General features: G+C 71.6%; 57 protein-coding genes (1 of these 57 running past the window's edge). 27 read left to right on the top strand and 30 right to left on the bottom strand.

The features are described from left to right. Nucleotides 1-18: 18 nt before the first annotated feature. Nucleotides 19-753, top strand: coding sequence for an alpha/beta fold hydrolase (locus tag DI005_RS03225; RefSeq protein WP_112272748.1), 735 nt, complete (start codon nt 19-21; stop codon nt 751-753). On the opposite strand, the gene DI005_RS03220 is transcribed toward DI005_RS03225, so the two are convergent. After that, nucleotides 750-1,538, bottom strand: a complete 789-nt coding sequence (locus DI005_RS03220) for a tryptophan 2,3-dioxygenase (protein WP_112272750.1) — start codon at nt 1,536-1,538, stop codon at nt 750-752. The genes DI005_RS03225 and DI005_RS03220 overlap by 4 nt on opposite strands. Before the next feature lie 18 nt (nt 1,539-1,556). Between DI005_RS03220 and DI005_RS03215 the strand changes: the two genes are divergently transcribed. Beyond that, nucleotides 1,557-2,162 (top strand): creatininase family protein, encoded by a 606-nt coding sequence (locus DI005_RS03215; RefSeq protein WP_112272752.1) that lies wholly within the window; start codon nt 1,557-1,559, stop codon nt 2,160-2,162. Nucleotides 2,163-2,420: 258 nt separating this feature from the next. Here the strand turns inward: DI005_RS03215 and DI005_RS03210 are convergent, their stop codons facing one another. Then, nucleotides 2,421-3,134 (bottom strand): TioE family transcriptional regulator, encoded by a 714-nt coding sequence (locus tag DI005_RS03210; RefSeq protein ID WP_112272754.1) that lies wholly within the window; start codon nt 3,132-3,134, stop codon nt 2,421-2,423. Between the two features lie 81 nt (nt 3,135-3,215). On the opposite strand from DI005_RS03210, the gene DI005_RS03205 reads away from it, so the two are divergent. Beyond that, a complete protein-coding gene (locus DI005_RS03205; protein WP_113641231.1) occupies nt 3,216-4,376 on the top strand; it encodes an erythromycin esterase family protein in 1,161 nt (386 codons plus the stop codon). A 19-nt stretch (nt 4,377-4,395) separates the two neighbouring features. Here DI005_RS03205 and DI005_RS03200 read toward each other — a convergent pair whose 3' ends face one another. Next, the gene (locus tag DI005_RS03200) at nt 4,396-5,355 is read right to left on the bottom strand and encodes a YafY family protein (RefSeq protein WP_113641210.1); all 960 of its coding nucleotides are present in this window, start codon (nt 5,353-5,355) and stop codon (nt 4,396-4,398) included. Between the two features lie 61 nt (nt 5,356-5,416). On the opposite strand from DI005_RS03200, the gene DI005_RS03195 reads away from it, so the two are divergent. Next, the gene (locus DI005_RS03195; RefSeq protein ID WP_112272758.1) at nt 5,417-5,992 is read left to right on the top strand and encodes a DinB family protein; all 576 of its coding nucleotides are present in this window, start codon (nt 5,417-5,419) and stop codon (nt 5,990-5,992) included. Nucleotide 5,993: 1 nt separating this feature from the next. Continuing rightward, nucleotides 5,994-6,431 carry a VOC family protein gene (locus DI005_RS03190; protein ID WP_113641209.1) on the top strand — a complete coding sequence of 146 codons (438 nt, stop codon included), beginning with the start codon at nt 5,994-5,996 and terminating at the stop codon, nt 6,429-6,431. On the opposite strand, the gene DI005_RS03185 is transcribed toward DI005_RS03190, so the two are convergent. From DI005_RS03185 to DI005_RS03170, 4 genes are all read right to left on the bottom strand, one after another. Continuing rightward, complete coding sequence (locus DI005_RS03185; protein WP_113641208.1) at nt 6,383-7,273, bottom strand: 1-acyl-sn-glycerol-3-phosphate acyltransferase; 891 nt, start codon at nt 7,271-7,273, stop codon at nt 6,383-6,385. The two genes, DI005_RS03190 and DI005_RS03185, sit on opposite strands and share 49 nt — an antisense overlap. Then, nucleotides 7,270-8,040 carry a GNAT family N-acetyltransferase gene (locus DI005_RS03180; protein WP_112272765.1) on the bottom strand — a complete coding sequence of 257 codons (771 nt, stop codon included), beginning with the start codon at nt 8,038-8,040 and terminating at the stop codon, nt 7,270-7,272. The genes DI005_RS03185 and DI005_RS03180 overlap by 4 nt, the downstream gene beginning before the upstream one ends. Nucleotides 8,041-8,227: 187 nt before the next feature. Continuing rightward, nucleotides 8,228-9,187, bottom strand: a complete 960-nt coding sequence (locus DI005_RS03175) for an electron transfer flavoprotein subunit alpha/FixB family protein (protein WP_113641207.1) — start codon at nt 9,185-9,187, stop codon at nt 8,228-8,230. 20 nt (nt 9,188-9,207) lie between these two features. Continuing rightward, nucleotides 9,208-9,990, bottom strand: a complete 783-nt coding sequence (locus tag DI005_RS03170) for an electron transfer flavoprotein subunit beta/FixA family protein (RefSeq protein WP_113641206.1) — start codon at nt 9,988-9,990, stop codon at nt 9,208-9,210. A 225-nt stretch (nt 9,991-10,215) separates the two neighbouring features. Between DI005_RS03170 and DI005_RS03165 the strand changes: the two genes are divergently transcribed. The 5 genes from DI005_RS03165 (at nt 10,216) to DI005_RS03145 (ending at nt 14,107) form a co-directional block, all read left to right on the top strand. After that, nucleotides 10,216-11,055, top strand: a complete 840-nt coding sequence (locus DI005_RS03165) for a DegV family protein (RefSeq protein WP_112272771.1) — start codon at nt 10,216-10,218, stop codon at nt 11,053-11,055. 76 nt (nt 11,056-11,131) lie between these two features. Continuing rightward, nucleotides 11,132-11,314 carry a hypothetical protein gene (locus DI005_RS03160; RefSeq protein ID WP_112272773.1) on the top strand — a complete coding sequence of 61 codons (183 nt, stop codon included), beginning with the start codon at nt 11,132-11,134 and terminating at the stop codon, nt 11,312-11,314. 22 nt (nt 11,315-11,336) lie between these two features. Next, a complete protein-coding gene (locus DI005_RS03155) occupies nt 11,337-12,104 on the top strand; it encodes a bifunctional 2-polyprenyl-6-hydroxyphenol methylase/3-demethylubiquinol 3-O-methyltransferase UbiG (RefSeq protein WP_112272775.1) in 768 nt (255 codons plus the stop codon). After that, nucleotides 12,101-13,621: a glycoside hydrolase family 57 protein gene (locus DI005_RS03150; protein ID WP_113641205.1), complete on the top strand. Its 1,521-nt coding sequence runs from the start codon at nt 12,101-12,103 to the stop codon at nt 13,619-13,621. Before DI005_RS03155 ends, DI005_RS03150 begins: the two co-directional genes overlap by 4 nt. Before the next feature lie 60 nt (nt 13,622-13,681). Further along, nucleotides 13,682-14,107, top strand: coding sequence for a hypothetical protein (locus DI005_RS03145; RefSeq protein ID WP_233519968.1), 426 nt, complete (start codon nt 13,682-13,684; stop codon nt 14,105-14,107). On the opposite strand, the gene DI005_RS03140 is transcribed toward DI005_RS03145, so the two are convergent. Beyond that, nucleotides 14,074-15,867 carry a glycoside hydrolase family 2 protein gene (locus tag DI005_RS03140; protein WP_113641204.1) on the bottom strand — a complete coding sequence of 598 codons (1,794 nt, stop codon included), beginning with the start codon at nt 15,865-15,867 and terminating at the stop codon, nt 14,074-14,076. The genes DI005_RS03145 and DI005_RS03140 overlap by 34 nt on opposite strands. Nucleotides 15,868-15,937: 70 nt before the next feature. Between DI005_RS03140 and DI005_RS03135 the strand changes: the two genes are divergently transcribed. After that, a complete protein-coding gene (locus tag DI005_RS03135; protein ID WP_112272780.1) occupies nt 15,938-17,191 on the top strand; it encodes a glycosyltransferase family 4 protein in 1,254 nt (417 codons plus the stop codon). Here DI005_RS03135 and DI005_RS03130 read toward each other — a convergent pair. After that, a complete protein-coding gene (locus DI005_RS03130; protein WP_112272782.1) occupies nt 17,188-17,643 on the bottom strand; it encodes a nuclear transport factor 2 family protein in 456 nt (151 codons plus the stop codon). The genes DI005_RS03135 and DI005_RS03130 overlap by 4 nt on opposite strands. Nucleotides 17,644-17,735: 92 nt before the next feature. Between DI005_RS03130 and DI005_RS03125 the strand changes: the two genes are divergently transcribed. Further along, entirely contained in the window at nt 17,736-18,302 is a 567-nt protein-coding gene (locus tag DI005_RS03125; RefSeq protein WP_112273220.1) for a TetR/AcrR family transcriptional regulator, read from the top strand. A 112-nt stretch (nt 18,303-18,414) separates the two neighbouring features. On the opposite strand, the gene DI005_RS03120 is transcribed toward DI005_RS03125, so the two are convergent. After that, nucleotides 18,415-18,801: a DUF5313 family protein gene (locus DI005_RS03120; RefSeq protein WP_112272784.1), complete on the bottom strand. Its 387-nt coding sequence runs from the start codon at nt 18,799-18,801 to the stop codon at nt 18,415-18,417. Between the two features lie 46 nt (nt 18,802-18,847). On the opposite strand from DI005_RS03120, the gene DI005_RS03115 reads away from it, so the two are divergent. Next, nucleotides 18,848-19,297, top strand: coding sequence for a MarR family winged helix-turn-helix transcriptional regulator (locus DI005_RS03115; protein ID WP_369973553.1), 450 nt, complete (start codon nt 18,848-18,850; stop codon nt 19,295-19,297). Nucleotides 19,298-19,360: 63 nt separating this feature from the next. Here DI005_RS03115 and aceB read toward each other — a convergent pair whose 3' ends face one another. Next, nucleotides 19,361-20,971 (bottom strand): malate synthase A, encoded by a 1,611-nt coding sequence (gene aceB, locus DI005_RS03110; protein WP_113641203.1) that lies wholly within the window; start codon nt 20,969-20,971, stop codon nt 19,361-19,363. 30 nt (nt 20,972-21,001) lie between these two features. Beyond that, the gene (aceA, locus tag DI005_RS03105; protein ID WP_113641202.1) at nt 21,002-22,279 is read right to left on the bottom strand and encodes an isocitrate lyase; all 1,278 of its coding nucleotides are present in this window, start codon (nt 22,277-22,279) and stop codon (nt 21,002-21,004) included. 225 nt (nt 22,280-22,504) lie between these two features. Between aceA and DI005_RS03100 the strand changes: the two genes are divergently transcribed. Beyond that, the gene (locus DI005_RS03100) at nt 22,505-23,935 is read left to right on the top strand and encodes a short-chain fatty acyl-CoA regulator family protein (protein ID WP_113641229.1); all 1,431 of its coding nucleotides are present in this window, start codon (nt 22,505-22,507) and stop codon (nt 23,933-23,935) included. A gap of 77 nt (nt 23,936-24,012) precedes the next feature. Here DI005_RS03100 and DI005_RS03095 read toward each other — a convergent pair whose 3' ends face one another. After that, nucleotides 24,013-25,203, bottom strand: a complete 1,191-nt coding sequence (locus DI005_RS03095; RefSeq protein ID WP_113641228.1) for a M14 family zinc carboxypeptidase — start codon at nt 25,201-25,203, stop codon at nt 24,013-24,015. 217 nt (nt 25,204-25,420) lie between these two features. Continuing rightward, nucleotides 25,421-26,176 (bottom strand): acyltransferase, encoded by a 756-nt coding sequence (locus DI005_RS03090; protein ID WP_113641201.1) that lies wholly within the window; start codon nt 26,174-26,176, stop codon nt 25,421-25,423. 47 nt (nt 26,177-26,223) lie between these two features. Here DI005_RS03090 and DI005_RS03085 point away from each other — a divergent pair, with 47 nt between their 5' ends. Genes DI005_RS03085 through DI005_RS03075 form a run of 3 tightly spaced genes read left to right on the top strand, consistent with a single transcriptional unit; the run spans nt 26,224 to nt 29,130 of the window. Further along, nucleotides 26,224-27,192: a nucleoside hydrolase gene (locus DI005_RS03085; RefSeq protein WP_113641200.1), complete on the top strand. Its 969-nt coding sequence runs from the start codon at nt 26,224-26,226 to the stop codon at nt 27,190-27,192. A gap of 46 nt (nt 27,193-27,238) precedes the next feature. Further along, on the top strand, nt 27,239-28,429 hold the full coding sequence (locus DI005_RS03080; RefSeq protein WP_112272795.1) for a C40 family peptidase: 1,191 nt from the start codon (nt 27,239-27,241) through the stop codon (nt 28,427-28,429). Further along, nucleotides 28,426-29,130, top strand: coding sequence for a VOC family protein (locus DI005_RS03075; protein ID WP_113641199.1), 705 nt, complete (start codon nt 28,426-28,428; stop codon nt 29,128-29,130). The genes DI005_RS03080 and DI005_RS03075 overlap by 4 nt, the downstream gene beginning before the upstream one ends. 6 nt (nt 29,131-29,136) lie before the next feature. Here DI005_RS03075 and DI005_RS03070 read toward each other — a convergent pair whose 3' ends face one another. Continuing rightward, on the bottom strand, nt 29,137-30,018 hold the full coding sequence (locus tag DI005_RS03070) for an NAD(P)-dependent oxidoreductase (protein WP_113641198.1): 882 nt from the start codon (nt 30,016-30,018) through the stop codon (nt 29,137-29,139). A gap of 23 nt (nt 30,019-30,041) precedes the next feature. Continuing rightward, nucleotides 30,042-31,241, bottom strand: coding sequence for a cytochrome P450 (locus DI005_RS03065; RefSeq protein WP_113641197.1), 1,200 nt, complete (start codon nt 31,239-31,241; stop codon nt 30,042-30,044). 144 nt (nt 31,242-31,385) lie between these two features. On the opposite strand from DI005_RS03065, the gene DI005_RS03060 reads away from it, so the two are divergent. From DI005_RS03060 to DI005_RS03045, 4 genes are all read left to right on the top strand, one after another. Further along, nucleotides 31,386-32,087 (top strand): PadR family transcriptional regulator, encoded by a 702-nt coding sequence (locus tag DI005_RS03060; RefSeq protein ID WP_112272805.1) that lies wholly within the window; start codon nt 31,386-31,388, stop codon nt 32,085-32,087. Nucleotides 32,088-32,254: 167 nt separating this feature from the next. Beyond that, on the top strand, nt 32,255-33,262 hold the full coding sequence (locus DI005_RS03055) for an ATP-binding cassette domain-containing protein (RefSeq protein WP_113641196.1): 1,008 nt from the start codon (nt 32,255-32,257) through the stop codon (nt 33,260-33,262). Continuing rightward, a complete protein-coding gene (locus DI005_RS03050; RefSeq protein ID WP_112272809.1) occupies nt 33,259-34,035 on the top strand; it encodes an ABC transporter permease in 777 nt (258 codons plus the stop codon). The genes DI005_RS03055 and DI005_RS03050 overlap by 4 nt, the downstream gene beginning before the upstream one ends. Before the next feature lie 67 nt (nt 34,036-34,102). Next, the gene (locus tag DI005_RS03045; RefSeq protein WP_199542470.1) at nt 34,103-34,582 is read left to right on the top strand and encodes a histidine phosphatase family protein; all 480 of its coding nucleotides are present in this window, start codon (nt 34,103-34,105) and stop codon (nt 34,580-34,582) included. Here the strand turns inward: DI005_RS03045 and DI005_RS03040 are convergent. The 7 genes from DI005_RS03040 to glgP form a co-directional block, all read right to left on the bottom strand. Beyond that, the gene (locus DI005_RS03040; RefSeq protein ID WP_113641195.1) at nt 34,579-35,421 is read right to left on the bottom strand and encodes a polysaccharide lyase family protein; all 843 of its coding nucleotides are present in this window, start codon (nt 35,419-35,421) and stop codon (nt 34,579-34,581) included. The two genes, DI005_RS03045 and DI005_RS03040, sit on opposite strands and share 4 nt — an antisense overlap. Then, entirely contained in the window at nt 35,421-37,007 is a 1,587-nt protein-coding gene (locus tag DI005_RS03035) for an alkaline phosphatase (protein WP_113641227.1), read from the bottom strand. Before DI005_RS03035 ends, DI005_RS03040 begins: the two co-directional genes overlap by 1 nt. 384 nt (nt 37,008-37,391) lie before the next feature. Beyond that, entirely contained in the window at nt 37,392-38,567 is a 1,176-nt protein-coding gene (locus DI005_RS03030) for a class I SAM-dependent methyltransferase (RefSeq protein ID WP_113641194.1), read from the bottom strand. Further along, complete coding sequence (locus tag DI005_RS03025; protein ID WP_113641193.1) at nt 38,568-39,545, bottom strand: class I SAM-dependent methyltransferase; 978 nt, start codon at nt 39,543-39,545, stop codon at nt 38,568-38,570. Between the two features lies 1 nt (nt 39,546). After that, a complete protein-coding gene (locus DI005_RS03020) occupies nt 39,547-40,326 on the bottom strand; it encodes an enoyl-CoA hydratase/isomerase family protein (protein WP_112272819.1) in 780 nt (259 codons plus the stop codon). Nucleotides 40,327-40,361: 35 nt separating this feature from the next. Beyond that, nucleotides 40,362-41,177: an ABC transporter ATP-binding protein gene (locus DI005_RS03015; RefSeq protein WP_113641192.1), complete on the bottom strand. Its 816-nt coding sequence runs from the start codon at nt 41,175-41,177 to the stop codon at nt 40,362-40,364. A gap of 39 nt (nt 41,178-41,216) precedes the next feature. Beyond that, nucleotides 41,217-43,772 (bottom strand): alpha-glucan family phosphorylase, encoded by a 2,556-nt coding sequence (gene glgP, locus DI005_RS03010; RefSeq protein ID WP_113641191.1) that lies wholly within the window; start codon nt 43,770-43,772, stop codon nt 41,217-41,219. 77 nt (nt 43,773-43,849) lie between these two features. Here glgP and DI005_RS03005 point away from each other — a divergent pair, with 77 nt between their 5' ends. Continuing rightward, nucleotides 43,850-45,310 carry a neutral zinc metallopeptidase gene (locus tag DI005_RS03005; RefSeq protein ID WP_113641190.1) on the top strand — a complete coding sequence of 487 codons (1,461 nt, stop codon included), beginning with the start codon at nt 43,850-43,852 and terminating at the stop codon, nt 45,308-45,310. A gap of 59 nt (nt 45,311-45,369) precedes the next feature. Here DI005_RS03005 and DI005_RS03000 read toward each other — a convergent pair whose 3' ends face one another. Both DI005_RS03000 and DI005_RS02995 read right to left on the bottom strand, forming a co-directional pair. Further along, complete coding sequence (locus DI005_RS03000; protein ID WP_112272826.1) at nt 45,370-46,338, bottom strand: tetratricopeptide repeat protein; 969 nt, start codon at nt 46,336-46,338, stop codon at nt 45,370-45,372. A 53-nt stretch (nt 46,339-46,391) separates the two neighbouring features. Beyond that, complete coding sequence (locus DI005_RS02995; protein ID WP_113641189.1) at nt 46,392-46,697, bottom strand: thiamine-binding protein; 306 nt, start codon at nt 46,695-46,697, stop codon at nt 46,392-46,394. A 68-nt stretch (nt 46,698-46,765) separates the two neighbouring features. Here DI005_RS02995 and DI005_RS02990 point away from each other — a divergent pair, with 68 nt between their 5' ends. Continuing rightward, nucleotides 46,766-47,266 (top strand): MarR family winged helix-turn-helix transcriptional regulator, encoded by a 501-nt coding sequence (locus DI005_RS02990; protein WP_112272830.1) that lies wholly within the window; start codon nt 46,766-46,768, stop codon nt 47,264-47,266. A gap of 18 nt (nt 47,267-47,284) precedes the next feature. On the opposite strand, the gene DI005_RS02985 is transcribed toward DI005_RS02990, so the two are convergent. The 3 genes from DI005_RS02985 to DI005_RS02975 form a co-directional block, all read right to left on the bottom strand. Beyond that, entirely contained in the window at nt 47,285-47,653 is a 369-nt protein-coding gene (locus DI005_RS02985; RefSeq protein ID WP_112272832.1) for a DUF3817 domain-containing protein, read from the bottom strand. A 156-nt stretch (nt 47,654-47,809) separates the two neighbouring features. Continuing rightward, entirely contained in the window at nt 47,810-48,904 is a 1,095-nt protein-coding gene (locus DI005_RS02980; protein WP_113641188.1) for an ABC transporter permease, read from the bottom strand. Beyond that, nucleotides 48,901-49,809, bottom strand: coding sequence for an ABC transporter ATP-binding protein (locus tag DI005_RS02975; protein WP_112272836.1), 909 nt, complete (start codon nt 49,807-49,809; stop codon nt 48,901-48,903). Before DI005_RS02975 ends, DI005_RS02980 begins: the two co-directional genes overlap by 4 nt. Nucleotides 49,810-49,927: 118 nt before the next feature. On the opposite strand from DI005_RS02975, the gene DI005_RS02970 reads away from it, so the two are divergent. Beyond that, nucleotides 49,928-50,914 carry a LacI family DNA-binding transcriptional regulator gene (locus tag DI005_RS02970; RefSeq protein WP_113641187.1) on the top strand — a complete coding sequence of 329 codons (987 nt, stop codon included), beginning with the start codon at nt 49,928-49,930 and terminating at the stop codon, nt 50,912-50,914. Next, nucleotides 50,911-51,942 carry a class I mannose-6-phosphate isomerase gene (locus DI005_RS02965; RefSeq protein WP_113641186.1) on the top strand — a complete coding sequence of 344 codons (1,032 nt, stop codon included), beginning with the start codon at nt 50,911-50,913 and terminating at the stop codon, nt 51,940-51,942. The genes DI005_RS02970 and DI005_RS02965 overlap by 4 nt, the downstream gene beginning before the upstream one ends. Before the next feature lie 155 nt (nt 51,943-52,097). Here the strand turns inward: DI005_RS02965 and DI005_RS02960 are convergent, their stop codons facing one another. Both DI005_RS02960 and DI005_RS02955 read right to left on the bottom strand, forming a co-directional pair. Beyond that, the gene (locus DI005_RS02960) at nt 52,098-52,850 is read right to left on the bottom strand and encodes an isocitrate lyase/phosphoenolpyruvate mutase family protein (RefSeq protein WP_113641185.1); all 753 of its coding nucleotides are present in this window, start codon (nt 52,848-52,850) and stop codon (nt 52,098-52,100) included. Further along, entirely contained in the window at nt 52,847-53,311 is a 465-nt protein-coding gene (locus tag DI005_RS02955; RefSeq protein WP_112272843.1) for a carboxymuconolactone decarboxylase family protein, read from the bottom strand. The genes DI005_RS02960 and DI005_RS02955 overlap by 4 nt, the downstream gene beginning before the upstream one ends. 45 nt (nt 53,312-53,356) lie before the next feature. On the opposite strand from DI005_RS02955, the gene DI005_RS02950 reads away from it, so the two are divergent. Together DI005_RS02950 and DI005_RS02945 are read left to right on the top strand one after the other, a co-directional pair. Then, nucleotides 53,357-54,736 carry a PLP-dependent aminotransferase family protein gene (locus DI005_RS02950; RefSeq protein ID WP_113641184.1) on the top strand — a complete coding sequence of 460 codons (1,380 nt, stop codon included), beginning with the start codon at nt 53,357-53,359 and terminating at the stop codon, nt 54,734-54,736. Between the two features lie 46 nt (nt 54,737-54,782). After that, a protein-coding gene (locus DI005_RS02945) for an MBL fold metallo-hydrolase (protein WP_113641183.1) crosses the window boundary here: on the top strand, nt 54,783-55,186 show its 5' portion. 277 nt of this gene lie beyond the right edge of the window; 404 of the gene's 681 nt are visible here — the first part of the coding sequence; the start codon lies at nt 54,783-54,785; its stop codon lies off the right edge, out of view.

The following is a 55,186-nucleotide window of genomic DNA, read 5'->3' as shown; positions in this document are numbered from 1 at the left end:
TGCGGCAGGATCGGCAGGATGACCGACGAAGGCCCGCTTCTCCTGCTGTTGCACGGTCTCGGCGCCAACCGCCACGTCTGGCGGGGCCTCGAGGAGCAACTCCCCGGGCGCTGGCCCGGGGACTGGCTCGCACCCGATCTGCCCGGCCACGGCGAGGCACCGCCGCTGCGCACGTACTCGTTCGGCTCGCTGGCGGCAGAGGTCGCCGAGGCCGTGACGGGCGGGCGGCGCGTGGTGGTGCTCGGCCACTCGCTCGGCGGGGTCATCGCGTTGACGCTCGCGTCCGGGTGGTTCCGCGTGCCCGTCGCGGCGGCCTGCGGGCTGGGCATCAAGCTGCGCTGGTCGCCGGGTGAGCTGGCCAAGGCCGCCGAGGTCGCCGCGCGCCCTGCCCGCGTGTTCGGCACGCGCGCCGAGGCGGCACAGCGCTGGCTGCGCGGCGCGGGTCTCGACGGGCTCGTCGGTGAGGACTCCCCCGCCGTCGGTGCGGGCGTCACCGAGGCCGAGGACGGCTGGCGGGTCACGGTCGACCAGCGGGCGTTCGCGGTCGGCGGACCAGACCCGGCCGGGCTGCTCGCCGCGAGCCGGGCGGAGGTCGTGCTTGCCGCCGGCGAGCACGACCCGATGTGTCCCGCCGAGCACCTCCGGGACGTCACGGCGGATCCGGTCGTCCTGCGGGGGCTCGGGCACAACGCCCACGTCGAGGACCCGGCCGCGCTGTGGCCGCTGCTCGACCGGCTCGCCGCAGCCGCCTAGAGCTCGCTCCGCACGGCCCACAGGTCCGGGAACACCGGGGCGGACAACGTGGTCCGCAGGTACGCCGCGCCCGAGGAGCCGCCCGTCCCCGGCTTGTCGCCGATGGTCCGCTCCACCATCTTCACGTGGCGGTACCGCCATTCCTGCACGCCCTCGTCGAGGTCCACCAGGTGCTCGCACACCGACGCGGGGCCCGAGTCGTCGCGGTACACGCGCAGCAGGGTGGCCTGGACCTCCCGCGAGGGCTCGACGGACACCGTGACGTCGGGGCGCGCGGGCGCGTCGTAGCCGTGCGCGCGCAGGTAGGTGAGGAAGGAGTCGAACAGCGAGGGCCGCGCCATCGCAGCCGCGATGCGCTCGCGGGCCTCGCTGCCCTCCGGATAGTGCTCGGCCACGGCGGCCTCGCGCCTGCCGAGCACCGCCTCCAGCTCGCGGAACTGGCCGGACTGGAAGCCGCTCGCCGCGTCGAGCCGCGCGCGGAAGCTCGCGAACTGGCTCGGGGTCATGGTCTCCAGCACGTCGATCTGAGCCACCACCACCTTGAGGATCGTGAGGATCCGCCGCAACGTGCGCACCGCGTGCGGGGTGTCGCCGTCCTCCAGCCGCCGCTGCAGAAACGCCAGCTCGTGCAGCAGTTGTTTGAACCACAGCTCGTAAACCTGGTGGATCACGATGAACAACAGCTCGTCGTGTTCCGCCGAACGCGGGCGCTGCGCGCCGAGCACCTCGTCGAGCGCGAGGTAGGACGTGTAGGTCAGCGCCGCGTGCTGGTCGCCCTCGCTCATGCTGAGTAGCTTAAGGCCGTGTACTTCGCCGAGCTCTCGTCTCCGCAGGTGGAAGCGTTACGAGAGAGCGGACGGGTACCGGTGCTGCTGCTGCCGGTCGGGGCGGTCGAGCCACCGGGCCCGTATGCTCCGCTGGGCACCGGCTCGCTGATCGCGAAAGGCGTGTGCGAGCGGGCGGCGGCCCGCCTCGCCGGTGACGAGCGGGTCCGTGCGCTGATCTTGCCGATGCTGTCCTACGGCGTCACCGGGTTCCCGGAGCCGGGCACCGTGCCGATCGGCGCGGAGACGCTGCATGGTCTCGTCGTCGACGTCTGCACGGCCCTCGCCCGGCAGGATCTGCCCCGTGTCGTGGTGGTCAACAGCCACCCCGGCTCCGCTCACCGCGCGGCACTGCGCCGCGCCGTGCACACGGTGGAGAGCCGGTACGGGCGGCGGATCGCCCACGTCGACCTCGACGGCAGGCCGGGGACCGGCTGTTCCGCGGCCTCGCTCGTGCTCGCGGAGCGGCCGGAGCTCGTGGACACCGAGCAGGTCAAGGCGCGCGGCACCGACGGCGTGGCCGCCTTCGAGACGCTCACCACGATGCTCGTGGACGTGATCCGCAAGCTGGCCTGCTCGCCCTGAGACGCACGGCCCTTCCGCGGTGGGCTGCGCGGGAGCCCGATGCAGTGAAGGCCACCATCACTGCGTTGAACGCAGGCAAGGTGGCCTTCACTGCATCGGCTCGCCCTCCGCGAAGACCGGCCACAACGCAGCGAAGGCCACCATCACTGCGCCCACCCGTCTCCCACCACCACCCAACCGGAGGCGCTCCGCGCCGCTGTGCTTGATTCCACGCAGGCATGGTGGCCTTCACTGCGTTGAGCGCAGGCATGGTGGCCTTCACTGCATCGTGAGGCGCCGGTAGTCGCTGAGCCGGGCGGCGGCGTCGAGCATGGCGAGGCCCTGTGCGGTCAGCCTTCGCTGCCAGCTCACCAGCGCAGCGGAGAGCGCTTCGGTGCCGCCCGCCGATCGGATCTGGCGGACCACCTCCGCGATGTGCTCCAGCGGGTAACCGCCGCGCCGGAGCAGGTGGGCGAGCTCGGCGTCGCGGACGTCGGCGGCGGTGAAGACGCGGTAGCGGGTGAGCGGATCCCTTGCGGGGCAGAGGATTCCGGCCTCCTCCCAGTTGCGCAGCGTCGCCGGGGTGACCCGGAGCCTGCGGGCCAGCTCGCCGATCGTCAGCGTGCCGGGGTGACCCGATCGGCCCGGAGTGGGGCCGGACTCCGCCGTCAGGTGAGCGACGGCCGCACGCACCGCGCGGAGGGTGTCCCGGTCGCGCAGCAGCTGGTCGTGCCCCTGGTCGATCAGTACCAGCGCGGCCTCGGCGTTTCCCTCCACGAAGGCGTTCATGATCCGGCCCGCGGCCGCGTGCCCGTAGGCGGGCACGAGCGCGAGGAAGGCGCGCAACGCCGCCGCGTGCACCTCGGTGTAGATCCGGTACCCGCTGGGCGTGCGCTCGGCGGGCGGGAGGAACCCGGAGCGCTCGTAGTTGCGCACCGCCTGCGTCGAGAGGCCGTGCTCGCGCGCGAGGTCGGCCGGCCGCGATCTGCCCATCGGTTTGAGACTTTAACGCCCTGCTCGCTGGTCAATCCGAGGAGAGTCTCAACCGTTCTTTCAACGATACGATTCATGGACATGACTCAGGACATTCGCGACTTCGTGACCGCGTCGACCGGCCTGCTCGCCTTCGGGGAGCCGACCCACCTGGAGCCCGCCTTCGGGCGGATCCGCAACGAACTGTTCGCCCGGCTCACCGACCACGGCTTCTCCTCCATCGCACTGGAAACCGACCGCGTGGCCGCGCTCGCCGTGCACGACTTCGTCCACAATGGAGTGGGAACCCTCGAACAGGCGATGCGGGACGGCTTCTCGCACAGGTTCGGGGAACTGGAGACCAACCGGCGGCTGGTCGCCTGGATGCGGGAGTACAACGAGAACCGCCCCGAGCACGAGCGCCTGGCCTTCCACGGCTTCGACATGTCCACGGAGATGATGAGCGCGCCCAGCCCTCGGACCTACCTGGAACACGTCCGCGACTACCTCGCGCTCGACCTCGACCTGGCGAGTCTCACCGGTGACGACGAGCGGTGGAGCCGCACGGAGGCGGTGCTGGATCCGGCCGTGTCGGTCGGCGCCACGGCCGAGGCGGACCGGCTGCGGGTGCTCGCCGACGACCTGCTCACCACGCTCCACGCCCGCGCCCCGGAGCTGATCGCGGCGACGTCGCCCGCGGAGTGGCACCGGGCCAGGATCCACCTCGGTTCCGCACTCGGGCTGCTGTGCTACCACCGGCAGGCGGCGGAGCGGGTGGACGACACCACGCGGTGGACCCGCCTGGCCGTGATCCGCGACGCGCAGATGGCCAGGAACCTTCTCGACATCCGCGAGATCGAGGCGCCGAGGGGCCGGACGCTGGTCTTCGCCCACAACCTGCACCTGCAGCGCAACCCGAGCCACCTGATGCTGGGCCCGATGCCGCTCCAGTGGTTCAGCGCGGGCGCCATCGTGGCGTCGCTGCTGGGCGAGCAATACACGTTCGTCGCGGGCAGCCTCGGCCGCAGCGATGCCCTCGCGCTGTCCGAGCCCGGACCGGACACCTACGAGGCGTTCCTGCAGCGCCTCACCTCCTCCTGGGCGCTGGTCCCGGCGACGGCGGTTACCGGCACCCGCCCGCGGACAGACCAGACCCCGGAGCAGGGCTACTTCCCGCTCGAACAGCCGGTGCTCGACACGGCGGACGCCGTGCTGCACGTCAGCGGGACCGCGAAGGTGCCGGTGCCGGGCGGGAGGAGCTGACGCGGCGGGCCGGGGCCGCTCAGGCGGGCCCGGCCATCGCCGCGACGCGGCGGGCCAGCCGCGCGGCGGCCTCGCGCAGCTCCGGCGGGTCCAGGACCTGCGCCTCGAAACCCAGGCGCGCCACGTGCATCGCGAGCCAGTCGAGGTCGTCCCCGCCCGCGGCGAGCACGCACCAGCCGTCGCCGTCCTCCTCGACGCGGCCCACCTGCGGCGGCACCAGCTGGCGCACCTCGTCGGCGTCGGCGCGCAGCCGCACTCGCGCGAGGTAGCGGTACGGCGCCGCGGTGACGGACCGCTGCACATAGGCGACCGGGTCCGGATGGTCCCTCGGCCGGAACCGCCAGGTCGTCGCCACCAGCTCGCGCATCCGGTCGAGGCGGAAGGTGCGCCAGTCGGCGCGGTCGACATCCCAGGCCATCAGGTACCAGCGGCGGCCGGTGGCGACCATCCGCACCGGCTCCACCGTGCGTTCGGTCTGCCCGCCGTCGCGGCCCGCGTAGCCGAACCGCACCCGCACGGCGTCGCGGCAGGCCCTGGCGAGGGTCACCAGCACTTCCGCGTCGATCTCGACGCCGGGGCCGACGAGGGTCTCGGTGGCGCCGTGGACCGCGCGCACCTCGGCGCGCAGCCGGGGCGGCATCACCTGGTCGAGCTTGGCGAGCGCCCGCAGCGCCGCCTCGCCAGCGCCGGCGACCGTGCCGCCCGACGCGAGCCGCAGTGACACCGCCGTCGCGATCGCCTCGTCGTCGTCGAGCAGCAGCGGAGGCAGGCGGGTGCCCGCGCCGAGCTGGTAACCACCGCCGACGCCCGCCGTCGCGTGCACGGGGTAGCCGAGCGCGCGCAGCCGTTCCACGTCGCGGCGCACCGAGCGGTCGGTCACCCGCAGTTCGGCGGCGAGCTCGGCGGCCGTCCAGGACGGCCGCCGCTGGAGCAGCGCCAGCAGCCGCAGTACCCGTTCGGTGGTCGCCTCGACGGTCATTCTCCGATCGTTCCACAGATCACGGAACGAAACTGTCCGCTATTCGCGAGAGGCTGTGGACATGACATGGAACGCCCTGCTGCGAGAACAGATCGACTGGCACTGGACCCACCAGCTGCGCGGCCGCCTCGACGGGCTCACCGACGCCGAGTACTTCTGGGAACCGGGGCCCGGCTGCTGGAATGTCCGCCCGCGCGGCACCGGCAGCGCGCCGGTGCAGGCTGGGTCCGGCGCGATGACGATCGACTTCGCGATCCCGGAGCCCGATCCGCCACCGCTGACGACGATCGCCTGGCGGCTCGGGCACGTGATCGTCGGCGTGCTTGCGATGCGCAACGCCTCGCATTTCGGTCGCGCGCCGACGGACTACGACTCGTTCGACTACGCACCGACCGCCGCGGACGCACTGGCGCAGCTGGACACGGAGTACGCCACCTGGCTGGCCGGCGTCGAGTCCCTCGGTGAGGCCGGCCTCGACCGGCCGTGCGGCGCCGCGGAGGGTCCGTACGCCGACCATCCCCTCGCGACACTGGTGTTGCACATCAACCGAGAGCTCATCCACCATCTGGCCGAGGTGTGCCTGCTCCGCGACCTCTACGCGCACACCCACCAGGCGATCCGGCAGGAGGCGAGCTGACATGGCCCGCGATGTCCAGTTCACGTTCGACTGCGCCGACCCGGCCGCGCTCTCCGCGTTCTGGGCCGAGGCGCTCGGCTACCAGGTGCAGGCTCCGCCGCCCGGCTTCGACTCGTGGGACCAGGCGCTCGAGGCGTGGGGCGTGCCGCCCGAGCGCCGCAATGACGCCTCGGCGGCCGTCGACCCCGAGGGCGAGCGGCCGAGGCTGTTCTTCCAACGGGTGCCGGAGGGCAAGCAGGCCAAGAACCGCGTGCACCTCGACGTGCGCGCCGCGCCGGGACTCGAGGGCGAGGAGCGGATGGCCGCGCTGGAGGCGGAGGCCGAGCGGCTCGTCACCCACGGCGCCAAGCGGCTCGAACGGCACGAGCCCGCTCCGCCGCTCGCCTTCGGTCACATCGTGATGGCCGACCCCGAGGGCAACGAGTTCTGTTTGGACTGACCCGCGGTGGCAGGCCGCGGGGCGGGGATCCTCGGCAGCACACCGGCGGTGCCGAGCGCGGAGTGGACGGCGGCCTCGGCGAGCGCGGCCAACTCGCGCCGGTCGGCGGCGCGCCCGGGCGCGATCTCGGGGCACACGAACACCTCCAGCACGAGCCCGCGCAACCGGGCGACGCGGCGCAGGGAGGCGATGAGCGACTCCGGGCCGATGAACGCGGGCTCCGTCGTCTCCCTGCCGTCGGCGAGCCGGTAGCGCAGCGCCACCGGCCGCACGGGCACACCGCCGTCGATGGCGGCCTGGAACGTCGCGGGCCGGAACCGGCCCGACGCGCGGCCGCACCACGTGGTGCCCTCCGGAGTCACGCTCACGAGCGAGCCCCCGCGCAGTGCCTCGGCCAGCTCTGCCATCGTCGCGGGCAAAGTGGACAGTCGCTCGCGGTCGAGGAAGATGTTGCCCGCGCGGGAGACCAGGCCACCGAGCACCGGCCAGCCAGCGATCTCCTTCTTGGCGAGCGCCCGCATCGGACGGACCGCGTTGATACCCACGATGTCGAGCCACGAGATGTGGTTGTTGACCACCAGCGCGCCACGCCCGCTGCCGTCGAGGCCGCCGTGCACCACGAGCCGCACGCCGAACGCGGCGAGGACGCCGCGGAAGACGAGCCGCACCACGCGCTGCCTGCCGGGCAGCACCACGAGCAGCGGCGCGACGAGCAGCGCCACGAACACCACGCCCACCGCGGCGCACAGTCGCCCCGCCCTGCGCACCACCCCGACGGAGGGTGCGCCGGAGGTCAGGCAGCCGTCTCCGCACGGGGAGGCGGGCATCCAGGCATGGCTCACAGTTCCACCCCGAGGAAGAACTTCAGGTACCGCGCGTCCACCCGGTGCAGGTCCAGCAGCACGAAGAAGTCGGCGACCCCGAACGCGGGGTCGAGGGCGGGTGGGCCGCACACCTGCGCGCTCAACCGGACGTAGCCCTTGAGCAGCGGTGGGAGCACCGGCCGCGCGGGGCGCGCGACGTCGTCGCACTCCCACGGGTGCAGCGGGGTGACCCGGTGCGACTCGGGTGCGTAGTACCTGTTCCGGACCAGGTCCCACACGCCGGCGGCCGTCGAGCCGCCGTCGTCGAGCGGCACCGAGGCGCACCCGGCGAGGTAGCGGTGCCCCGACAGCAGCATGTACCGCGCGATGCCCGCCCACACCAGGCTCACGACGGCGCCGCTGCGGTGGGCGGGGTCGACGCACGAGCGGCCCGTCTCCACGAGCGAGGGCCGCAGCGCGGCGAGGCTGGTGAGGTCGAACTCGGTGTCGGCGTAGAGCTTGCCCGCGCTCGTGGCGCGGTCCGGCGGCAGCATCCGGTAGGTGCCGACGATGTCGCCGGTGGTGTCGTCCCTGACCACGAGGTGGTCGCAGAACTCGTCGAAGTGGTCGACGTCGAGGCCGGGTTCGAGGGAGTCGAGGGTGGCCCCCATCTCCTCCGCGAACACCCGGTAGCGGAGCCGCTGCGCGGCGAGTACCTCGGCGTTGTCGTTGGCGACGAGCAGCGAGTACTTCGCTGTCCCCTCACCCGTCCGGTCAGTGCTGGCCAGTAGCTGCGACCGCGTCATGCCCGAATGGTCGCCCCGCGAGGGAAACCGCGAAGGGTTCCGGCCGTGACCGAGGGCTGCACAGTGCGTTAACGGCGAGTTCTCAGCCTTTTCTCAGCCGCGCTCCGGCACCCCGAACGCAGTGAAGGCCACCATCACTGCGTTGAACGCAGGCATGGTGGCCTTCACTGCGGTTGAGCGAAAGGGGTCAGCCCTTGCGCTTGGCGACCTCTTCGGTCAGCTGGGGGGCGACGTTGAACAGGTCGCCCACCACGCCGAAGTCGGCGATCTCGAAGATCGGCGCCTCGGGGTCCTTGTTCACCGCGACGATCGTCTTCGAGGTCTGCATGCCGGCGCGGTGCTGGATCGCGCCGGAGATGCCGAGCGCGACGTACAGCTGCGGCGACACGGTCTTACCGGTCTGCCCGACCTGGAACTGTGCCGGGTAGTAGCCGGAGTCCACGGCGGCACGCGAGGCGCCGACGGCCGCGCCGAGCGCGTCGGCCAGCTTCTCGACGACCTCGAACTTCTCCGCGGAGCCGACGCCGCGGCCGCCGGAGACGACGATCGACGCCTCCGTCAGCTCGGGGCGGTCACCGCCGACGACCGGCTCCACACCGGTGATCTTCGCGGACTTCGCCGCGTCCACGGCGGGCAGCGACACGGTCTCCTCCGCCGCGGCGCCCTCGGCCGCCTCGGCCTCGACACCACCGGGACGCACCGAGATGACCGGGGTGCCCTTGGCGGCCTTGGCCTTCACGGAGAAGGCGCCACCGAAGATGGACTGGTCCACCGAACCGTCGGAGTTGACACCGACCGCGTCGACCAGCAGACCGCCGCCGAGGCGGACCGCGAGCCTGCCCGCGATCTCCTTGCCCTCGGAGGTCGCGGCCACGAGCACGGCGGCGGGCGCAGCCTGCTCCGCAACCGTGGACAGCGCGTCGACCTTCGGGGTCACGAGGTAGCCGTTCGCGTCGTCGGACTCCGCGACGTACACCTTCGCGGCGCCGTAGGACGCCAGCGACTCCTTCACCTTGCCGGCCGTGCCGGGCGCGCCGACGACGACCGCGGACGGCTCGCCGAGGGCACGGGCCGCGGTCAGCAGCTCGTAGGTGACCTTCTTGACCTCACCGTCGACGTGGTCGACGAGCACCAGTACTTCAGCCATGAGTTCGTCTCCTTGTCGTCTCAGATGAGCTTCTGGCCGACCAGGTACTCGGCGACCTTCGAGCCACCGTCACCCTCGTCCTCGACCCGCTGGCCGGCGGTGCGCGGCGGCTTCGGCGAAGCCTCCAGCACGGTCGACCAGGCGTTGCCGAGGCCGACCTCGCCCGCGTCGACCCCGAGGTCGGCGACGGTGAGGGTCTCCACCGGCTTCTTCTTCGCGGCCATGATGCCCTTGAACGACGGGTACCTCGGCTCGTTGATCTTCTCGGTCACGCTCACGACGGCGGGCAGGCTCGCCTCGAGGTGGGTGATGCCCTCCTCGGTCTCGCGGTCGACCTTGATGCTGCCGCCGTCGACGGTCAGCTGCCGCGCGTGGGTCAGCTGCGGGAGGCCGAGCAGCTCGGCGAGCATCGCGGGGATGGCTCCGCCGCGACCGTCCGAGGCCTCGTTACCGGCGATCACCAGGTCGTACTCAACCTTGCCGAGCGCGGCGGCGATGACCTTGGCGGTCGCCACCATGTCGGAGCCGTGCAGCGACTCGTCGGAGACGTGGATCGCCTTGTCCGCGCCCATCGAGAGGGCCTTGCGGATGGCGTCGGTGGCGCGGTCGGGGCCGACGCACAGGACGGTCACCTCGCCCTCGCCTGCCTCCTTGATCTTGAGCGCCTCCTCGACGGAGCGCTCGTTGATCTCGTCGATCACGGCGTCGGCCGACTCACGGTCCAGGGTGTGGTCACCCTCGGAGAGCTTGCGCTCCGAGTACGTGTCCGGCACCTGCTTGACCAGGACAACGATGTTGGTCATGGATCTCCTTAGGCGCACGCAGGGCGTTACTGGGCGGTAGATTATTCGGATTTTCCGTGGCTGGCGCGCCGAGGTGACGGCCTTCACCTGGATTCGCGATTTATTAGGACCATAGTCCCACTAGTCGGGGATGCGCCACGAAGACTACATCGGGTACCCGTTCCAGCGCCGAAAGTCGCAACCGGCTGCTTCTAATGGGTGGATGCAGGGTCTAGCCTCCGGGACGTGCCCGTTGCAGTGATCACCGATTCCACCGCCTGTATCCCGGACCAGCTCGCGGCCCAATGGGGCATCGCCGTCGTCCAGGTCCAGATCGTGGCCGGCGACCGGATCGACGACGAGTCCCGGTTCGACCGGGCCGAGTTGATCGAGCTGCTGCGCTCAGGGCAGCACGTCAGCACGAGGCCGCCCGATCCGGGCGCCTTCTTCTGGACCTACCAGGACGCCGTGAGCGCCGGCGCCGACGCGATCATCAGCCTGCACATCTCCAGCAAGATGTCGGCGACGCTGGAGGCGGCCCGCGAGGCTGCGCAGCAGGTCAAGGTGCCCGTGTACGTCCTGGACAGCGCGACCACGAGCATGAGTCTCGGCTTCGCCGCGCTCTCGGCCGCCCGCACGGCGGCCGCGGGCGGGCAGGTACAGCGCGTCATGGAGGCCGCCGACCGCAGGGTCAGGGCGAGCAGCGAGCTGATCTACGTGGACACGCTGGAGTACCTGCGCCGAGGCGGACGGATCGGAGCTGCGTCGGCGATGCTCGGCACGGCACTGGCGATCAAACCGCTGCTGACCGTGGACAACGGCCAGGTCGCACCCCTCTCGCGGGTGCCGGGGACCAAGCGGGCGCTGAACAAGCTCGCCGACCTCGCCGTGGAGCGGGCCGGGGAACACAAGGTGGACATCGCGGTGGCGTGCGCGACGCCGTCGGACCGCGAGCTGACGCTGGTGCAGCAGCTGCGCAGCCGCGTGCCCGGGCTCAACGAGATCATGCTCGTGCAGGCGAGCACGGTGATCGCCGCGCACGTGGGCCCCGGTGCGCTGGGCGTCACGGTCTCGCCAACCACCTGAGCGGAACTCGCCGCCGGGCGCCCGCGTTGGATAATCGCCCGCAACAGGACAGACCCGCCCCGCCGGAAGGACCACGATGGGATCGCTGTTCAACAAGGTGGCCCGCTTCGCGAGGAGCCCGCAGGGCCGTCGCATGATCGCCGAGGCGCAGCGGATGGCCAAGGATCCGCACAAGCGCAAGCAGGCAATGAACGCGCTCAACAAGCTCCGCGGCAAGGGCCACAAGGGCGGCGGCACACCGCCGTACCGGCCTCACTGATCCTCGCAGCTACCCTCGGCGCGTGACGACCACACGCGCCGAGGCACTGCATCTCACCGGTGAGCGCACCGTGCCGGGGGTGCCGGAGGAGAACTACTGGTATGCCCGGCACGAGGCCGCCTATCTCGCACTGCTGCCGTACTGCACGGACGCGACGGTGCTGGAGGCCGGCTGCGGCGAGGGCTACGGCGCCGCGCTCATCGCCCGGCACGCGCGGCGCGTGCTGGCGCTGGACTACGACGAGCAGGCCATCGCGCACGTCGGGCGCCGCTACCCCGGCGTCGGCCCGGTGCGGGGAAACCTGGCGTTCCTGCCGGTCGGCACGGCCGCCGTCGACGTGGTCGCCAACTTCCAGGTGATCGAGCACCTCTGGGACCAGGACGGCTTCCTCGCCGAGTGCCACCGGGTACTGCGACCCGGCGGCAGGTTGCTCGTCACCACTCCCAACCGGCTCACGTTCACCCCCGACAGCGACACGCCGCTGAACCCCTACCACACAAGGGAACTCGCACCGTCCGAATTGGACGAACTGCTGCGGGCGAACGGCTTCGAGGTGGAACTGCTGCACGGTCTGCACCACGGCGAGGCCGTGCGCGCGCTCGACGAGCGCTACGGCGGATCGATCATCGACGCGCAGCTCGACGTCGTCATGGGCAACCTGCCAGGGCAGGCGACGTGGCCCGAGGCGCTGCTCGCCGATGTCGCCGCGATCAGGGCCACGGACTTCGCGATCCACGGCGAGGGCCTGGACGCGAGCCTCGACCTCGTCGCGGTGGCGGTGCGGCCGTGAGCGAGCGCGAGGGAACGTTCTGCCTGGTCCTGCACAGCCACCTGCCGTGGCTGGCCCACCACGGGAACTGGCCGGTCGGAGAGGAATGGCTGTACCAGGCGTGGGCGCATTCGTACCTGCCGATCGCCGACCTGCTGCGCCGCTTCGCGCACGAGGGCAAGCGCGACGTGCTGACGCTCGGCGTCACCCCGGTGCTCGCCGCACAGCTCGACGATCCGTACTCGCTGCGCGCCTTCCACGACTGGCTCGGCCACTGGCAGCTGCGCACGGAGCACGCGGCGACGCTGTGGCGGGGACAGCCGCTGCTGGCCGACCTCGCCGCACGGGAGCACCGGGCCGCCACGGGCGCGCTCGGCGAGTTCGAAACGCGGTGGCGCCACGGATTTTCCCCCATTCTCCGGTCGCTTGTGGACAGTCAGGTGGTGGAGCTGCTCGGGGGCCCGCTGACGCACCCGTTCCAGCCGCTGCTGGACGAGCGGGTGCGCTCCTTCGCCCTGCGCGGCGGGCTCGCCGACACCGCGTTGCGCACCGGGCACCGTCCCGCGGGCATCTGGGCGCCCGAATGCGGGTACGCGCCGGGCATGGAAAGCGGCTACGCCAATGCGGGGGTGGAACGTTTCCTCGTGGACGGCCCTTCGCTGCGCGGCGACACCTCCGCCGCGCGCACGGTCGGCGAGTCGGACGTGGTGTGCTTCGGGCGCGACCTGGAGGTCACCTACCGGGTGTGGTCGCCGAAGGCGGGCTACCCCGGACACGCGGCGTACCGCGACTTCCACACGTGGGCGCACGAGGTGGGGCTCAAGCCCTCGCGGGTCACCGGCAAGCACATCGAGCCCTCCGACAAGGCGCCCTACGACCCGGCGCTCGCGGCGGACACACTTCGCGTGCACGTCAAGGACTTCGTGGACACGGTGGTGTCCCGGCTGCGGGAGCTGCGCGCGAAGCAGGGGCGCGAGGCGCTCGTGGTGGCGGCCTACGACACCGAGCTGTTCGGCCACTGGTGGCACGAGGGACCGGCGTGGCTGGAGGGCGTGCTGCGCGCCCTGCCGGAGGCGGGGGTGCGGGTCACGACGCTGCGCGGCGCCGTGGAGGCCGGGCACGTCGCTGGGCCGGTGGAGCTACCCGCGTCGTCGTGGGGCTCCGGCAAGGACTGGCGGGTCTGGGACGGCGAGCAGGTCGCCGACATGGTGCGCGCCAACTCGGAGCTGCAGGAGCGGCTGCTCGCCCTCGACCTCTCGGGAGCGGGCCGCGACCCGGTTGCCGACCAGCTGGTGACCGAGGCGCTGCTGGCCCTCTCCAGCGACTGGGCGTTCATGGTCACCAAGGACTCGGCCGCCGACTACGCGCGCAGGCGCGCCCGCGAGCACACCGAGCGCTTCGACGAGCTGGCCGGGCTGCTGCGCTCCGGCGACCTGTCGGCAAGGGAGCGCGCGGCCGCGTTCCGCGCGCTGGCGCACCCGTTCGGCCACGTCGACGCGCGGGCACTGGGCCACGGGGTCACCCATGCGGGCGGCTGACGCCGACCATTAGCGGGATTAACCGTTCCCGCGGGGCGGCGCGGTGGTCCACTTTCGACCATGGTCAGCACATCGTCAGCACGCAGGCTCCGGCTCCTCACGGCGCTGCTCGCCTGTCTGGTCGTGTTCGCGGCGCCCGCCACCGCGGCGGCGTCGGCAGGTCCCAAGGGACAGCTCAAGGTCCACGCCAAGGCGGACAAGAGCGTCGTCAAGGTCAACGAGAAGGTCAAGATCAAGGGAGGGCTCGACATCCTCTCCGGCGGGAGCGGGCACGACGCAACGAGCGGCCGTGAGCCCGTGCTGTTGCAGTCGCTGCAGGCCGGGGTGTGGGTGAACGTGAGCACGGGCTGGTGCAGGCCGAACGGCGGCTTCAGCCTCAGCGTCAGTTTCGATCTCGCGGCGTCGCTGTCGCTGCGGGTGTTCCATCCGGAGACCGATCTCTACGCGTCGGCCTACTCCGGGGTGTTCTCGCTCGTCGTCACCTGATCGCCGAGGGCCGTCGTCGTCGCGGAGCCGGCCGTGATCACCGCGCGGTTGCGCTCCGCGGCGACCGGCAGGGCCACCTTCACGACCCTGCGGTCGTAGGTGAGCAGCCCGTTCACCTCGTTCTCCACGTCGGTGGTCTGCGTGTAGATCGCACCGGAGAGCCCTAACCCGCGCACGACCGACTCCAGGTCCTCGCTCACCTCGACGTACCGCCGGGTCAGCTCGTCCCGGCTCGCCGTCATCTCGTAGGCGATCGGCTCGCCGGGCCAGACGTGACCCGCCACCACGAGGCCCAGCCCGCCGTACTCGCCGTCGACCGTCGCCCGGTGGTCGTGCACGAGCGGGCGGCCGGGGCCGACGTAGGTGTGGTCGTCGTAGACGTCGCCTGCGCCCGAGTCCGGGTGCGAGTGGCAGCAGTTCACGCCGCTGTCGGCGACCACGAGCCGCGCGGGGTCCGACTCCTTCAGCTCCTTGGCGACGCGGGCGGTGTCGTACTCGCCCCAGCCCTCGTTGAACGGAACCCACGCGACAATCGACGTCACCCCGCGCAGCTGCGCGACGATCTCGGCCAGCTCCGCCTCGAACCGCTGCCGGGAACGCTCCACCGGCGGCGCCTGCGGCCCCGGCGGGTTGTCCAGCACCACCGGCAGCGACGGGATGTCCTGCCACACCAGCAGGCCCAACCGGTCGGCCCAGTGGTACCAGCGTGCGGGCTCCACCTTCACGTGCTTGCGCACGGTGTTGAAGCCCAGGGCCTTGGTCTGCTCCAGGTCGAACCGCAGCGCCTCGTCCGTCGGCGCCGTGTAGATCCCGTCGGGCCAGTAGCCCTGGTCGAGCGGTCCGTGCTGGAACATGATGTGCCCGTTGAGGGCGATCCTCGGCCTGCCCTCGGCGTCGGGCATCAGGCTCACCGTGCGCAGGCCCGCACAGCTCGTCACCTCGTCGATCACCGCGCCGTCGGCGCCCAGCACGCGCACGGTGAGGTCGTAGAGGTACGGGTCGCCGGGGCTCCACGTGCGCGGGTCGGCCACGTCGAGCCGGATCGCCTCGCCGGGCACGCCACTCGCCCGCGCGACCTCGGCTCCGCCCGGCTCGGCGGCCACGGCCTCCACCCGCTCGCCGCCCGCGTGCGCCACGTGTGCCGTGACGTCGAGGCCGCGCACGTCTGAGCCGAGGTCGAGCCGCTCGACGTACACGTGCGGCACGGCCTCCAGCCACACGGTCTGCCAGATGCCGGAGGCGCCGGTGTAGAGGATCCCGCCGGGCTGGTTGGCCTGCTTGCCGACGGGGAACGTGCCGCTGTTGCCGTGGTCGTCGGCACGCACCACGACCTCCTGCTCGCCATCCGGCCGCAGCACGTCGGTGACGTCGGCGCTGAACGCGGTGTAGCCGCCCTCGTGCCGCGTGACGAGCTGGTGGTTCACCCATACCGTCGCCACCTGGTCGACGGCCCCGAAGTGCAGCAGGACGCGCCCGCCTCGCCAGTCGGCCGGGACCTCGAAGGTCCTGCGGTACCACATCTCCTCGGCCCGCCGTCCGATCCCGGACAGGGCCGACTCGGGTGGGAAGGGCACGACGATGTGCTCGCCACCGCGCGGCTCGCCCCCGGCGGCGCGGCTGGAGAACTCCCACCGGCCGTTGAGGCTGCGCCAGCGCTCGCGCACCAGCTGGGGGCGGGGATGCTCGGGCAACGGGTCCGCGGGGTCCACCTGGCCGGTCCACGGCGTGATCAGCACTGGTGGCGGTGTCATGCCTGTCATCGTCCTCGATACTGGCAGAGCAACGCGGAGGTGTCGCACACGTGATGCGACTCGTGAGTAACCTCCACCTATGCGCGTGCTGATGCTCTCGTGGGAGTACCCGCCCGTGGTGGTCGGCGGGCTCGCCCGGCATGTCCACGCACTGGCCCGTCATCTCGTCCAGGGCGGACACGACGTGACCGTGCTGTGCAGGCACGCGGCAGGCACCGACGCCGAGACACACCCGGCGACGGACCGCGTGGTCGAGGGCGTGCGGATCATCCGCGTCGCCGAGGACCCGATGCACGTGACGTTCGAGCGGGATCTGGTGGCGTGGACGCTGGCCATGGGCCACGCCATGGTGCGGGCGGGCACCGAGCTGCTGCGCACGTGGCGGCCAGACGTCGTGCACGCCCACGACTGGCTGGTCACCCACCCCGCCATCGCGCTCGCCGACGCCGCGCGCGTTCCGCTCGTCGGCACGATCCACGCGACCGAGGCGGGCAGGCACTCCGGCTGGCTCTCCCACCCGCTCAACCAGCAGGTGCACTCGGTGGAATGGTGGCTGGCCAACCGCTCGGACGAGCTGATCACGTGCTCGCAGGCGATGCGCCGCGAGGTGGCGCACCTGTTCGAGGTCTCCCCCGAGGGCATCACAGTGATCCACAACGGCATCGAGGAGCGCACCTGGCGGGTTCCGCAGGACGAGATCGCCGAGGCCCGCGACCGGCACAGCCCGGACGGCGCGCCGCTGCTGCTCTACTTCGGCAGGCTCGAATGGGAGAAGGGCGTGCAGGACCTGCTGGCCGCGCTGCCCGCGATCCGCAAGCGCCATCCGGGCACCCGGCTCGTGGTGGCGGGCAAGGGAAGGCACCTGGAGGAACTCGTCGGGCAGGCACGCAAGCTGCGCCTGGTGCGGGCGGTGGACTTCGTCGGCCACCTCTCCGACCGTGAACTGCGGGCCGTGCTGGCGGCCTCCGACGCCGTGGTGCTGCCCAGCAGGTACGAGCCGTTCGGGATCGTCGCGCTGGAGGCCGCCGCCGCGAAGCGCCCGCTCGTGGCGTCCACGGCGGGCGGACTCGGCGAGGTGGTGGTGGACGGCGAGACGGGGCTGGCGTTCGAGCCCGGCGACGTCACCGCCATCGCCGGCGCCGTGGACGCCGTGCTCGCCGACGCCGAGGCGGCCGGCGTGCGCGCGCTCGCGGCCCAGTCGCGCCTGGCCGCCGACTTCGACTGGGCCAGGATCGCCGCCGCCACCGCCCGCGTGTACCGGCGCGCCAGGGTCGGCGAGCCGCAGGTGCTGGGCCGCCCCAAGATCGCCACCGGCAACGCCTTCGAGCCCTAGAAAACCGGCAGCGGTACGCCGCGCTCGTTCTCCGGGCGCGGACCGTGGATGCGACGCTCCGACTCGGCGATGCGGTGGTCGTTGATGCTCGCCTCGCGCCGGCGCATCAGGCCGTCGTCGGTGAACTCCCACAGTTCGTTGCCGTAGCTGCGCCACCACTGCCCCGAGCTGTCACGGCACTCGTACTGGAAGCGCACGGCGATCCGGTTGCCACGGAAGCCCCACAGCTCCTTGCGCAGCGCGTAGTCCAGCTCGCGCTCCCACTTCTCGCGCAGGAACTCGACGATCTGCGCGCGGCCGACGATGTGGCGGTCACGGTTACGCCACACGGAGTCCTCCGTGTAGGCGAGCGCGACGCGCTCGGGGTCGCGCGTGTTCCAGGCGTCCTCGGCGGCCTGGACCTTCTGCGCGGCGGTGGTCTCGTCGAACGGCGGGAACGGGGGACGCGCCATGGGCTCACTCCTCCACGAGCAAGGGAGAACGGACGTTCTCGACTGGCCGTCTACGATAGAGAATGATCGTTCTCCACACCAGGGGTGAGCCGATGGATCGCGACGAGGCCACGACCAGACTGCTCGACGCCGCCGAGCGGGAGTTCTACGAGCGCGGCATCCAGTCGGTCGGCATGGACGTGATCCGGGCGCGCTCCGGCGTGTCGCTCAAGCGCCTCTACCAGTGCTTCCCCTCGAAGGAGACGCTCGTGGAGGCGTACCTGCGGCGGCGGGACGAGCGCTGGCGGCGCTCGCTGGCCGAGCACGTGAGCACGCGTGCCCTGTCGGCGGAGGACGCACCGCTGGCCGTGTTCGACTGGCTGCACGCGTGGTTCGCCGAGGAGGGTTTCCGCGGCTGCGCGTTCATCAACTCCTTCGGCGAGCTGGGCGCGACGTCACCGCGCGTCGCCGGGGTCGACAGGGCGCACAAGGACGCCCTGCGGGCCTACCTGCGCGGCCTCACGGCGGCACTCGACGTCGCCGACCCGGACGCGCTCGCCGACCAGCTGCTCACCCTCGTCGAAGGGGCCACGGTGATCGCCGCGATGTCCGGCGACCCGTCCGCCGCCCACACCGCGAAGGCCGCCGCGAAGACCCTGCTGGCCGCAGCGCTGCAGTGAAGGCCACCATCACTGCGTGGATCAGCACGGTGGCGCGCAGCGTCCCCTCTTGGGTGGTGGGGGAGACGGGTGGGCTCAGGCATGGTGGCCTTCACCGCAGTCGGCGGAGCCCTCAGGAGCGGTAGCGCTCCACGTAGCGCGCGTGGGCCTCGGCCTCGGCTGCCTCCTTGGCGGCGTTGCGCGTCGCGCGCCCCGAGCCGTACCGGTAGCCGTGCTTGACGAGCTTGTGCTCGCAGCTCTCCTCCAGATAGGCCAGCGAGTAGAAGTAGCCCACCAGGAGCGCCATCAGGCACAGCGAGAGCCGCAGACCGAGCGGCCCCGGCAGCAGCAGCCACACCGAGGCCAGCGGCAGTACCAGCACCGAGCTCCGCGCGGCACCGCGCAGGAACCAGGTTCGGCCGGTGACGTCGTGCAGCACCCATTCGCGCAGCCGCGCGGGCAGCCTGCCCCCCGCCGCGTACCACAGCCATTGGAAGGGGTTCGGTCGCGCGCTCGCCATGCTTAACAGGCTAATGGTTAGCGTACTAACTGATAAGGTGAGGCTCGTGACATCGATCGACCTGGGAGACGACCCGCTGGCCCTCGACCGGCAGGTCTGCTTCGCGCTGTCCGTCGCCTCGCGCAGCGTCATCGCGATCTACCGGCCGCTGCTGGAGCCGTACGGCCTCACCCACCCGCAGTACCTCGTGCTGCTCGCGCTGTGGGAGCGCTCGCCGAGGTCGGTCAGGGACCTCAGCCAGACGCTGCGCTCCGAGCCCGCGACGCTCTCGCCGCTGCTCAAGCGGCTCGAGGCCCTCGGATACGTCACGCGGCAGCGCAACGCGAGCGACGAGCGTTCGCTCGCCGTCGCGCTCACGGAGAAGGGCCGGGAACTTCGCCAGGAGGCCGAGAAGATCCCCTACCAGGTCGTGGAACGCCTCGGCATGGAACTGTCCGAACTGGAGGCCCTCCACACGGCCCTCGCCCGGGTACTGGAAGCCACCAAGACCCACTGACCGCAGTGAAGGCCACCTTGCCTGCGTTGAACGCAGGCAAGGTGGCCTTCACTGCAGTCGCGGCTACCCGGCCGTGGCGTTGGTCAGGTAGCGCGCGTAGGCGCCAGTGGTGAGGAAGCTCGGCAGCTTCTCGCCAAGGGCCGTCTCGACGAAGATCTCCCGAGCGTCGGACAGCCGGTTGCCGTCGCCGAGATCGGCGCGGACCGAGGCCATCTCCTCGTCGAGCCATTCGGTCACCAGCTCGCGGGTGACCAGCGTGCCGTCGTCGAGCTTGGTCCCGTTGCGGATCCACTGCCACACCTGGCAGCGCGCGATCTCCGCGGTGGCGGCGTCCTCCATGAGATTGGAGATCGCCGCCGCGCCGGTGCCCCGCAGCCACGCGTCGACGTAGCGCAGCGCGACGTTGATGTTCGCCCGCAGGCCCTGCTCGGTCACCTCGCCACCGGCGCTGGCCACGTTGAGCAGGTCGTCCTCGGTGATCTCCACGTCCTCGCGCAGCCTGCCGAGCTGGTTCGGCCAGCCGCCGAGCACGTCGTCGAACACCTCGCGGCACACCGGCACCAGGCCGGGGTGCGCGACCCACGAGCCGTCGAAGCCGTCACCGGCCTCGCGCTCCTTGTCCTGCCGGACCTTCTCCAGCGCGGTCGCGTTCACCTCGGGGTCCCTGCTCGGGATGAACGCCGCCATGCCGCCGATCGCGTGCGCGCCGCGCCTGTGGCACGTCCGCACCAGCAGCTCGGTGTAGGCCCGCATGAACGGCACGGTCATCGTCACCTGGGCGCGGTCGGGCAGCACGAAGTCCTGCCCCGCCGCGCCGAAGGTCTTGATGAGGCTGAAGATGTAGTCCCACCGGCCCGCGTTGAGCCCCGCCGCGTGCTCGCGCAGCTCGTAGAGGATCTCATCCATCTCGAACGCCGCGGTGATCGTCTCGATCAGCACGGTCGCCCTGATGGTGCCCCTCGGCAGGCCCAGCTCCCGCTGCGCGAGGCGGAAGACGTCGTTCCACAGCCGCGCCTCGAGATGGCTCTCCAGCTTCGGCAGGTAGAAGTACGGTCCGCTGCCCTTGGCCACGAGCCGCCTCGCATTGTGGAAGAAGAAGAGACCGAAGTCGACGAGGCTGGCCGACACGGGGCGGCCGTCGATCCGGATGTGCTTCTCCACCAGGTGCCAGCCACGCGGCCGGGCGACGATCGTCGCCGGGTCGTCCCCGACCGCGTAGCGCTTGCCGTTGTCGGTGAAGTCGATGTTCCGCCGGATCGCGTCGAACAGGTTGAGCTGGCCGCCCACCACGTTGCTCCACGTCGGCGAGGTGGCGTCCTCGAAATCGGCGAGCCACACCTTCGCGCCGGAGTTCAGCGCGTTGACCGTCATCTTGCGGTCAGTGGGCCCGGTGATCTCGACGCGCCGGTCCTCCAGCCCCGGGGCGGGCGGCGCGACCTGCCAGGAGTCGTCGCCGCGGATCCAGCGCGTCTCGGGGAGGAAGCCGAGCTTCTCCTCGCCCGAGGCGATCCGGTCCCGCCTGCGCCGCCTGGCGTCGAGCAGTTCCCGCCGACGGCCGGCGAACGCGTTGTCCAGCTTCGCCACGAACTCCAGCGCCGCCGGGGTGAGGATCTCGTCGAACCGGTCACCGGTGGGGCCGGTGACCTCGAGCCGGTAGTTGAGCGTGTCAGCCATCTCGTCGTCCCTTCTGAAAGGGCTGCTCTCCTAGAACTGGGCCTCTTCGGTCGAACCGGTGAGCGCGGTGGTCGAGCTCTCCGGGTTGAGCGCCGTGCTGACCTGGTCGAACCAGCCGGTGCCGACCTCGCGCTGGTGCTTGGTGGCGGTGTAGCCGCGCTCCTCGGCGGCGAACTCGCGCTCCTGCAGGTCCACGTAGGCGGTCATGCCGTCGGCGGCGTAGCCCTTGGCCAGGTCGAACATCGAGTAGTTCAGGGCGTGGAAGCCGGCCAGCGTGATGAACTGGAACTTGTAGCCCATGTGGCCGAGCTCGCGCTGGAACTTCGCGATGGTCGCGTCGTCCAGGTGCTTCTTCCAGTTGAACGACGGCGAGCAGTTGTAGGCCAGCATCTGGTCCGGGTACTTCGCCTTGATGGCCTCGGCGTACTGGCGGGCGACCTCGAGGTCGGGCTCGGAGGTCTCCATCCACAGCAGGTCCGCGTACTCGGCGTAGGCGAGGCCGCGGTCGATGCACGGCTCGATGCCGTTGCGGACCTTGTAGAAGCCCTCCGACGTGCGCTCGCCGGTGATGTACTTCTGGTCGCGCTCGTCCACGTCGCTGGTGATCAGCGTCGCGGCCTGCGCGTCGGTGCGGGCGATGACGAGGCTCGGCACGTCGAGCACGTCGGCCGCGAGGCGTGCGGCGTTGAGGGTGCGCTCGTGCTGCTTGGTCGGGATGAGCACCTTGCCGCCGAGGTGGCCGCACTTCTTCTCCGACGCGAGCTGGTCCTCCCAGTGCACGCCGGCGGCTCCCGCGGCGATCATGCCCTTCATCAGCTCGAACGCGTTGAGCGGACCACCGAAGCCCGCCTCGGCGTCGGCGACGATCGGGGCGAACCAGTCGATGTCGGTGTTGCCCTCGGCCCAGGTGATCTGGTCGGCGCGGCCCAGCGCGTTGTTGATGCGGCGAACGACGGCGGGCACCGAGTTGGCCGGGTACAGGCTCTGGTCGGGGTAGGTCTGGCCGGCCAGGTTGGCGTCGGCCGCCACCTGCCAGCCGGAGAGGTAGATCGCCTTGAGGCCTGCGCGGACCTGCTGCACCGCCTGGTTACCGGTGAGCGCACCCAGCGAGTGCACGTAGTCCTCGGTGTGCAGGAGCTTCCACAGCTTCTCGGCGCCGCGCCGGGCCAGCGTGTGCTCCTCGACGACGCTGCCGCGCAGCTTCACCACGTCCTGGGCGGTGTAGGACCGCTTCACGCCCTTCCAGCGCGGGTCGGTCTCCCACTTCTTCGCCAGCTCCGCGGCTGCCTGCTCGAGGTTCTGAACCATTGGACGTCTCCACCTTTGCAAACTTTGCGATTGCCTCGCTGTCCGTCTGACCATGACATGCGCTGCGGAAACGACGCCACAGCTCCAATTTGCCAATTTCTGCGAAATCTCCGTAGCATGTTGCGAAGGTTGCGAAGCGCCGCTTCACACGTCACAGAAAAGTTGGGGACTGAACCGGTTCCTTGATCGGTACGGGCCGGAAGATCTCCGAGGAGAAGGCCGATGGTGGACAAGACTTTCGCCGGCGCGAAGCTGCGGCATCTGCGCGAGAGCCGCTCGATGAGCCAGGCGGACCTGGCGAGGCTGCTGGAAATCAGCCCCAGCTACCTCAACCAGATCGAGCACAACACCCGCCCCTTGACCGTTCCAGTGCTGCTGCGGATCACCGAGGCGTTCGGCGTCGACACCGAGTTCTTCGCCAACAACGACACCGCGCGGCTCGTCGCCGACGCGCGCGAGGCCCTGCTCGACGAGGCGATCGGGCTGGAGGCGAGCACGAGCGAGCTCAACGAGCTCGCCACCAACCTGCCCGCCATCGCGCAGGCGCTCGTGAAGCTGCACCGCTCCTACCGCAACGCCGTGGAGACCACGGCCGCGCTGGTCACCGAGAACGGCACCGGCCTGCACGGCAGCGCCGCCGCGGCGCTGCCGCACGAGGAGGTCCGTGACTTCTTCTACGAGCGGGAGAACTACGTCGCCGAGCTCGACGAGCGGGCGGAGGCCATGTCCACCGAGATGGGACTGCGGCGCGGCGACGTGCACCGCGCGCTGCTCGACCGGCTGACCAACCACTACGGCGTGACCGTGACCAGCGAGGGCATCGACGAGGCGGCGGGCCAGCAGCACCGGTACGAGCCGGACGCGCGGATCCTGCGGCTCGCGCCGAGCCTGCGCGTCGGGCAGCGGGCGTTCCGCATGGCCTCGCAGATCGCGCTGCTGGAGTACGACGACCTGATCACCGAGCTCGCCGACTCGTGGGCGTTCTCCGGCCCAGCGGCCCGCTCACTGGCGAGGGTCGGGCTGGCGAACTACTTCGCGGGCGCGCTGATCCTGCCCTACGGCCCGTTCCTGTCGACGGCGGAGAAGTACCGCTACGACATCGAGCGGCTGTGCGACCACTTCGGCGTGGGCTTCGAGACCGTGTGCCACCGGCTCTCCACGCTGCAGCGGCCGAAGGCGCGCGGCGTGCCGTTCTCGTTCGTGCGCGTCGACCGCGCAGGCAACATGTCGAAGCGGCAGTCGGCGGCGGGCTTCCACTTCTCCCGCGTCGGCGGCGCGTGCCCGCTGTGGTGCATCTACGAGGCGTTCACCTCACCCGGCAAGATCATCACGCAGATCGCGACGCTGCCCGACGGCAAGAGCTACTTCTGGATCGCGCGCACGATCGCGCGCAACATCGGCGGCTACGGCAGCCCCGGCAAGATGTTCAGCGTCGGCCTCGGCTGCGAGCTCCGGCACGCGCGGCGGCTCATCTACTCCACCGGCCTCGACCTCGACGACCGGGCGGCCGCCACACCCATCGGCATGGGCTGCAAGGTGTGCGACCGCCCGGCCTGCCCGCAACGGGCGTTCCCGACCATCGGCAAGCAGCTCACCGTGGACGAGAACACGAGCACGTTCGTGCCCTACCCCGCTGTCCCGAAGGCAGCCGACTAGGAGGGCTCACCTGACCGCAGTGAAGGCCACCTTGCCTGCGTTGAACGCAGTGAAGGTGGCCTTCACTGCAGAAGGGGCTAGGGCTCCAGGACCTGGAGGCTCCGGCGCTCGGCATCGGCGATGCTGGGGCCGCGCGGCGGGATGGTGTCGTAGACGGCCGGGTCGAGGTTCTCCACCTGGCCGCTCGCGATCGACGACAGCATGCCGTCGAGTCCGACGTAGACGGTCTGGGTCAGCTGCGTCCGGTACTTCTGGCCCAGCGTCTGCGTCTGCCCGCGCACCTCGAACAGCACCGCGCCGCTGCCGTTGAGGGCGAACGAGCCGAGCCCCGTGCCGGGCAGGTTCGTGTCCTGCGGGTACAGCGTGATGTTGCCGAAGAGCGGGTTGTTGTTGGCCCGGCCCTGCAGCGCGTTGTAGACGGCGACGTTGAGCTGCTTCGAGTACTCCAGGTCGTAGGTGTCGGCGTACTGCTCGAAGCCCGGCGTGGTGGCCGGATCGTCCACGAACCTGCCGGAGATCGACATGGTGACGAAGCGGCTCGGGTCGTCCGGCATCACGTAGCAGGCGCCCTGGTGGTGCAGGTCGACGTAGGTGTCCACCTCGCCGAACTCCGCGACGAGGCCCTTGTAGACGTCACGGACGATGCGCGACTCCGGCGTGATGTACCAGCCGGTGTCTGCCGACGTGCCGGGGAAGTCCTCCGGCTTCGGCTCGTAGGACAGGTCGGGGTTGTAGTCGCGGTTGACGTCGAAGCCGGGCCGCTGCGAGTAGTCGTCGCCCTGACGCGGGGTGGTGTAGTAGTTCCACGCGGGCTCGCTGCCGCGCAGCTGCGGGAACCGGGCGGTGACCTCGTCCCACGTCATGTCGTTGCCGCGGCGGTCGAGCTCGGCGCCGTCGGGGTTCATCTTCGGGATCGCCACGACCGTCAGTTCGGAGCGCCAGCGCTTGGCCTTGGGCGAGTCGCTGGTGCCGAGGTAGTCGAGCAGTCGCAGGATCGCGTCGGTGCCGGTCTTCTCGTTGCCGTGGATCTCGCTGGTGATCAGCACGGCCTTGGGCCCGGTGCCGACCCGCGCGGCCCAGACCTCCCTGCCCCGGTTGCTCCGGCCGACCTCGGTCACGTCGACCGCGCCACCGCTGACCCGCTCGATGCGGGCGAGCTCGATGCCCAGCTCGCTGTGGTCGGTGAACTCGTGAACGGGCAGATCGCGCGGCTCGTCGCTGCACTGCGCCGCCGCCGGGGCGCCCGGAGAGGCGGCGGGCTGCGCCATGGCCGGCGTCGTCGCGGTGACGAGCGCGAGCACGGTGGCGCCGGTGACGGCGGCCACCAGGGAACGTCTGGGCACGGCAACTCCTCAGGCTCTGCAAGGAACCCGCGCCGGAGCGCGGGTTGTCGGCTGTGGTGTTGCGGTGACGCCACCGTGACAGTTAGTTATAGCGGCTAACTACTTCGGTGGAAAGCCCCCGATGCCGGACCCCGTGCGATCCTCACCCCTCGCCGAGGGTCTTCTGCAGCGCCTTGTTCGCCTTGCGGGCCATGTCCTTGACCGCCTCGCGCCGTTCGGCGTCGGCCTCGTAGTCGGCCTTGCGGTCGCGCACCACCCGCGCCGGCGAGCCCACCGCGATGGCGTAGTCGGGGATGTCGCCGCGCACCACCGCGTGCGCGCCGAGCACGCAGCCCCGGCCGACGCGCGTGCCCTTGAGCACGGAGACCTTCGTGCCGATCCACGTGTCCGGGCCGATCCGCACCGGCGACTTGACGATCCCCTGGTCCTTGATCGGCAGGTTGATGTCCGCCGTGACGTGGTCGAAGTCGCAGATGTAGACCCAGTCGGCCACGAGGGTCGCGGCGCCGAGCTCGATGTCGAGGTAGCCGTTGACGACGTTCTGCCTGCCGAACACGGTCTTGTCGCCGATGCGCAGGGAGCCCTCGTGGCAACGGATGGCGTTGCCGTCGCCGATGTGCACCCAGCGGCCGATCTCCATCCGCCCGTAGCCGGGACGGCAGTGGATCTCGACGTTCTTGCCGAGGAAGACCATGCCGCGCAACACGATGTGCGGGTTGGCGATCCGGAACTTCAGCAGGCGCCAGTAGCGCACGAGGTACCAGGGCGTGAAGGCGCGGTTGCGCACGATCCAGCGCAGCGAGTCGGCGGTCAGGAACTTCGCCTGCTCGGGGTCCCTGCGCCCCCGCCGCCAGGCCTGAACTCGCGAGAGCACCGGCGATCCCCACATGGACGTCATGCGGTGACCGTAACCTGTCGGGGGTAGGCCGAGTTCGAGGAGTGACCTTGAGGACGAAGCTGATCATCGACACCGACCCGGGCGTCGACGACGCGTTCGCGATCGCGCTCGCGGCGCTGTCCGACGACGTGGACCTCCTCGGCGTCACCACCGTGTTCGGCAACGTCCCGCTCACGGCCACCACCCGGAACGCGCAGCGGGTGCTCGCGCTGTGCAAGCGGGACGACGTGCCGGTCGCCGCGGGCGCGGAGCGTCCCCTGGTGCATCGGCAGCCGAGGGAGGCTCGCCCGGTGCACGGCAGCGACGGGCTCTCCGGCCGCTCCGCCGCACTGCCCGAGCCCTCCCGTGAGCTGGAGCCGACCGACGCGGTCACTCTGCTCGCCTCGCTGCTCGAGGCCGCCGACGATCCCGTGACCATCGCCCCGATCGGCCCGCTGACGAACATCGCGGCGCTGCTCGCGGCACACCCCGGCCTGGCAAGCAGGATCGGCAGGCTCGTGATCATGGGCGGCGGGCTCGCCGGGGGCAACACCACGGCGGCGGCGGAGTTCAACATCTGGAGCGACCCCGAGGCGGCGCACCGCGTGCTCGCGGGCGGCGAGGTGCCGTGCACGCTCGTGCCGCTGGACCTGACCCACCGCTGCGCGGTCGACGCCGCCTGGCTCGGCAGGCTGGCGGCCTCCGGCCCGATCGGCGCCGCGCTCGACGCACTCACCCCCGACTACCTCGCCCACTACCGCAAGGCGCTCGGCTTCGAGGGCATCGTCGTGCACGACGCGGTGGCCGTCGCCGAGGCGATCCGCCCGGGCATCCTGCGCACGGCGCCGGCCCCGGTACGGGTGGAGTGTTCGGTGGGTCCCGCCCGGGGCGCCACCATCGTCGACCGGCGCCCGCAGGGGCAGAAGGCCGACACCGACGGGCTCACCGGAGGACCGTTCACCGAGGTCGCGGTGGACACCGACCTCGAAGGGCTGCGCGAGTTCCTGCTCGACCGGCTCGCCGGACGCCGGGCGTGAGGGCCGTGCTCACCGGGACGCAACCTCGGCTCCCTATTCTGGGCTCATGACGTTGGGGGACGAACCCACCACGCACCCCGAGGACGAGGCACCGAAGCCACGTCCCCGGCGGCGAACGCTCATCGTGGCGCTCGTCGCGGCCGTGGTGGCGGCGGGCACGCTGGTGGTCACGTTGCGGCTGTCGCCGGGCGACGGCGACGTGACGGCGGCGGCCTCGGCGGGCCGGGCGGGAACGGCGGGCACCACGAGCACCACCGCCCCGCTCTCGACCACCACGGCACCGCCGACGCCGAGCCAGACCGCGGTGCCCGAGGAGACGGGCCCGCGCTTCGAGGCGTGGGTCGACGACGTGGCCGACTGGCTCGGCATCCCGAGGCGCGCGATGTACGCCTACGCGTCGGCGACCGTGCGGCTCGGTGAGGAGCAGCCCGGGTGCGACCTGTCGTGGGTGACGCTCGCGGGCATCGGCAGCACCACCACGGACCACGGCAGGGCCGGAGGCGGCGAGATCGGCCCCGACGGCACCATGGCCCGGCCGATCGGCACGATCGAGCTGCGGGACTTCTCCGGCGAGGTCATCTCCGTCGACGGCGCCGCGGGCCCGCTGCAGCTCTCCCCCGCGCTGTGGGACCGCTACCGGGTCAGCGCCTCGGACGAGGAACCCGACGTCCAGGACTTCGACGACGCCGCGCTGGCGGCGGCCCGCGCGCTGTGCGACGGCGGGCGCAACCTCGGCAACGGCCAGCAGTGGCTCGAGGGCGTGTCGGCCATCCACGACGCCCCGCTGTTCCTGCACCGCGTGCTCGCGACCGCGAACGTCTACGGCACCGTGGGCATGGCGGGCACCCCGCCCAACCGGGCCGCGCTCACGGCGGTGACCTTCGCGATCGACAAGATCGGCCTGCCGTACGAGTGGGGCGGCAACGGCCAGGAGAAGGGCGACATCGGCTTCGACTGCTCCGGCCTCACGACGGCGGCCTACGCCTCGGCAGGGGTGACGCTGCAGCGCACGGCGCACTGGCAGTACAACAGTGTCCCGCTCGTGCCCGCCGATGAGGAGCCGCGGCTCGGCGACCTGATCTTCTACGGCGACCCGGCGACGAAGATCCACCACGTCGGCATCTACATCGGCAACCAGCAGATGATCGACGCCCCGACCTTCGGCCAGGCCGTGCAGGTGCACAACTACCGCGAGCCCGGCGACAGCTTCGCGGGCGCGGGCAGGCCCACCGCGTGAGCGGACGGCTCGGGTCCGTCGGCGAGTTCTGCTGGCTGGACCTGAAGACCCGCGACGTCGAGGGCACGTCGGCGTTTCTGTCCCGGACCCTCGGCTGGGAGTTCACCGCAGGCCGGCTCGGTGAGCGGCCCATGACCCTGATCTCCACGGGCGGACACCGGATCGGCGGCGTCAGCGATCTCGCGAACCCGGTCTACCCGCCCGGCATTTCGCCGCACGTGGCCTACTACCTCGCCGTGGACGATGTCGGCGCGTGCGCGAAGGAGGCGATCGCGGACGGCGCCACGATGGTGGTGGAGCCCTGCGACGTCGGAGAGCAGGGCCGGCTGGCCACACTCGTCGACCCGGTCGGCGCGGCGTTCTCCCTGTGGCAGCCGAAGGAGTTCCGAGGGTGGACGTTCCCGCCGGGCACCCCGGCGGCGCCGGCCCGGATGGTGCTCGCGTGCGCGGAGCCCGGCCGCGCCAGGGAGTTCTACGAGCGGATGCTCGGCGCGCCCTTCACCTCGGCGGTCTTCACCGAGGCGGACGAGCCGGAACCACGGTGGGAGGCCGCGGTGGCCGTCGCAGGGGAGCACGGCCCCGCTGCCCGCGTCGTCACACCCGAGGCAATCGGCTTCCCGGTCGCCGTTCAGCAGCGGCGGGGCGACGATCGCCGGATGCCTGCCGCGCCGCGATCGCCGTCTCGCCACGAGCGTGCCTGAGGTGACTCAGCTCCCCTTGCGGAAGTACTCGACCAGCCGCGCGTAGCTGTCGTCACCGTGCCCGTCGGCGACCGCGCGGCGGACGAGTGCGAGCGTTCGTGCGGGCAGGTCGTCGTCGACACCGGCCGCCCGGCTCTCCCGCACCAGGTCGTCCACCGAGGGCAGGTGATGACGCAGGCCGCCGAACTCGAGCGCGTACTCGCCGCGGTCCACCTCGCTCGCGATCGAGGGCAGCAGCGACAGCAGCGCCGACATCGACGGATCCGCGGCCTCGAGGAAACGGGTCAGCTCGATTCCCTCGCCCGTGAGCAACGCCGCCGCGTGCAGGAAACCGTTGAGCGCACCCCACATCGTGCCGTGCACGGCCATGCCGTACAGCGTCGGCACGCCCGCGTCATCCGAGACGAGAACTCCCTTGCCGCCCAAGAGATCCAGCGCGGCGCGGAACCGGTCGTGGACCCCGCGCGAGCCGCCGTAGAACACCGTGGCGTCCGGGTGCCCGACGCCGGGGGCGATCGTCATGAGCTGCCCGTGCAGGTACTCCGCGCCGCGCTCGGCCGCCCACCGCGCGACCGAGCGGGCCTCGGCCGACGTCCCGTCGGTCAGGTTCAGCACGGCGCGGCCGGCGAGCGCGTCGCCGGCCTGTTCCAGCACCTCGCGGGCGGCGGTGTTGCCCTGCACGCTCACGACCACAAGTTGGCTCGCCGTCACCGCCTCACGCACGGTCTCCGCGACGACGGCTCCGTTCGCGGCGAGCGCGTCGGCCCGTTCGCGGGTGCGGTTCCACCCGGTCACCGGGTGACCCCCGGAGAGGAACGCGCGGGCGAGCGCGGCGCCCATCTCGCCCAGGCCGAGCACGGTGACCGATTCCTTTGCCGTGGTAGTCATTCCACGACGGTAGGAGCTCGACCTTACTGGAGATCAAGGGCGACGGGCAGCTCGGTGAGACGCCACGTGCCCGGATCCGGCATGCGCGTCGCCTCGCCCGCCGCCGCCAGCCCCGGGAATCGGCGCAGCAGCGCCGCCAGCGCCACCTCGGTCTGCACCCGCGCGAGCGCGGCACCGAGGCAGAAGTGGGGTCCGTGCGCGTAACCGAGGTGCCCTGGCGCGCTCACCGCACGCGTGACGTCGAGCGTGTCGGGATCGGCGAACACGCGCGGGTCCCGGTTCACCGACGCGAGCACCACCGTCACCGAGTCACCCTTGCGCACCGGCGCTCCGGCGAGCTCGGCGTCCTCCCGCGCGAAGCGTGGCATCGTCAGCAGCTGCGGGCCGCACCAGCGCGTCAGCTCCTCGACGGCGCCGGGCAGCAGCGCCGGGTTCTCCCGCAACAGCTCCAGCTGGCCGGGGTGGGCGAGCAGCGTGGCGATGCAGTTGGCGATCAGGTTGGTGGGCGTCTGCCCGCCGAGCACGACGCTCCAGACGAGGGTGACCAGCTCGACGTCGCTGAGGCGGTCGCCGTCCTCGGCCTGCGCGCGGATCAGGTCACCGATCAGGTCGTCGGCGGGTTCGGCACGCCGGGCCGCGACGGCCTTGCGCGCTCCCTCGATGATCCCCGGGATGGCCCTGCCGAACTCCTCGCCGATCCCGGCGGCGACGGCGGTGCCGTACCCGCGCCAGCGGAGACGGTCGGCGCGGGGAATGCCGACCAGCTCGCAGATCACGTCCATCGGCAGCGGGCGCGCGAAGTACCGCAGCAGGTCCACGACACCGCCGTCGGCGCGGCCGGTCAGCTCGTCGAGCAACCCGTCGACGATCCGCTCGATGCGGGGCCGGAAGCTCTGGGCGCGGCGGGCGGTGAACGCGGGCGCGACGAGCCTGCGCAGCCGCGTGTGCTCGCCGCCCTCCATCTCCTGCATCGTCCGCATGTACGGCTTGCAGTCGTCGGGCACGTCGGGCCGCAGAGCGAAGGTCTCCTCGCTCAGCTCGAACCGGGGGTCGCTGAGCATCGCCCTCGCCTCCGCGTGCCGGAGCACGCCCCACATCGGAGCGAGCCCTGGCACGGTCAACCGGGCGACCGCCGAGCGCTCCCTGACGGGCGCGTAGGCGGTGAAGGGATCGGTGATCACCGCGGGGTCGGCCAGGGTGATCTCGGGAACGGCACTGGTCATCGATGTGCACCTCATTTGGATGTTCATATCATCTGGATGTCGAGGGTATCGCACTTACCCCTGTCGTGCGGGTGATGGCTTTCCGGCGGTTACGTAGTACTCTGAGTCGAGTAATCGGCTACGAGCACTTGATCTGGAGCGGGAATGGCAGGCCGGACGAGAGCGAACCCGCTGGCACTGGCCGTGCTGTGCCTGCTGTACGAGCGCCCGATGCACCCGTACGAGATGTCCAGCACCCTGCGCGAGCGGCACAAGGAAGACAGCATCAAGCTCAACTACGGATCGCTGTACTCGGTGGTGGAGTCACTGCGGAAGCGCGGGCTGATCACCGCTCGGGAGACCGTCCGCGAGGGCCGCAGACCCGAGCGCACCGTCTACGCCATCACCGAAGCCGGCAGCACCGAGATGACCGACTGGCTCAGCGACCTGCTCTCCCGGCCCGCCAAGGAATTCACGCAGTTCGAGGCGGCGCTCTCGCTCATGCCGATCTTCGGGCCCGACGAGGTGATCAACCTGCTGGAGACCCGCCTGCGGTCGCTGCGGCAGCAGCAACGGGCCCACGACCAGAGCAACGCGTGGGCACCACCGAACTTCCCCCGGCTCTTCCTGATCGAGATGGAGTTCAAGTACGCGCTGCTGCGCACGGAGATCGAGTTCGTGAGCGCCCTGCTCGACGAACTGCGGTCGGGCACCTTCGAGGGCATCGCGCTGTGGCGGCGGATGCACGAGTTGCGCGAGGAGGGCCGCACGCCCGAGGCCGTCGACGAAGTCCTCGCCGAGGAGTTCAAGGAGGAGCTGAGCTGGCTGAGCGAACTGAGTGACACACAGCGGCCCGAACAGGGCTGAGGGGCTCCGGCCACGGTGCGGCAACACCACGGCCGGAACCCCTCCGACACACCGGAGTCCGGCGCTCTCGCGAAAGACCGCCGTTCCCAGCGTGCCCGCACTCGTCAGGGTAACGCGGCCGAGCGAGGCCCGGCTCCTTCCATCCACATCGGAGAAGGAGCACCACCGTGCCCACCACCAGATCAGGCACGGCCATCGAGGCCGTGAATCTCGGCAAGACCTACGGCCGGGGCGAGAAAGCCGTCCGCGCCCTGAACGGCGTGAGCTTCGCCGTGCCCACCGGCGTCGTCTTCGGACTGCTCGGCCCGAACGGAGCGGGGAAGTCCACGACGGTCCGGATCCTCAGCACCCTGTCGAAGCCGGATTCCGGCACGGCGACCGTCGCCGGGTTCGACGTGCGACGCGATCCCGCGCGGGCGCGCCGCGCGATCGGTTACGTCTCGCAGAAGCCGGCGTTCGACCCGATGGCGACCGGCAGGGAGAACCTCGTGCTGTCCGGGCGTGTGTACGGCCTCTCCCGGCGGGACGCGCGCGAACGGGCCCGTGAACTGCTGACCCGCTTCGGACTCGGCGACGCCGCCGACCGCCTGGCCGGCAAGTGGTCCGGCGGGATGCAGCGCAAGCTCGACGTCGCGATGGGGCTCGTCCACCGGCCGCGCGTGCTGTTCCTCGACGAGCCGACCACCGGCCTCGACCCCGAGGCACGCGCCGGCCTGTGGGCCGAGATCGACCGCCTCGCGGCAGACGACGGGCTCACGGTCCTGCTCACCACCCACTACCTCGAGGAAGCCGACCGGCTGGCGGCCCGGCTCGTGATCGTCGACGCCGGCAGGGTGGTCGCCGAGGGCAGCCCCGAGCAGCTCAAGAACGAGCTGCACGGTGACAGCGTCCAGGTGGAGTTGGCCGCCGGGGACGCCGGCGACGCCCGACACCGTGCCCGGCACGCCGTTGGCGCGGTGCCGGGCGTCGCGGACGTGACCGTCGACGGCGGCGTGCTGCGCGCCCGCGTCGGCAACGGAGCCGCGGCACTGCCCGGCGTCCTCGCGGCACTCGACGCGGCCGGAGTGGTGCCGACGGCGATCACGATGGCGAGGCCGTCGCTCGACGACGTCTACCTCCGCCACGCGGGCCGCGCGTACCGCGAGGCCGACCGGACCGAGGGGGTGCTGGTGTGACCACGTTCGCCACCCACACCGGGCTGCTCACGCTGCGCTCGCTGCGAACGCTGTCCCGCCAGCCCGCGTACCTGCTGTTCACCCTGGTGCAGCCGATGGTCTGGCTGCTGCTGTTCGGGCAGCTGTTCTCGAAGGTCGCCGAGCTGCCGGGCTTCGGCGTGGACTCGTACCTGGAGTACCTGACGCCGGGCGTGATCGTGATGACGGCGATGATGTCGGCGGGCTGGAGCGGCACGACGTTCGTCGACGACGCGGAACGCGGCGTGCTGGACCGCAACCTCACGTCGCCGCTGAGCCGGGGCTCGCTCGTCACCGGCTCGCTCGTGCACCAGGGCATCGTGACGGTGATCCAGTCGCTGATCGTCTTCGGCGTCGGGCTCCTGGCCGGGGCGCGGTACGCGGGCGGTGTGACCGGCGTGCTCGCCGTGCTGGTGTGCACGGTGCTGCTCGCCGTGGTCTTCGCGGCGCTGTCGGACGCGCTGGCGCTGCTCACCCGGCAGCGGGAGGCGCTGATCGGGGTGTCGCAGTTCCTGACGCTGCCGCTGGCGTTCCTGTCGTCGGTGATGATGGCGCCCGCGCTGCTGCCCGGCTGGGTGGCTGACGTCGCACGGTTCAACCCCGTCGACTGGGCCGCCGTCGCCAGCCGGGAGGCGCTGACGGCCGACCCGGACTGGGGCGTCGTGGCGTGGCGGGCGGGCCTGCTGCTCGCCCTCGCCGCGCTGCTCGGCTGGCTGGCCACCCGAGCGTTCCGCAGCTACCAGCGCTCCATCTGACCGCTCCCCAAGGCCACCTTTGTTGCGTTGAACGCAACAAAGGTGGCCTTGGGGGCAGGATGGGGGTGTGCGACGAGAACTCGTGATCCTCAGGCACGCCAAGTCGGACTGGCCCTACGGCGTCGCCGACGACGAACGCCCGCTCGCCGAGCGCGGTCGCCGCGACGCCCCCGCCGCGGGCCGCTGGCTGCGCGCACACGTGCCCGCGTTCGACCTCGTGCTGTGCTCCACCGCCAAGCGCGCCCGCCAGACCTGGCACCTCGTGCGGCGGGAGCTGGGCGGCTCACCCGAGGTCAACCACGACGGGCGGCTCTACGGCGCCTCGGCGGACACGCTCACCCGCATCGCCCGCGAACTGCCCGGCGATGCCCACACCGTGCTGTTCATCGGCCACAACCCCGGGCTGGAGGACTTCGTCTCCACGCTCGCGGACCGCGGCTGCACCCTCAAGACGTCCTCGATCGCGGTGCTCTCCGGCACCGGCGACTGGGCCGACGTCCGGCCGGGCTGGGCGAGCCTCGACGACGTCGCCAAACCCCGCGGCTAAACGGCCGGCTCGAAGACGCCCAGCGCGTCGTAGGCGTGCCAGGAGCCCGCGTGCTTGCCGAGCGTGAGCACGTTCTCCCCGGCCCGGAGCACGGCCACCGGGAGCGGAAGCTCTACAACGGACGGACGGAGCGGGTTGCCGGGCACCGTCGCGTCACCCTGCAGGGAGCCCTTCGTCGCGCCCTTCTCCAGTTCCACCTCGGCCACCGCGGCATCGTTGCAGGACACCGCGAGCGAACCGGGGATGCTGGCGTGGGTGTCGATGAGCCACACCGCGAGCACCAGGTCCCGCGCGGGCACGCGCTCCAGCCGGAACCGCCACCGGAACGAGTGCGCCTTGCTGCCCGCCCAGCGGTCGGCAGGGCCGGGGTGCAGGTAGGGCCAGTCGGCGGAGGGACTGCTCACGCCGTCGACGTAGTCGGCGCCGTCCGGGAACCGGCTCGAGTACTGCTGGTAACCGGCGGGCGCGAGTGCCAGCTCCAGGCTCCTGCGGTCGAAGGAACCGATCACGGCGACCGGCTTGCCGCGCACGGTCACCGACTCCGCCGAGGTCGCCCGCAGGAGCGCCGACGGCCTGCTGCGGTCGCCCGCCGCGTCGACGGTCGCCACGCGGTAGTGCCACGTCCGCCCGGCGGGACCGAGCTCGGCGTGGCGGAACCGGCCGTACACCGTCTTGCCGAGCAGCGTCCCCGGCCCCGGCTCGAACGCCGGGTCCGGCGAGCCGTAGACGGCGAAGTGGTCGACCAGCGGCCGGTACGACCGCGCCGCCCACGCCAGCTCGATCCAGCCGATGCCGGTGGTGGCCGTGAGCCGCTGCACGGATTTCACCAGTGTGTTCATCACGCCTCCCGTAGGCCGGGCCTGCCGGCCTCGGTGACGAAGCGCGCGACGGTGGAGACGGCCGCCGCGTCGTCACGCTCGATGTAGTCCACGACCCTGAACTCCGACGTCAGCCTCTCGGCGTCGAGCCGGCAGTGCACGTAACCCCTGCGACCGTCGTAGAACCGCACGTGGGGGTTCGACAGCCAGAGGTCGGTGTAGCCGTCGGTGGGTGCCCCGTCGCCGTCGGACCCGATCGACCCGGTCACCAGCTCGGTGCCGATCGTCCGCGAGGACGGGTCGGTGAAGTCGGCCTTCAGCTCCGCGGCGACGTGCCGGTGGATGTCACCGGTGAACACCACGAGGTTGTCCACGCCCTCGCGCTGGACGGCGCCGAGCACGCGGTCCCGGCTCGCGGTGAAGCCGTCCCACTGGTCCATGCTGAACGTCCGGCCCGGCCCGGTGTCGCGGTCGATCTGCGCCATGACCACCTGCTGCGCGAGCACGTTCCACGTCGCGCGCGAGCGGCCGAGCCCGGCGAGCAGCCAGCGTTCCTGCTCCGCGCCGAGGATCGAGCGCCGCGGATCGGTGTGCTCGCCGCCCGCCGTGGTGTCCGAGGGGAAGTTGTCGCGGTACTGCCGGGTGTCGAGCACGTGGAAGTCGGCGAGCCCGCCCCACGTCGTCCTGCGGTACAGCCGCATGTCAGGGCCGCTCGGTAGCGATGTCCTGCGCAGCGGCAGGTTCTCGTAGTACGCGCGGTAGGCCACCGCCCGCCTGCGCTCGAAGTCCTCGGGCGAGATGCCGTACTGGGAGTGGGCGTCGGCGTAGTTGTTCTGCACCTCGTGGTCGTCCCACGTGACGATCCACGGCGCGCGGGCGTGGGCCGCGCGCAGGTGCGGATCGCTCTTGAACAGTGCGTAGCGCAGCCGGTACTGCTCGAGCGTCTGCGTCTCGGCGTCGTGTGCCGGGCCGACGGAAACGCCTTGCCGCCACAGGTTTCCCGCGTTGATCGCGTATTCGTAGATGTAGTCGCCGAGGAAGAACACCAGGTCCGGGTCATCGGCCGCGAGGTGCCGGTAGGCCGTGAAGTGCCCGTGGTACCACGCCTGGCACGAAGCGAGCGCGAGCGACAGCGCGCCGCCGCGCTCGTGCGGTGCGGGCGCGGTGCGGGTGCGGCCGACAGGGCTGACGTACCCGCCCGCGCGGAAGCGGTAGAAGTACTCGTGACCCGGCCGGAGCCCGCGCACCTCCGGGTGCACCGAATGGGCCAGTTCCGCCGACGCGAGCGCCCTGCCCCTGCGGACCACGCGGCGGAACCGCTCGTCCTCGGCCACCTCGTACTCGACGGTGACCGACCGCCGCGACATGCCGCCGTGCCCGTCCTCGGCGAGGGGTTCCGGGGCGAGCCGGGTCCACAGCACGACGCCGTCGGGTTCGGGATCCCCCGACGCGACGCCGAGTCCGAACGGGTCGGCGGTCACCCGCCCCTCCCCGCCGGGAGCGGCCGAGGCGGACGTTCCGGTGCCCAGCGCCAAGGCCGCCGCGCTGACCCCGGTCAGGCCCAGGAAGGACCGCCGGTCGATACCCACTCTGTCGTCGTCGGACATGGCGTCAGCGTTGCCGACGATCATGAGCAGGAGGTGAAGGACAAGCGAACCCCTGTGGGCCGCGAGCCGTGCACTCCAGACCGCGAGTCCCCCACTCCGGCGCGCGAGTCCCCCGCTCCAGACCGCGAGTCCCCCGCTCCAGACGCCGAGTTCTGCGTTCAAGACCGCGAGTTCTGCCTTCAGGACAGTGAGTGGCGGCGGTCGCGGGGGGCGAGGTGAATCACGCCGCGTGCCGGAACGGGGCACTCGCGGGCCGGAGCGGGGGACTCGCGGGCCGGAGCGGGGGACTCGCGGGCAGGAACGGGGGACTCGCGGGCCGGAACGGGGGACTCGCGGGCCGGAACGGGGGACTCGCGGGCAGGAACGGGGGACTCGCGCGCGGTGTCAGGCGGGGATCCGTTCCGCTCGGCAGAGGAAGGCCATGGGTGTGCGGCCGATGCGGGTGAGCACGACGCTCGCCTCCTCGGTCCCCTTGGGCTTGAGCCTGCGGCGCAGCGCGTTGGGATCGATGTCCAGGCCGCGCACGAGGATCTCGACGCGCCCGATGTCGTGCCTGCGCAGTGTCGCCCGCAGGCCCTTCTCGCTGTAGTTGTCGAACTCCAGCACGCGGAACGCCCGCACGCCCGGCGGCGGCGTGTCACCCGTGAGGTAGGCGATCCGCTCGTCGAGCTGCCACAAGCCGTGCCGCGCCCCGTAGTGCCGCACGAGCCCCGCTCGCACCACGGCGCCGTCCGGGTCGACGATCCACTCCCCCGGCTCCCCCACCCCGGCGTCGTCGGGGTCCGCGTCCGTGACCGTCCACTGTGTCCCGTCGGAGCGCAGCACGGTGGCCCGGCGCGCCACCGTGGCGAGCCCGTCGCTCCACAGGCACGCCTCGCGCACCTGGCCGTCGAGCGAGATCAGCTCCACCTCGCGCGCCCACGGCACGGCGGCCGGGTCGATACCCGGGGCGCATTTGACCACCAGATCACGGCCCACGTAGGCGCCCGCGAGGTCGTCGAGAGCGGGAACGAAGTCCTCCGGGCGCCACGTCCTGCGCCCCGAGGAGTCCCTGCGCGCCGGATCGGCCACCACCACACAGTCCCTCGTCACCGGCCGCAGGGCGTCGGCCCGCGCCAGAAGCGGCGACACCCCCGCCCGTTCGCAGTTGTGCGCGGCCATCGCGAGCCTGACCTCGTCCACATCGGACCCGACACACCGTGCCGCGCTGCCCGCCAGTTCCACCAGGTCGGCGCCGACCGAGCAGGTCACGTCGTGCACGTCGCGGCCGGAGAGCCTGCGCGCCCGGTACGCGGCGACCGGCGCGGCGCTCGCCTGCTGCAGGGCGTCACCGGTGAACAGCCACCCGCCCGCGTCCGCCAGCTTGGTGACGGCCTTGCGCCGCAGCACCACGGTCTCCAGCGCGGCGGCGTAGCGGTCGCCCACGAGCCGCCGGGCCGTGCCGACGTCGGCGATCCGGCTCGCGTCGGTCAGCGGCAGTTCTGCACACGCCGCGAGCGCCTTCTCGCCCTGCGCCGATCGCAGAAAGGCGACGTCGTCGAGCGAGAAGGCGTACGGCAACTACGGTTCCATCGGGGCGGGCGGCTTGGTGCCGGTGATCATCACGTTGTAGAACAGCTCGCGCGGCAACACCTTCGAGAGCAGCTTCTTGTCCACAGCGGACAGTCGAAGCCACATGTGGTAGGCGAAAAGACGCCAGCGCACGGTGAGCTTCTCCTGCGGGACGGCCGCCTCGAACGTGCGCACCGGCCAGCCCACGAGCGCCGCGCTGAACTCGTCGGTCACGGCCTTGACGTCCACCGCGCCCGCGCCGAGCGCCGTGCGCTCCAGCTCCGAGGGGTCGAACGTGTGCAGGTCGACCACGGCTTCGAGCGCCGCCGCACGGGAGGACTCGTCGAGCTCCTCCTGCGGCCGCCGCCACTCCCGCAGCGCGGGCAGCTTCGTGACGTTGGTGGTGAGCCACCAGGTCAGCTGCCCGAGCTTGCGCGCGTAGAAGTCACCGATCTTGGTCGGCTCCCCCGCGAAGACGAACCGCCCTCCCGGCTTGAGCACGCGCAGCACCTCGCGGAACGCGGCCTGCACGTCCGGAATGTGGTGCAGCACGGCGTGGCCGACGACGAGGTCGAAACTGTTGTCGTCGTAGGGGATCCGCTCGGCGTCGGCGACCCGGCCGTCCACGTCGAGGCCCAGCTTCTCGGCGTTGCGCAGCGCCACCTGGACCATGCCGGGCGAGAGGTCGGTGACCGAGCCCTTCTTGATCACGCCGCCCTGCATGAGGTTCAGCAGGAAGAAACCGGTGCCGCTGCCCAGCTCCATCGCCGTCGGGTAGGGCTGGTCCTGCTCACCGGCGACCGCGTTGAACACGTCCGTCGCGTAGACGATGCAGCGCTCGTCGTACGAGATCGACCACTTCTCGTCGTAGGTGCCCGCCTCCCAGTCGTGGTAGAGCACGTTGGCGAGCTTCGGGTCGCCGTAGGCGGCGCGCACCTCCTCGGCGCTCGCGTGCGGGTTCGGCGCGGGGTCGATCACGTCCGTCACGTCACTTCCCCTCGAAGGTGGCCTTGCCCGGACCGTTCTCGATGAACGACTGCATGCCGGCGGTCTGGTCCTCGGTGGCCCACAGCGCCGTGAACAGCTGGGTCTCCAGCTTGAGCCCGTTGCGCAGGTCCTGGTCGAGCCCGCCGTCGATGGCGGCCTTGGCGGCCCTGAGCGCCACGGCCGGGCCGTTCACGAACTGCGCGGCCCACTTGTGCGCCGCCGAGTAGACGTCGTCGGGGGCCACGACCTCGTCGACGAGCCCGATCGCCAGCGCCTCCTCTGCCTTCACGAACCGGCCCGTGTAGACGAGATCCTTGGTCTTGCTCGGGCCGATCAGCCGGGCCAGCCGCTGCGTGCCGCCCCCACCGGGGATGATGCCGAGCTGGATCTCGGGCTGGCCCACCTTCACGTTGTCGCCGATCACCCGACGGTCGGCGGTGAGCGCCAGTTCCAGCCCGCCGCCGAGCGCGTAGCCGGTGACGGCGGCGACCGTGGGCTTCGGCAGCTCGGCGATCACGGTCAGCGAGGCCGTCAGCTCGGCGCCGAACTTCGAGATCTCCACGTAGGACTTGGTGGCCATCTCCTTGATGTCCGCGCCGCCCGCGAAGGTCTTCTCGCCGCCGTAGAGGATCACGGCGCGGACGTCGCCGCGGTCGGCGGCCTCCTCGGCGGCCTCCCTGAGCTCCGCCTGCACCTGGTAGTTCAGTGCGTTGACCGGCGGGCGGTCGAGCCGGATCGTGCCGACCCCCGCTTCGACCTCGAGACGTACGAACTCGCCCACGCCATCCTCCTTGACTGCTAGATGTTCACCGCACGTTACCGGCGCCGGGCGAAGAATCGATCACCCGAACGTTCCAGAAGCAGGTCCTGCCCGAAGGTCGCGGACAGGTTCTCACTGGTCAGCACGTCGTCGAGCAGGCCGGCCGCCACCGCGCGGCCCTCGCCGAGCAGCAGGGCGTGCGTGAAGCCGGGCGGGATCTCCTCGACGTGGTGGGTCACCAGAACCATCGCGGGGGCGTCCGGGTCGAGCGCGAGTGACGAAAGCCGCGCCACCAGGTCCTCGCGGCCACCGAGGTCGAGGCCCGCGGCGGGCTCGTCGAGCAGGAGCAGCTCCGGGTCGGTCATCAGCGACCGGGCGATCAGCGTGCGTTTGCGCTCGCCCTCCGACAGGGTGCCGTACATGCGGCCTGCGAGGTGGCCGATGCCGAGCGCGCCGAGCAGGTCGTCGGCGCGATCGGTGTCGAGCGAGTCGTAGGCCTCGCGCCAGCGGCCGAGCACGGCGTAGCCCGCGCTGACCACGACATCGCGGACCTTTTCCTCCGGCGGCACGCGCCCGTTGATCGCGGCGGAGGTGAACCCGATGCGGGGCCGCAGCTCGAAGACGTCCACGCGGCCGAGCCGCTCGCCCAGCACATGGACCGTGCCGCTCGTCGGGTGCAGCTCCGCGGCGGCCAGCTTCAGCAGCGTCGTCTTGCCCGCGCCGTTGGGCCCGAGCACCACCCAGCGTTCGTCGAGCTCCACCGACCAGTCGAGGTCGGCGAGCAGCTTGTTGCCGCCGCGCCGCACCTCGACGCCCGACAGGTGGACGACGAGATCGTCGAGGTTCTCCTGCACCGAGTTCACGTGGGCCATTGTCACCGACTCACCACGCACCGCTCGCACGACCCCGTGTCACGCGAGGACGACCTTTCCCAGCTCGGCGGGGCTGGCGAGCAGGCGATGTTTCGGCAGCACACGCACCGTGTAGCCCAGCGCGCCCGCGTGCGGCAACCGCAACGTGGCGTCGAACACACCGCGGCCGGCAGGCCGCATCGGCACGGTCACCACGTCCTCGAGGTCGTCGGTGTCCCCGACCCGGCCCACCACCGCCTGGACGTCCACTTCGGACTCGTCGAGCCCCGCGAGGTCGACCCCGGCCCGTACCCGCACGTCCCCGCCGACCACGAGCGCGTCGGCGCCCTCGACCACCAGCTCCGTGTCGAGCACGCGCACCCGGTTCCACGCGAGGTCCAGCCGCGTGCGGTACCCGGCGAACGCGCGGGAGCCGGCGTAGCCGTCCCGGCTCGCCTCGGCCACCATCGTCGCCGCGGGCAGGTAGTACGACTCGACGTACTCGCGCACCATCCGCGAGGCCTGCACGCGCGGGCCGAGCGTGCGGAGCGTGTGCCAGATCATGGACATCCAGCCCTTGGGCACGCCGGTGGCGTCGCGGTCGTAGAACAGCGGCGCGATCTGCTGGCCGAGGAGGTCGTACAGCGCGTCGGCCTCCAGGTCGTCGCGCAGCAGCGGGTCGGTGACGCCGTCCGCGGTGGGGATGGCCCAGCCGTTGCTGCCGTCGTAGTACTCGTCCCACCAGCCGTCCCTGATGGAGAGGTTGAGACAGCCGTTGAGAGCGGCCTTCATGCCCGACGTTCCACACGCCTCCAGCGGCCGCGTCGGGTTGTTCAGCCACACGTCGCAGCCCCGGTAGAGGTAGCGCGCCATCGACATCCCGTAGTCGGGCAGGAAGACGATCCGCTGGCGCACCGCGGGGTCGTCGACGAAGCGCACGATCTGCTGGATGAGCGCCTTGCCGCCCTCGTCGGCCGGGTGGGACTTTCCCGCGACCACGATCTGGATGGGCCGCTCTTCGTCCAGCAGCAGGGCCCGCAGCCGCTCGGGGTCGCGCAGCATCAGCGTGAGCCGCTTGTAGGTCGGCACGCGGCGGGCGAAGCCGACCGTCAGCACGTCAGGGTCGAAGATGCGCTCGGTCCAGCCCAGCTCCAGCGCGGACGCACCCCGCTGCAGCCACGCGTCGCGCGCGCGGCGGCGCACCTCGGCGACGAGGTTGCCGCGCAGCTCGCGGCGCAGCTCCCACAGCTGCTCGTCGGTCACCGACTCGTCGATGCCGGCCTCGTGCCCGTCGTGACCCCACTCCTCGTCGCTGCCGCCGAGCAGCGCGCTCATCTCCCTGGCCACCCACGTCGGCCCGTGCACGCCGTTGGTCACCGAGCTGATCGGGACCTCGGCGACGTCGAAGCCCGGCCACAGGTTGGCGAACATCCGCCGCGACACCCGGCCGTGCAGCGCGGAGACGCCGTTGGCGCGCTGGGCCAGCCGCAGCCCCATGTGCGCCATGTTGAACATGCCGGGGTTGTCCTCGGCGCCCAGCGCCAGCACCCGCCGAGGGTCGACGTTCGGCAGCAGCCGCCCGTCGCCGAAGTAGTGCTGCACCAGGTCGACGGGGAACCGGTCGATCCCGGCCGACACCGGGGTGTGCGTGGTGAACACCGTCCCCGCGCGCACCGCCGAGAGCGCCTCGTCGAAGGTCAGCTGCCCGTCAGCGAGGATCTCGCGAGCCCGTTCCAGGCCGAGGAACCCGGCGTGGCCCTCATTGGTGTGGAACACCTCGGGCTGCGGGTGCCCGGTCAGCTCGCAGTAGCGCCGCACCGCGCGCATCCCGCCGATGCCGGCGAGGATCTCCTGCCGGATGCGGTGGTTGGCGTCGCCGCCGTAGAGGCGGTCGGTGACACCGCGCAGGTCCTCGTCGTTGCTCTCGACGTCGGTGTCGAGCAGCAGCAGCGATACGCGGCCGACGCTCGCCTTCCAGATCTGCGCGTGCAGCTCGCGGCCGCCGGGCATCGCGACGTGCACCACCACCGGCTCGCCCGACGGCTCGGTGAGCAGCTCCAGTGGCAGCCCGCTCGGGTCGATCACCGGGTAGTGCTCGATCTGCCAGCCGTCGAGCGAGAGCGACTGGCGGAAGTAGCCCGCCCGGTAGAGCGGTCCGACGCCGATCATCGGCACGCCGAGGTCGGAGGCGGCCTTGAGGTGGTCGCCCGCGAGCACGCCGAGGCCACCCGAGTAGTTCGGCAGTGCCTCGTGCACGCCGAACTCCATCGAGAAGTAGGCGATGGCGTCCGGCGCCCGGTGCCCGTTCTCGTCCCCGGCTGCCCTGCGCTGGTACCAGCGCGGCTCGGTGAGGTAGCGCTCGAGGTCCTCGATCGCGTCCCTCGTCCTGGCGAGGAAGTCCTCGTCGGCGGCGAGCTCCTCCAGGCGCGCCGCCGGGATCTCGGTGAGCATCCGCAGCGGGTCCCGGATGCGCCGGAACAGGGCGTCGTCCATGGAGGCGAACAGGTCGCGGGTCGGCGGATGCCATGTCCAGCGCAGGTTGGTCGCCAGCGCCGTCAGGCCCGTCAGCTGATCAGGCACGCGTGCGTGCACCGTGAACCGGCGGACTGCTCTCATGAAGAGCGACCATACTGACTTCTCCTGATCGGTGATTCCGCGCGTACGCACGAAGGTCACTCAGTAAGGTGCGGTTCATGAACAACACTGGGGGGCGCGGCGCCCGTCGCAGAGCGCTGATCACCGGGCTCACCGCCGTCGCCGCGCTGCTGGCGACCGCGTGCGGCGAGGAGACCAGGGGGCAGCTGCAGACCGCGGGCGACATCGCCGGTCTGCCCGTCACGCACTTCGAGAGCGGCCTCAAGCCAGACGCCCCCAAGCCGGAGCTGCGGGTACGCAACGCGAGCGACAGCCAGGAGGACCAGCTGGCGATCGCCGCGATCGCCGACGTCAGTGACTACTGGGCGCAGGAGATGCCAGTCCACTGGGGCGAGGAGTTCCAGCCAGTCGCGCAGCTGTTGTCGTACGACCCGAACGAGGCCGAGATCGAGGTCTGCGGCGCCACCACGGCCGACGCGGCGATGAACGCCTTCTACTGCCCGCCGGAGGACCTGGTCGCGTGGGACCGGGGCCTGCTGCTGCCCCTGCTGCGGGAGCGGTTCGGGCCGATGGCGATCGTCACCGTGCTCGGCCACGAGTTCGGTCACGCCATCCAGTTCCGGCTCGGCGACAAGGCCGGTGTGGACGAGTCGACCTCGACGATCGTGAAGGAGCAGCAGGCCGACTGCTTCACCGGCTCCTACTTCCGCTGGATCGCCGAGGACAAGAGCAAGTACTTCGCGGTGTCCACTTCGGAGGGCCTGAACCAGGTGCTCGCGTCGATGTTCTTCATCCGCGACGAGGCGGGCCAGTCGGCCTCCGAGCAGGGCGCGCACGGCACGGCGTTCGACCGCACCTACGCCTTCCAGCTGGGCTTCGAGCAGGGCGCCAAGGAGTGCGCCGGCATCAACCAGGAGAACGTCGACGCCCGCATCACGGAGCAGCCGTTCCACTCCGGTGACGACGGGTCGGGTGACATCACGATCGACGAGCGGAGCGTCGGGCTGCTGCAGCAGAGCCTCGACGAGGCGTTCGCGGGCGCAGGCGTGGAGCCGCCCCAGATCGTGGACGACGGCGGCGAGTGCGACAGCGGCAACAGCACACCGCCCGCGTCGTACTGCGCCGACACCAACACGGTGAGCATCGACATGGAGGAACTCGCCGCGATCGGCCAGCCCGTGGACCGGGCGGCCGAGTTCCAGGGCACCGAGTCGGCAGGCGGGCTCGGCGACTTCGCCGCCTTCAGCGAGATCGCCTCGCGCTACACGCAGGGGATCCAGAAGGGCGTGGGGGCGTCGCTGGACAGCGCCAACGCGGGCCTGCGCACGTCCTGCCTCGTCGGCGCGTGGGCCGGGGTGATCAAGGACCCGGGCAGCGGCAACACGCTCGTCCTCTCCTCCGGTGACCTCGACGAGGCCATCGCCGAGCTGCTCCAGCCGCGTAGCCTGCTCGCCGCCGACGTGAACGGCCACCCGGTCGCCAACGGATTCGCCCGCGTCGAGTCGCTGCGGCTCGGCTACTTCGAGGGCTCCTCGGCCTGCACGCAGAACTACGGCTGACCGCGCTCAGCGAAACGGCCCCTCCCCTGCGCGGGTGAGGGGCCGTCGTCGTGTTCGGCTCAGAACAGGGCGCTGGCGAGGTCGCGGCGCGCCTTGATGACCCGCTCGTCGGCGGGGTCGAACAGGTCGAACAACCCCACGAGGTGCTCCCGGACCCGGTTGCGGTCGTCGCCGCTGGTGCGCCGGATGGCCGCGATGAGGCGGGCGAATCCGTCCTCGACCTGGCTCTGAGCGACCTCGAAGTCGGCGGCGGCGAGCTGGGCGTCCAGGTTGCCGGGGTCGGCCTCGGCCTTGGCCACCGCCGAGGGGTCGGTCTGGGTCGCCCGCGCGGCGAAGCGGACCTGCACGAGCGCGGCCTTCGCCAGCTCGTTGCCGGGCTCGGTGTCCAGGATGCGCTGGTAGGCGGCTTCGGCGGCGGCGAAGTCACCGCGCTCGAAAGCCTCCTCCGCCTCGGTGAAGCGCGGGTCCTCGGGCTCCTCGACGGGCTCGCCACCACCCTGCTCGGCCGCCCTGATGCCGGGCAGCTTGTCGCGCAGCGCGTCGAGCAGCTGCTGCAGCCACTGCCGGATCTGCGGCTCCGGCAGCGCCCCCGAGAAGGCGTCGACGGGCTGCCCGCCCGCGATGGCGACCACCGTGGGGATCGACTGCACCCCGAACAGCTGCGAGATGCGCGGGTTGGCGTCCACGTCGATCTTGGCGAGCACCCACGCGCCGTTGCCCTCGGCGGCCAGCTTCTCCAGCACCGGGCTCAGCTGCTTGCACGGCCCGCACCAGTCGGCCCAGAGGTCCACGACCACCAGGTTCTGCAGCGACCGTTCCACGACCTCGGCCTGGAACGTCGCCTCTGAGACGTCGATGACGTGCGGGCCGCCGCCTCCGGCAGGCGGCCCCGCCGGCTGCGCACCGTCCTGCGGCGGCTGCTGGCGGGCCGCGTCGGCCCGCGCCTTGAGCCCGGAGAGGTCGACCGCGCCGGAGAGCGCCGCGGACACCGCGGGCGAGTTTCCTGCTGATCCACGTGGCTGTGTCACGGTTCCATCCTGGCACGGACGCGCGGCGACTTCACCGCTGGTCGGGAGGTCGGTCAGGCGCCGCCCTTCAGGTGCTGCTCGACGCGCTCCACCTTCGCGTCGAGCTGGCCCTCGTAGCCGGGCCGGATATCGGCCTTGAGCACCAGGCTGACGCGGGGCGCGCCCTCACCCGCCGCCTCGACAGCGCGCTTGACCACGTCCATCACCTCGTCCCACTCGCCCTCGATGTTGGTGAACATGGGCCCGGTCGAGTTCGGCAGACCGGACTCGCGGACGACGCGGACCGCGCGGGCCACGGCCTCGCTCACCCCGCCATCGGAATCCCCGCTCGCGGGGCTGACGCTGAACGCGACGATCATGTGTTCCTCCAAGTAGTGAGCGACACCGGTCCCCAGCTTGCCGACAGTCGCTGCTAACTTCGAGGCCCATGAACCGTCCGTTGCCGTTCGACCCGATCGCGCGCGCGGCGCAGCTGTGGGAGGACCGCATCGGGCCCTCCGGAACCATGGCCGCCGTGACCGGCCTGATGCGGGTGCAGCAGATCGTCCAGTCCGCCGTCGACGGCGCGCTCAAGCCGCACGGCCTGACGTTCGCGCGCTACGAGGCGCTGGTGCTGCTGACGTTCGCCCGCAGCACGAGCCTGCCCATGCGCGTGATGGGGGAACGACTGCAGCTGCATCCCACGAGCGTCACGAACATCGTGGACCGGCTGGAGAAGGACGGCCTGGTCAAGCGGCTGCCACACCCGACGGACCGGCGCACCACGCTCGTCGAGATCACCGACGAGGGGCGCGTGCGGCGCGAGCAGGCGACCAAGGCGGTCACGGCGATCGACTTCGGGCTGGTCGGCCTCACCTCACGGCAGACCGACCAGCTCACCGAGCTGCTGACGAAGGTCCGCAAGGCAGCGGGCGACTTCGCCGAGTGAGCCCTGGCGCCGGGCGCCTCAGGCGTTGGCGGGCTCCGGCTCCTTCGCCACGAACAGGCCCGTGCCGCCGTTGCGCAGGCGCTCGGGGCCGTCGAGGCGGCCGCGGCGCAGCGCCCACTTCTCGAAGATCCACGTGAACAGCGGCGGGATGCTCGCGAGCAGTGCGACGACCAGGACCCTCCAGGACCAGCCCAGCGGGCGGAACACCGCGAGCGTCACCGCGAGGTAGAGGACGAACATGACGCCGTGCACCATGCCCAGCACGGGCACGCCGCCCTCGCCGAGCTCCACGACGTACTTCAGGAACATGCCGATCAGCAGGCCGGCCCAGGAGAAGGCTTCGGCAACGGCGACCACGCGGAACAAGACGCCAGCCTTGTTCGACAAGGGTTCCTCCTTGATCACGAAAAACCGCCCGAACAGCGGCCGCGAATACAGTTTCTGTCCACGTCAACCACGCTGTCGGACGTCTCGATACCAGTGTGATGCGTGATGGCCATCACCGGGCCACCGGGGGCTCGTGATCATCACCACCGCGGCGCGTCACGCTTCCCAGCGGAACACCTTCGCCGCTATGAGGCCGACGACCGCCGTGAACCCGAGCAGCACCATGGCGGGCAGCAGGAGCGCGCCGATGCCCTGGTCACGCACCATCACGTCGAGCATCCCCTCGTTGAGGTGGCGCATCGGGAAGATCAGCGACACGTTCTGCAGCCACTGCGGGATGGCGTCGAGCGGCAGCAGCGCGCCCGAGAGGAACGCCATCGGCAGCGTGATGAGGTTGGCCACACCGCTGGCGGCTTCCTCGGTCTTGCAGAAGGCGCCGACGAGCATGCCGATCGCGAAGAACGAGAGCGTGCCGAGCAACAGCAAGGGGATCGCCAGCCACCACTGCCCCGACAGCCGCAGCCCGAACACGGGCAGCATCGCCACGCCCACGAACACCACGAACTGCAGCACGGCCACGCCGAGCGCCACGAGCAGCCGCGAGCCCAGGACGGTCACCGGCCGCACCGGAGCCAGCCGCAGCCTGCGCAGCACCTGCTTCTTGCGCCAGTTCACGAACGTCAGCGCGGCACCGAACACGGCGGAGATCGAGATCGCCCACGACATGATTCCCGGCGTCAGGTACTGGATGGGCTTGAGCGACTCGTCCTCCACCTGCGCGGAGTCGAGCGTGAACCGCGGAGCCTGCCCGGTGGCGGCGATGTTGGCCTGGTTCACCACGCCGGCGACGAGGCCGTTGACCACCCCGGCCTGCGTCCGGTCGCTCGCGGCGAAGCGCAACGTGATCGTGTCGCCGTTCTGCTCGACGTAGGCGGGCAGGTCGCCGTCTCGCACCTGCTCGCGCGCGGCCTCGGCCGAGTCGAGCCACGTCAGCTCCACGGCGTCGGACCGTTCGAGCGCGGAGATCACCGGGCCGTCGCCGACGACGCCGATCGAGGTCCGGGAGACGCCCTCGTTGCCGAAGAGCAGCCCGAAGAGCACCAGGAACATCATCGGGAACAGGAAGGTGAAGAACAGCGTCGCCTTGTCCCGGATGAAGCCGAGGAAGCCCGCCTTCGACAGAGCCAGGAACGCCGAGGACGGCGCAGGGCGCGCCGCCGTGCGCTCGCGGAGGTTCGCGGTGAGGGTCATGCCCGGTACTCCCGTCCCGTCAGCTCGAGGAACACGTCCTCCAGCGTCGCCGTCCGAACCTGCAGCCCGTCGAGCGTGCCGCGCTCGGCCAGTGCCGACAGCAGCGGCGCGGGCGAGCGCGTGGAGATGGTGAGCGACAGGTCGTCCTCGGCGACCTGGTCGGCGCCGGGCAGGGCACGGGCCTGCTCGGCGGGCAGCGCGCCGCGCTCCAGGATCACGCGCGTGGCGGCGTCGAGGTCGCGGACGAGCCGGGCGGGCGGGTCAAGGGCGAGGATCCGGCCGTGGTCCATGATCGCCACGCGATCGCACAGCACTTCGGCCTCGTCGAGGTAATGGGTCGTGTAGACGATCGTCTTGCCGCGCGCCTGGACTTCGCGCAGGACGTCCCACAGGTTGCGCCGCGCCTGCGGGTCGAGTGCCGCGGTCGGCTCGTCCAGGAAGACGATGTCCGGGTCGTGGACCAGGGCGCACGCGATCGAGAGCCGCTGCCGCTGGCCGCCGGAGAGCTTCGCCTCGGGGGTGGCCGCCTTCTCGGTGAGCCCGACGAGCTCCAGCACCTCGTCCACGCGCGAGGCGCTGACGCCGTAGAGGGCGCCGAACGTCTCCAGCTGCTCGCGCGCGGTCAGCCTGTCGAAGAACGCCGACGCCTGCAGCTGCACGCCGATGCGGGGCAGGAGCGCGATGTTGCGCGGCCACGGTGACTCGCCGAGCAGGCGCACGGTTCCGGAGTCGGGCTCGCGCAGGCCCTCGGCGATCTCCAGCGTCGTGGTCTTGCCCGCGCCGTTCGGGCCGAGGATGCCGAAGAACTCGCCTTCGGCCACGTCGAACGAGACGCCGTCGACCGCGCGGAGGTCGCCGTAGTTGAGATGGATGCCGGACACGCTGAGTGCCGAGGACGTGGCCATGGCACGGACATTAGCGACCGCGCCAGACATCCGGTTGACAGGCACCGGTGCGGCGGTGTTCGATCCACTCGCTATGACAACGTTGTCGTCAACCTCGGACAGCGCGCGCCGGGCCACCATGAACGACGTGGCCCGGCTGGCCGGTGTGAGCATCAAGACCGTGTCGCGGGTGGTCAACGACGAGCCCGCGGTGCACCCGGAGACGGCGGCCCGCGTGCTCGCCGCCATCGAGGAGCTGGGCTTCCGGCGCAACGCCGGTGCGCGCAACCTGCGCCGTGGCTCCACCACGGGCACACTCGGGCTGATCGTCGAGGACGTGGGCAACCCGTTCTATTCGGAGCTGACCAGAGCCGTCGAGCGGGTGGCGACCGCGTTCGGCAGGCAGGTGCTCACGGGCTCGTCGGAGGAGAACCCCGACCGGGAACGCGAGCTGGCGCTGGAGTTCTGCGGACGCAGGGTCGACGGGCTGCTGATCGTGCCCGCCGGTGACCGGCACGCCTACCTCGGTCCGGAGCTGCGCTCCGGCACGCCCGTGGTGTTCATCGACCGCCCGCCGGGCGGGCTCGCCGCCGACACGGTGCTCGTGGACAACGCGGCGGGGGCCGCCGAGGCCGCCGCCCACCTGGCAGCGCACGGCCACCGCCGTATCGCGTTCGCGGGCGACAGCCCGGAGATCCACACCGCGCGCGAGCGGCTGCGGGGCTTCCACGAGGGGTGTGCCCGCGCGGGCATCGGCCCGACGGAGCGCGTCGTGGTGATGCGCGAGCCGGGTGAGGACAGCGTCGCGGAGACGGTGCGCAGGATGCTCGCCGGGCCGGACACGCCCACCGCGGTCGTCGCGGGCAACAACCGCGTCACCGTGGAGCTGCTGCGGGCGCTGGGCAGGCGCGAACGCCGTCCCGCGCTCATCGGCTTCGACGACTTCGAGCTGGCCGACCTGCTCGACCCACCTGTCTCGGTGGTCGCGCACGACGTCGGCCTGCTCGGGAGGACGGCGGCCGAGCTGTTGTTCGCCCGCCTGCAAGGAGATCAGTCACCACCGAGAAAGGTCGTTCTGCCCGTGCGTCTCATCGCCCGCGGTTCCGGAGAGGTCGCTCCCGCATGACCGGTACGCAAGCGTTCGAACCCATCCGGCTCCCGGCCAACCAGCCCGCGCAGTTCTACCGGGGCGGCGCCGCGATCGCCGCGCTGCGCGGCGCGGACTCGAGTCAGGACTTCGGCCCCGAGGACTGGGTCGCCTCCACCACCACGCTCTTCGGCAACGAGAGCGCGGGGCTCAGCAGGCTGCCGGACGGGCGGCTGCTGCGTGAGGCCGTGCAGGCCGACCCGCGGGGCTGGCTCGGCGCGGCCCACGTCGAGCGGTTCGGCGACTCGACGGCCCTGCTGGTGAAGCTGCTCGACGCGGGCCAGCGACTGCCCGTGCACTTCCACCCTTCGGACTCCTTCGCCCGCAAGCACTTCGACTCGCACTTCGGCAAGACCGAGGCGTGGATCGTGGCAGGCACGAGCGGGCCCGAGCCCACCGTGTACGCGGGGTTCGAGCGCTCGCAGGACCTGGCGACCATCGACCAGTGGGTGCGCGACCAGGACGCGCCCGCGATGCTCGGCGCGCTCAACCGCATCCGCGTCCGGCCCGGCGACACGGTCTACATTCCCGCGGGGCTCCCGCACGCGATCGGCGAGGGCGTCTTCGTGGTGGAGCTACAGCAGCCGACGGACTTCTCGCTGACCATCGAATGGCGCGACTTCCTCGCCTCCCCCGACAAGGGCCACCTCGGCATCGGCTTCGACACGGCGCTGCGGGCGCTCGACACGTCGGGCTGGGACGGGGACAGACTCGAGACGATCGTGCGGCACACCGGATCCGACACGTCGTCCACCGTGGACCTGCTCGCCGAGGGCGCGCGCCCGTTCTTCCGCGCGGACACGCTGCGTCCCGGCGGCGCCGCGCTCGCGCTGGACCCGTCGTTCGCGGTGCTCGTGGTGCTCGACGGCGACGGAGCCCTGCGCAGCACGTCCGGCGCCGAGTACCCGGTCGGCAAGGGCGACACCCTCGTGGTGCCGCACGCGGCGGGCGAGCTGGAGCTGACCGGCCACACGACCATGGTCCGCTGCCGCCCACCCGCCCCGTAGGGACCGCGGTCGACGGCGGTGGGTGGCCTGGCTGCCCGCAGTGAAGGCCACCTTCACTGCGTGGAATCAGCCACAGCGGCGCGGAGCGTCTCCGTTTGGGTGGTGGTGGTGGGAGGCGGGTGGGCGCAGGCAAGGTGGCCTTCACTGCGGCCGGGTCAGTACGGGAGCTTGCCGTCCGCGAGGGCGGTGAGGGTGCCGTGCAGCCACGTGCGCGTGGCCTTCCAGAGGCCGCCGCCGAGCGAGATCCGGGCGACACCGAGCCCGGCGAGGCCCGTGAGGTCCGGCCCGCCGGGCAGGTACGTCGCGTTGACGGCCGCCGGGCGCACCCCCTCGGTGAACGCCCGCAACACGTCGGGCGCGCGCACGTTGATCGGGTACACGCAGTCCGCGCCCGCCGCCAGGTAGCGGCGGGCGCGGTCGAGCGCGTCCGGCAGCACGGCCTGCTCGTCGGCGTCTTCCCCGGCGCCGAGGAAGACGTCGACGCGGGCGTTGAGCACGAGGTCCTCGCCCGCCGCCTCCCGGACCGCCGCCAGGCGGTCGGCCTGTTCGGCCGCGTCTCGCGGTTGACCGCGCGCGTGGTCGGTGTCCTCCAGGTTGCAGCCGACCGCGCCCGTGGCGAGCAGCCGCTCGGCGAGCTCCGAAGGCGCGAGGCCGTAGCCCGCCTCGGCATCGACCGTCACCGGCACGCTCACGGCACGGGCGATCCGGGTGGCCGCGGCGAGCATCTCGGCCGCAGGCGCCTGCTCGCCGTCGCGGTAGCCGAGCGTCCGCGCCACCGCCACCGAACTCGTGGCCACGACCGGGAACCCGGCCTCCTCCACCAGGCGCGCGCTGTCGGCGTCCCACACGTTGGGCAGCACCAGCGGGCTGCCCGGCACGTGCAGCTCCCGGAGCCGGCCTGCGGTCACCGTGGATCCGGTGGCAGCGGCTTGCGGCTGGTGACGCCGAGGCGGTTGAAAGCGTTGATCACCGTGGCCGCCCACGCGACGGCCACGTACTGCTCCTCCGTGAACACCGCCTTGGCCTGCTCGTAGACGTCGTCGGGCACGTCCTGGTGCTGCGGGAGACGGGTCATGGCCTCGGTGAGCGCGAGCGCGGCCCGCTCCTGCTCGGTGTAGAGCTCGGTCTCCCACCACGTGCTGAGCAGGAAGAGCCGCCGCTCGGTCTCGCCCGCCTTGCGCGCGTCGCGCGAGTGCATGTCCACGCAGAACGCGCAGCCGTTGATCTGCGACGCCCTGATCTTCACCAGCTCGATGAGGCGCTGGTCGAGCCCGGCGTCGGCCGCGGCCTTCTCCACGGTGGTGTGCAGGGCGACCAGGGTCTTGTACGCCTCGGGCAGCGCGGGGCTGAGTTGGGTTCGCTTCGTCACTCCGCCAACGTAACCGGAACTGGCCCACGAGTATGGTCCAGTTTCATGACGGGATCATGGACCAGTTCGGCGCGGGACGTGCACCTCGACTGGGATCCGTCGACCGGGCGGCGCGGCCTCGCCGACGCGATCCGCAACGCCATCCGCACGGGCAGGCTCGCTCACGGCGACGCCCTGCCCTCCACGCGCGCGCTCGCGGGCGACCTCGGCGTCGCGCGCGGGACGGTCACCCGCGTCTACGCCGACCTCGCCGCCGAAGGCTACGTGCACACGAGCCAGGGCGCCCCGACCGTCGTGGTGGCCGACGGCGTCCAGCAGGCGTCGGCGCCGCGCGGGCGGCTCCGCTCCCCCGAGGCCCGCTGGAGCCTCATGCCCGGCAACCCGGACCTGTCCGCCTTCCCCCGCGCGGCCTGGCTGTCGGCGACCCGGCGGGTGCTCCAGCACGCGCCCGCCTCCGCGTTCGGCTACGTCGACGAGCGCGGGGTCGCGCCGTTGCGCGAGGTGCTCGCGGGCTACCTCGCCCGCAGCCGTGGCGTGGTGGCCGACCCGGAACGGATCGTCGTCTGCGCGGGCTACGCGCACGCGATCTCGCTGCTGGCGATCGCGTTGCGCGGACGGGGCGAGCTGGCATTCGAAGACCCGTCGCTGTGGGTCTTCCGCGACTACGCCCACGCGGCGGGCGCCCGGATCACCGGGGTGCCCGTCGACGAGTCGGGGATCCGGGTGTCCGAACTGGACAGTCCGGCCGTGGTGGTGACGCCCGCGCACCAGTACCCGCTTGGCATGACCCTCGCGCCGCGCAGGCGGGCCGAGCTGGCTCGCTGGGCGGGTGAGCAGGGCGGGTACGTGATCGAGGACGACTACGACGGCGAGTTCCGCTACGACCGCAAGCCCGTCGGCGCGTTGCAGGCGCTCGCGCCGGAGCGCGTGGCCTACGCGGGCACGGCGAGCAAGACGCTCGCGCCCGGGCTGCGGCTCGGCTGGCTCGTGCTGCCGCGCGCGCTCGTGGAACCGGTGCGTGCGGCGATGGCTACCCACGGCTGGCGCACCCCCGTGCTGGAGCAGCTCGTGCTCGCCGACCTGATCGGCTCCGGCGACTACGACCGGCACGTGCGCCGCTGCCGCGCCGCCTACCGAGCCCGCCGCGACCGGCTGCTCGCCACGCTGCCGGGCTACCTGACGCCGCACGGCATCTCAGCGGGCGTGCAGCTGCTGCTCACGCTTCCAGAGGGAGGTCCTGGCGAGGCCGAGGTGCTGGCGTCCGCGAAGCGGCAATCCCTTGCGCTGCAGGGGCTCGGTCCACACTGGATCACGCCGGGCGACCATCCGCAGGGGCTCGTGCTCGGCTACGCCACCCCGGCCGAGCACGCGTTCTCGGCGACGCTGGAGGCGCTGGGCCGGACGCTGGCCGGCGTTTCGCCCTGAGCGGATTCGCGTGCCCGCCCTGCGGCTGCCGAATACGTTGCGATGCATGGACATCGTCGAGCTGACCGACCGGCTGCACCTGCTCCGCTTCGACGTCGGGCAGGCGTACCTGTGGCGCGACGCGGACGGGCTGACGCTCGTCGACGCGGGCCCGCGCGGGCAGGGCATGGAGATCCGGCGGGCGGTCGAGGACCTCGGCGGGCAGCTGCGCCGGATCGTGATCACGCACGCCCACGGCGACCACACCGGCTCGCTGGCCGAAGTCCGCGCGTGGAGCGACGCGACCGTGTCCGCGCACCGGCTCGACGCGCCGTACGTCCGCAGCGGGGAACCGGTTTCGCCGCCGGTGCTCGAGGACTGGGAGCGCCCGTTGTTCGAAGCCGTGAGCGGGCACCTGGCGGGCCCGCCGGCCGAGCTCGACGTGGAGGTGGACGACGGCGACGACCTGGG

It is taken from the genome of Prauserella sp. PE36 (assembly GCF_003311655.1).
Lineage (GTDB): Bacteria > Actinomycetota > Actinomycetes > Mycobacteriales > Pseudonocardiaceae > Prauserella_A > Prauserella_A endophytica.
Note: the sequence above shows the minus strand (reverse complement) of the source record. Positions and strands in the feature narration are given on the sequence as shown.

What these genes read in the sequence shown, in the direction of transcription:
- DI005_RS03225 (WP_112272748.1), top strand. Translation starts at nt 19, where the DNA reads ATGACCGACGAAGGCCCGCTTCTCCTGCTGTTGCACGGTCTCGGCGCC.
- DI005_RS03220 (WP_112272750.1), bottom strand. Translation starts at nt 1,538, where the DNA reads ATGAGCGAGGGCGACCAGCACGCGGCGCTGACCTACACGTCCTACCTC.
- DI005_RS03210 (WP_112272754.1), bottom strand. Translation starts at nt 3,134, where the DNA reads ATGGGCAGATCGCGGCCGGCCGACCTCGCGCGCGAGCACGGCCTCTCG.
- DI005_RS03205 (WP_113641231.1), top strand. Translation starts at nt 3,216, where the DNA reads ATGACTCAGGACATTCGCGACTTCGTGACCGCGTCGACCGGCCTGCTC.
- DI005_RS03200 (WP_113641210.1), bottom strand. Translation starts at nt 5,355, where the DNA reads ATGACCGTCGAGGCGACCACCGAACGGGTACTGCGGCTGCTGGCGCTG.
- DI005_RS03195 (WP_112272758.1), top strand. Translation starts at nt 5,417, where the DNA reads ATGACATGGAACGCCCTGCTGCGAGAACAGATCGACTGGCACTGGACC.
- DI005_RS03190 (WP_113641209.1), top strand. Translation starts at nt 5,994, where the DNA reads ATGGCCCGCGATGTCCAGTTCACGTTCGACTGCGCCGACCCGGCCGCG.
- DI005_RS03180 (WP_112272765.1), bottom strand. Translation starts at nt 8,040, where the DNA reads ATGACGCGGTCGCAGCTACTGGCCAGCACTGACCGGACGGGTGAGGGG.
- DI005_RS03175 (WP_113641207.1), bottom strand. Translation starts at nt 9,187, where the DNA reads ATGGCTGAAGTACTGGTGCTCGTCGACCACGTCGACGGTGAGGTCAAG.
- DI005_RS03170 (WP_113641206.1), bottom strand. Translation starts at nt 9,990, where the DNA reads ATGACCAACATCGTTGTCCTGGTCAAGCAGGTGCCGGACACGTACTCG.
- DI005_RS03160 (WP_112272773.1), top strand. Translation starts at nt 11,132, where the DNA reads ATGGGATCGCTGTTCAACAAGGTGGCCCGCTTCGCGAGGAGCCCGCAG.
- DI005_RS03145 (WP_233519968.1), top strand. Translation starts at nt 13,682, where the DNA reads ATGGTCAGCACATCGTCAGCACGCAGGCTCCGGCTCCTCACGGCGCTG.
- DI005_RS03140 (WP_113641204.1), bottom strand. Translation starts at nt 15,867, where the DNA reads ATGACAGGCATGACACCGCCACCAGTGCTGATCACGCCGTGGACCGGC.
- DI005_RS03135 (WP_112272780.1), top strand. Translation starts at nt 15,938, where the DNA reads ATGCGCGTGCTGATGCTCTCGTGGGAGTACCCGCCCGTGGTGGTCGGC.
- DI005_RS03130 (WP_112272782.1), bottom strand. Translation starts at nt 17,643, where the DNA reads ATGGCGCGTCCCCCGTTCCCGCCGTTCGACGAGACCACCGCCGCGCAG.
- DI005_RS03125 (WP_112273220.1), top strand. Translation starts at nt 17,736, where the DNA reads ATGGATCGCGACGAGGCCACGACCAGACTGCTCGACGCCGCCGAGCGG.
- DI005_RS03120 (WP_112272784.1), bottom strand. Translation starts at nt 18,801, where the DNA reads ATGGCGAGCGCGCGACCGAACCCCTTCCAATGGCTGTGGTACGCGGCG.
- aceB (WP_113641203.1), bottom strand. Translation starts at nt 20,971, where the DNA reads ATGGCTGACACGCTCAACTACCGGCTCGAGGTCACCGGCCCCACCGGT.
- aceA (WP_113641202.1), bottom strand. Translation starts at nt 22,279, where the DNA reads ATGGTTCAGAACCTCGAGCAGGCAGCCGCGGAGCTGGCGAAGAAGTGG.
- DI005_RS03095 (WP_113641228.1), bottom strand. Translation starts at nt 25,203, where the DNA reads ATGGCGCAGCCCGCCGCCTCTCCGGGCGCCCCGGCGGCGGCGCAGTGC.
- DI005_RS03090 (WP_113641201.1), bottom strand. Translation starts at nt 26,176, where the DNA reads ATGACGTCCATGTGGGGATCGCCGGTGCTCTCGCGAGTTCAGGCCTGG.
- DI005_RS03080 (WP_112272795.1), top strand. Translation starts at nt 27,239, where the DNA reads ATGACGTTGGGGGACGAACCCACCACGCACCCCGAGGACGAGGCACCG.
- DI005_RS03070 (WP_113641198.1), bottom strand. Translation starts at nt 30,018, where the DNA reads ATGACTACCACGGCAAAGGAATCGGTCACCGTGCTCGGCCTGGGCGAG.
- DI005_RS03065 (WP_113641197.1), bottom strand. Translation starts at nt 31,241, where the DNA reads ATGACCAGTGCCGTTCCCGAGATCACCCTGGCCGACCCCGCGGTGATC.
- DI005_RS03060 (WP_112272805.1), top strand. Translation starts at nt 31,386, where the DNA reads ATGGCAGGCCGGACGAGAGCGAACCCGCTGGCACTGGCCGTGCTGTGC.
- DI005_RS03040 (WP_113641195.1), bottom strand. Translation starts at nt 35,421, where the DNA reads ATGAACACACTGGTGAAATCCGTGCAGCGGCTCACGGCCACCACCGGC.
- DI005_RS03035 (WP_113641227.1), bottom strand. Translation starts at nt 37,007, where the DNA reads ATGTCCGACGACGACAGAGTGGGTATCGACCGGCGGTCCTTCCTGGGC.
- DI005_RS03015 (WP_113641192.1), bottom strand. Translation starts at nt 41,177, where the DNA reads ATGGCCCACGTGAACTCGGTGCAGGAGAACCTCGACGATCTCGTCGTC.
- glgP (WP_113641191.1), bottom strand. Translation starts at nt 43,772, where the DNA reads ATGAGAGCAGTCCGCCGGTTCACGGTGCACGCACGCGTGCCTGATCAG.
- DI005_RS03005 (WP_113641190.1), top strand. Translation starts at nt 43,850, where the DNA reads ATGAACAACACTGGGGGGCGCGGCGCCCGTCGCAGAGCGCTGATCACC.
- DI005_RS02995 (WP_113641189.1), bottom strand. Translation starts at nt 46,697, where the DNA reads ATGATCGTCGCGTTCAGCGTCAGCCCCGCGAGCGGGGATTCCGATGGC.
- DI005_RS02990 (WP_112272830.1), top strand. Translation starts at nt 46,766, where the DNA reads ATGAACCGTCCGTTGCCGTTCGACCCGATCGCGCGCGCGGCGCAGCTG.
- DI005_RS02980 (WP_113641188.1), bottom strand. Translation starts at nt 48,904, where the DNA reads ATGACCCTCACCGCGAACCTCCGCGAGCGCACGGCGGCGCGCCCTGCG.
- DI005_RS02975 (WP_112272836.1), bottom strand. Translation starts at nt 49,809, where the DNA reads ATGGCCACGTCCTCGGCACTCAGCGTGTCCGGCATCCATCTCAACTAC.
- DI005_RS02970 (WP_113641187.1), top strand. Translation starts at nt 49,928, where the DNA reads ATGAACGACGTGGCCCGGCTGGCCGGTGTGAGCATCAAGACCGTGTCG.
- DI005_RS02965 (WP_113641186.1), top strand. Translation starts at nt 50,911, where the DNA reads ATGACCGGTACGCAAGCGTTCGAACCCATCCGGCTCCCGGCCAACCAG.
- DI005_RS02950 (WP_113641184.1), top strand. Translation starts at nt 53,357, where the DNA reads ATGACGGGATCATGGACCAGTTCGGCGCGGGACGTGCACCTCGACTGG.